This is a genomic window from Pediococcus parvulus, from assembly GCF_007990205.1.
Classification (GTDB): Bacteria; Bacillota; Bacilli; order Lactobacillales; family Lactobacillaceae; genus Pediococcus; species Pediococcus parvulus.
Window position 1 is genome coordinate 1 of the sequence record NZ_BJWE01000003.1, and the last position, 57,671, is coordinate 57,671.

Here is a 57,671-nt window from a genome sequence, read left to right on the forward strand (position 1 = left end):
AAAGAATTCAAAAAAGCTTTCCTCTCCTTATTTAATTTGTAAACCCTATTAGCAAGGGTTGAAACCAGCGGACAGAACGCTGTACCCAATAGTTCATTCTGCTTTAATACTTGACGTTATTTGATGCTAATCGTAATTCAACGATGCGTGAGTTTTTAGTTTGTGTGCAAACACTTAATAAAGCCTGGCCAACATCTTCTGGTGTCAAAAAGCCAGATTTAGCAACACCTTCTTTGGTTCTACCAAAGCCAACCTCAAATTCGGTGGCACCAGCATGAGGACAGAAAACACAGGTTCTGATACCTTTATCTAATAATTCTTTGTCTAATGCTTGTCCTAGGCCTCGCAGGGCAAACTTGCCACAAGTGTAGGCAGTTTCATCAGCATGACCCACAACTCCAGTTACAGATGAGACCATAATGATTTGACCATCATGTTGTTTTACCATTGTAGGGACGGTTTGTTTTGTGAAGGCAAAGGCGCTTCTTACGTTGGTATCCATGACTAAATTGTAATCCGCCATTGTGGTATCGGTGATTGAAAGCGTACGACCAATTCCAGCATTGTTTACCAGAATGTCAATTTTGCCAAAGGTTTGTATTGCTAACTTAACGGTTTTGGTTGCTGTTTGTTCTTCTCTAGCGTCACCAGCGTAGTAGACAGCCTTAACACCCATCTTTTTACACATGTCGGTAACTTCTTGAAGTCGATCTTTTCTTCGTGCTGTCAAAACTAGGTTACAACCAACTGCGGCAAAAACAAGAGCAGTTCCCCGGCCAAAACCTGAGCTTGCACCAGTAATAATCGCAACTTTTCCATCTAATTTTCCCATAATATGAGCCTCTTTCTTAAAAATTTTAATTTATTTTATTCTGGTTGATCAGCCGATACGGAAATATCATGGTGTTTCTTGAATTGTGCTAAAGTGTCTGAATATTTTTTTATTGCAGTGTCGGTAGCAAACCTTCCAAGAGGGAGGCGTAAAGGCAAATCATTTGCCTGATCGTAAATAATTTCGGCAGCCTTGTTTGGATCACCAGCCTCGTGATGCGCCCCATTTTTATTATTTTCTATGAAGTCTTTAAATTGTTGATAATCGGCAATTTGGGGCAAAATTTTCTTTGAGGATCGGCCAGCCCAGTCTGTACGAAAGCCACTCGGTTCAATTAGCATTACTTTAATATTGCAGTCGGCAACTTCCTTGGCTAACGATTCACTGATACCTTCGACGGCATACTTTGAGCCATGATAAAACGAAAGAGTTGGGAATGAAAATAATCCACCAATTGAGGAAAAGTTGATGATAATTCCTGATTTTTGTTTGCGCATAGTGGGTAAAACACTACGAGTCATATCAACTAATCCCCAAACATTAACAGCAAACATATATTTAACGGTTTTACGATTACTTTCTTCAAAAGTACCAAAGTAGCCTAAACCAGCGTTGTTAACCAAAACGTCAATTGTGCCAAATATGGTGTTTGTTTTTTCAACAACGGCTTGAATTTCATGCTGATTTGTCACATCCAATGTTAGTTTTTGAATCTGACCATGATTAAATTCATCTAAGTAGTGTAATTTTTCAATATTACGTGCAGTCGCGACTAAATTCACAGTACCTTTTTTTGCTAGTAAAGTTGCTAGAGCTTTACCAAACCCACTTGAAGTTCCGGTAATAAGCCAAGTTTTGTTAGTCATAAATAAGATCTCCTCTTTTTTATTTCTTGATTCTAGGTTAGAATACGACTTAAACAGAGGTTTAAGTCAAATGAATGTGAGATAATATTTTGAGATATTCAATTGGAGAAGCTGCCGAAAAAATTGGTACTAATCCGTCAACATTACGGTTTTACGATAAAAAGGGGCTTTTACCGTTTGTGGATCGTGATGAAGCTGGAAGACGAAAATTTAAGGATAATGATTTCAATTTTTTGGAAGTTATACAGTGCTTGAAGAAGAGTGGGGTACCTGTTAAAGACATTGCTAAGTTTATTAATATGTGTTTGCAAGGTGATGGAACTTTAAAAAAACGTTATGATTATCTTGATAATGAGGAACAAGTTTTAGAAAAAAAGGTTCAAGAAATGCAAGCTCGATTGGATTTTTTGCGATTTAAAAAATGGTATTATAAAACGTCTGTGGAAGCCGGCACGGAAGCCATTCATTTTACACCCGGAACCAATTTTGTGGATCCAACGACTCACGATCAGTACAAAGAGAAATTGCGAGAAACTTCTGATATTCATGATCTGATTGATTTATAAAGGTAAAAAAAGACTGAAAAGTTGTAAAACTTTCACAGTCTTTTTTCCTATTATTGACGTTTTGTTTTTGCAAATGAAAAAACTGCAACACAGCCCAAACCAGTGTGACTGGCAATTGTAGGCCCAATATGTTCTAACAAAATCTGTGCATTTGGGACAAGCTTATAAATATGATTCCGAACAATTCTGGCAGCCTTATCATCAGCACTTGTTGCAATAAGAATTCTGGGGTCGTATTTGTTTTCAAGTTCCTTGACGGTATTTGCAGCAAGGGCTTCTAGTGACCGCCGTCGAGACCGAACTTTTTTAACTGGTCGTAAATGACCACGCGTGTCAACATCCATCACTGGTTTGATCTGTAAAAGTGATCCCACAGCTGCTGAGGTTCGCGAAACTCGACCACCATGATATAGATAATTAAGATCATCCACGGTAAACCACTGACGGTAATGCAACCGGTTATTAATCAGCCAGTTAGCTAGCTCATCAATTTTCATGCCTGAATTTTGCCGATCAATCGCGTCAAGAAGCATCAAGCCTTCACCACAACATGCTGCCAGAGAATCAACTAGATAGATTTGTGCATTTGGATAGGCGTGCACTAACATTTTCTTTGCCTGTTGGGCGTTATTAAACGTACCACTTAGGCCTGACGAAAAGCCAAGGTACAAGATAGGTATATTGGCCTTTACATAAGGTTTAAAAAATTCAATAAATTGACCGATATTAATTTGAGTTGTTGATGGCATGATACCCTGACTAATTTTTTGATAAAAGTTAGTTAAATTGAAATGGTGTTCTAAATCATCCGTATATTCGGAGCTACCAATCGTGACGTGCATGGACACAAACTTTATATTATTATCAGCCAGAAGTTGATAAGGTAAATCGACGGCTGAATCTGTTAATAACTGATACATGATGTTCTCCCTTGCTTATAGTTACCGTCACATTGTACGCTCATTGTGTAGGTAAAGGCAATTGCAATCAATTGTAATGAAGTTGAAAGACTGTAAAAGTATATAGTTTAGAGTTACTAAAGGATACTGTAGACCAAGGAAACGACCAGCAAAATTGAGATGTCTTGCTGGTCGTTTTCCTAGGTCGTAAATGCTAAAAATTTGATTTAATTTTAGTAGAATTGGCAACCTGTTCTTTGTGTTGCCGATCTAAGTCCTGTAATTCTTTTTCTGACGCAACTACGTGATCATAGTAATGATCCAGTTTGTAGTGTAAATGGTCAATGGCCAATTGTAGATCATCGCGCTTTTTTTCCATGTCATTTAATTGTTCTTTCAACAATGCAGTTTGTTCCTTATTGGTATCATTCTTTGAATCAAACAATTCAATGAAACGCCGTAAATTTTCAATGGTCATCCCGGCTGCCCGCATCTTTTTAACAAAATTGATACGGCGAATAATTCGGGCATCAATTTCACGATTACCAGTGTCACTACGATCAATTGCAGGAATTAATAGTTCTTTTTCATAGTAGCGAATGGCAGCAGAAGAAACGCCAGTTTGTTTGCTAGCTTCTTTAATATTCATTTTTACACCCGTCCTAAATTTTTATAACTTAATTGTAACTCACCGTGGCATAAGCTGTGCAAAATTTGATTATAAACGTTATCAATGGAAAAAAATTCAATTATAATATATGACTATTAGTCATTGTTTTTTTGAACTAAACTATTGTATACTAATTTTTGAGGTGAGTGAAGTGGGAAAACGTGAAGATAATGCGATCGCGACACGGAAAAAGTTGATCAGTACGGCTAATCAGTTGATCGTGCAACATGGTTACGAGAATATTTCGGTTGATGCGATCGTTAAGGCCAGTGGTATTGCAAAGGGCACCTTTTACAATTATTTTGACCGTAAGGAAGACCTGATTTTTGAACTGAGTAAGCAGCGTTTTGCCCCGATTACAGCTCGGACAACCGAGTTAACAAATGATGATCCACTTTCTAATATCCAGCGGTATCTAGTTGATTTTATGACCGTGATTGCAGATTCTAAAATCGGGTTGGCTCGCCAGTGGGTACGTTATATCAGCGCTTCATCTGCTAACAATGCAAAGTGGCAATTTGATGTCCAATCCTTTGAGCGCCTGTTGATGAAACTAATTGACCTTAACCAATTGAAAATCGCGACACCGGTTCATCAGTTAGCTCAATTATTGTTGACGCAATTATATGGCGTAATTTTAACCTGGTGTATTACGTCGGAAACACTTGATCCAGTTGCTACGGTTAAACGCTTTTGCGCGCTACAATTACCCAGTTTATTAGGACCGTATTTAGTTAAAGAGTGAAAATAACCGCCAGAAATTGGCGGTTAACTTAATGCCAAAATATGACCATTAGTCATTTTTATTAGAATTACTGATGAATTTATTGAAAGGTCGTGCCATTATTTGCAATGTCACAAATATTAATGCTCATGTAGCACCATGGCGTAGTGCACAGACATTGATTATGTTTTTCGTAGCAGATAATACCGAAGCGTAAGCTCAATATTCACAAATAGGTATGGTTATGAGTTAGTGGTAGTACAGCCATATACGCTAATTATACGGTACACGATATTGTTATACAGCGGCAACAAAAGCAATTAAAAAATGGTTAGGAGTGGTTACAAATGACTAAGCAACAACAAGTATTAACTAAATTATCGATTTTATTGGTGTCGGTGATTACAGCTTCGGCACCGGCAATCAATGCGAATATTCCGGTATTAGCGAAAGCTTTTCCCAGCGTACCTTTAGCTCAAATTGAATTATTGACGACGATTCCATCATTATTTTTATTGATCGCAATTTTATTAAGTAACTGGGTCGCTCGTAAAATTGGTTTGAAACAGACGGTTTTAGTCGGGGTTGCTATTACAGTGATTGCTGGTTTGGCGCCAATTATGATCACCAGCTTTCCCTTATTGATGTTATCACGGGCGGCATTTGGTTTTGGGGTGGGGCTGTTCAATTCTTTATTGGTCAGTATCATCAGCTACTTTTTCCAAGGGTCAGAACGGTCACAAACTTTAGGCTTTCAAAGTACTTTTGAAGGGTTAGGTGGCGTTTTAGTCACCTTTATCGCGGGCCAATTAGTCCGTTTTAATTGGCATATGTCGTTTTGGGCCTATGTGATCACGGTACCAGCATTTGTAATGTTTGCGCTGTTTGTGCCACGTATTCCTAAGGCGCAGCCGCAACAAAAAACGGCGCAGCAGTCTTCTCATTTACCGAAAGCAATTTTTGGTTATCTCATTTTGACCTTTGTTGTGATCACTTTTTACATGATCATGGGGATCAAGGTTCCAACGTTGATGGTCAGTGCAGGTTACGGTACTGCGACTTCAGCGAGCTACGTAATTTTAGCCTTAAGTCTTGGTGCCATACTTGGTGGGCTACTATTTGGCCGTTTATTCACTTGTTTAAAGGATCGTATTTTGATCGTTGCCTTTACCGCATTAACGCTGGCAATGGTGGCCATTGCAGTGTCCAATGCGACTTGGTTAACAGTAATTGGTGGCTTTTTGACTGGAATCGGCGCACGCTTATTCTTCCCTTGGGTTCTAAACGCCGTCAATTTAGAAGGTAGCGGCAATACTTTAGCAACGTCACTGATCTTGATTGCCTACAACTTAGCTGGCTCTTTATCGCCTTATACCGCTTTGTTGTTACAAAATAGTTTGCACATTGCCAGTATCCAAAACTTGTTCTGGCTCAATACGCTGGTATTTGTCATTTTAGCGGTGGTCTTTGCCTTTATTAGTTGGCGACGGTCAGCCAATGTGGCTAAATAATTTTGCGGATGAATGTTTATTTAAAAAAAGATAATTAAAGGTTGCCTTACAGTAACTGCAAGGGTATAAGCTAGCTTTGAATTAAAAACAAATTAATTTTTGGAGGTCAAAATTATGGCAATTAGCAAAACGGCACAACAAAATCATGAACACTTATTTCCTGGCTTGGTTTCAACACTGAAACAAACCGATCCGGAATTTATTGAAGTTTTCGATAATTTCACTTTTGATGAAATTTTAAAGTATCAGGATCTAGATTTAAAATTACGCATGCAGGTGACCCTAGCCTCATTGATCGCTATGCAATGTGTCAATGAATATAAGGCCATGTTGAATGGAGCTTTAAATATTGGCGTAACACCGATTGAAGCTAAGGAAATTGTTTATCAGGCAGTACCTTATGCTGGTTTAGGTAAAGTCTTTGATTTCTTGCAAGCAACCAATGAAGTATTGACGGAACGCGGGATCAAATTGCCACTTGAAGGTCAAGCAACAACAGATCCAGATAATCGTTATGAAAAAGGTTTGGCAACGGTCAGAGGAATAGTTGGGGATACGGTTGATAATATGTTAAAAACCGCACCAGCCAGTCAAAAACATTTCGCTACATTTTTAGCTGATAACTGTTTTGGTGATTTTTATACCCGTAACGGTTTGGACGTAAAAACACGGGAATTATTGACCTTTGCCATGCTGATTTCCATGGGTGGCGCTGATCCTCAAGCTAAAGGTCATATTGCGGCTAATGCCAACGTAGGTAATAGCAAGGAAACGCTGCTTTCAGTCGTCACTGTGTTGTTACCATTTATTGGTTATCCACGTAGTTTGACGGCTTTGAGTCTGTTAAATGAAGTTTTACCGGAAAAGCAAGCTTAAACTGAAAAAATTAAGGTAAGTACGGTACAAGGTGTTACTACTGGTGGTGTTGTTAAACAAAAAATCCTGGCGACTAGTATTGTAGTAGTTACACCTGCTAAGATAATCAAGCAATTAAATAAGTTTTAACCAGAAAGGTCAGTTGACAATGAAAATCACATTTAATGAATCCGCATATCCATTAGAACCCGAGAAGAATCATACAGCTGCAGCAATTCAAAAAAAGTTTCCACAAACGTTAACGTTGCAGCGTCGGGGAGACATTGAGTACTATGCTAAACTAGCATTTCAGCCGGTAACTGTTGGCGTCACAACAACGGCACAAATTCATGCTGGTGGATTATATTATTATGAGGATTGGAATGTCCTCTCTTTTCAGTTGCAGGACGCTGATATTACGCCCTTTAAGATGATTTACTTAGGTGAATTAGAGTCAACTTTTGTCAGATTATTGCGGGACGCCCAGTCTGAATTGACTGTCAAATTGAGTAATGATTAATTTAATACTTGACTTAAAGTTACTGTAAGGTATTAGTATGAACTTAGAAAGTTGAGTAATTAATAAATGGAGGTGCGGCTGTGAGTCTTCTTATGATGTTGCTACCAGCTATTGCTTGGGGAATCTTGCCTCTAGCAGTTGCTAAGGTCAACGGGCGACCAGTGAATCAAATTTTTGGAACTGCGCTTGGTACGTTACTTATGAGTGTTATTGTCTACTTTATTTTGCGTCCACAAATCTCAGTCAGTAATTTTGTATTGGCAGCATTAGCCGGTGCGTTTTGGATTATCGGTCAGTTAGGCCAATACAACGCTTATCGGGCAATTGGAGTTTCTCAGACAATGCCAATTTCTACCGGATTACAGTTGATCGGCACATCATTGATTGGCGTGTTATTGTTTGGTGAATGGGGCGCAGTTAACGCTAAAATTCTTGGTGTTGTTGGAATTGTACTGTTAATTATCGGTATTTTCATGACGGCTATTCATGATCATGGTGTTCAAATTGACCAACAAAAAAGTCAAACTAGTACTTTGATTATGTTAATTTTGACAACGATTGGTTTTCTGGTATATAACTCAATTCCTAAAGCAATGGTGGCCTCTGGTTTAGCAATTTTCTTGCCAGAGTCGGTTGGTATGGTGTTGGCGGTGTTGATTTATATCGTTTTTACGCGACAACTGCAAGTGTTACGGGAAAAGGCTAGTTGGCAAAGCTTACTAGCTGGCATCATTTTTTCTTTTGCAGCGATCACTTATATTCTGTCTATTCATGATAATGGTGTAAATACAGCTTTTGTTGTTTCACAATTGTCTGTTGTTATTTCGACCGTTGGCGGTATGGTGTTCTTACATGAAAGGAAGAGTCGGCGTGAACTGAGATTTACTGTTATTGGGTTAGTATTAATTGTCGTTGGTGCAATTATTACAACAGTTATTTAAGGGGGTACTTAAAATGTATACAGATTTAGAGAGAAAAGTCGCGGTTATTACTGGCGGATCTAAAGGCATTGGGAATGCGATTGCTACCCGTTTTGGTCAAGAAAAAATGGCTGTCGTCGTTAATTATAATAGCGATCCGGTTGGGGCACAAAAGGCTGCTGACCAGGTAATTGCAAATTGTGGTAAAGCTGTTATCGTGCAAGCAAATGTTTCTACTGAAGAAGGTAATCAAGCATTATTACAAGCTGCTCTAGATAACTTCGGCGACCTAGATGTCTGGGTCAACAACGCCGGTATGGAAATCAAATCAGCAACCCACGAACTTTCATTAGATGCTTGGAACAAAGTCGTTTCCATTGACCAAACTGGTGTCTTCTTGGGATCGAAGACAGCGTTAGCTTATTTCAAAGCTCACAATAAAAAAGGTAATATCATCAATATGTCATCGGTTCATGAACGAATTCCTTGGCCAACATTTGCTAGTTACGCAGCTGCAAAAGGTGGCGTAAAGTTATTCACGCAAACAATTGCTATGGAATACGCCAAGGATGGTATCCGCGTCAATGCCATTGGTCCTGGTGCCATCAACACGCCAATTAATGCTAAAAAATTCGCTGATAAAGCACAATATGATCAAACGGTTTCAATGGTGCCAATGAATCGCATTGGTACACCGGAAGAGGTTGCCGCCGGCGCAGCTTGGCTGGCCTCTGACGAATCAAGTTATGTGACAGGCATTACATTATTTATTGATGGTGGGATGACTTTATATCCAGCATTTAAGGATGGTCAAGGTTAAACACATATCTTAAATTAAAATAAGAATGAGTTTTGATCATATGAAATATGCTAAGAGACTTGTTGAACATTTTGGTATTAATTTGAAAGTTTAGTCTCTTGTTTATGAGTAACTTTTTAAAATTTTGACAGGTGTAAAAATTAATGTTATTAAAGAAGTATATTAAATTTGAAAGGAATTGAGCATCGAGCAATTCGGTACTTACGAATGTTCGATTGTTCAGAGTGTGATACTTATGAAATCTGCAATTTTTGAAAAGGCCGGTTTAGTGACAGTACAAAATGTTGACAAACCAAGTCTTCAGGCTGATGATGACGTGATCATCAAAGTCGTTCGAGCTTGTGTTTGTGGTTCTGATCTATGGGCTTATGCGCATGGTGACAACAAAGAAGCACATTCGATTAATGATGGTCATGAAGCCATTGGTATTGTTGAAGAAATTGGCTCGGCAATTACAACTGTGAAACCAGGTGACTTTGTGATTGCACCTTTCACCCATGGTTGTGGAGAATGTGATGCTTGTCTGGCTGGCTTTGATGGGACTTGTGATCGTCACCAAGGTGGGACGAACTGGTCTAATGGTTTTCAATCAGAATATATTCGCTTCCAGTATGGCAACTGGGCTTTGATCAAAATTCCTGGACAACCATCTGATTACACAGAAGGAATGATCAAATCGCTTACAACTTTAGCTGATGTGATGCCAACTGGTTATCATGCGGCGCGTTGTGCCAATGTCCAAAAGGGCGATAAAGTGGTCGTCATCGGTGACGGCGCCGTTGGTCAATGTGCGGTGATTGCGGCAAAATTGCGTGGTGCTTCACAAATTGTTTTGATGAGTCGTCACGAAGATCGTCAACAAATAGCACTCCAATCCGGAGCTACTGCTGTTGTTGCTGAGCGTGGCGAGGTAGGTATTGCCAAAGTTCGTGAGATTCTTGGTGGCGGTGCGGATGCTGCTCTTGAATGTGTTGGCACGCAAGCTGCTATTGAACAAGCACTCGGAGTGCTGCATAATGGTGGTCGAATTGGTTACGTGGGTGTTCCACATTATAATAACCATGCTTTAGGTTCAACATTTGCGAAAAATATCTTAGTTGCCGGTGGTTCGGCTTCAGTAACGACTTACGATAAACAATTTCTGCTTAAGGCCGTTCTTGATGGTAATATTAACCCTGGTCGAGTCTTCACTAAGACATACGGTTTGGATGATATTAACCAAGCCTATCAAGACATGCAAAATCGTAAAACAATTAAGGCAATGGTAGTTGTTTCTGATTAATTTTTGAACAAGCTGGGAAAAAGTTGCTTTTCTCCAGCTTGTTTGTTATAAAACGTAAAATGTTATTTCAATAATTAGGAATCTCTCTGATCTTGTTTTATTATGATGACAGCAATTAAGTTAAAGCTGACAATTTGGTTGGCTTTTTTGTTTTAATAAATGGAGGTCGATTAATGTGAATATTCGAACAGTTAGTGAAAAATTTGATTTACCCGCACCAACATTAAGGTACTATGAGGAAGTGGGACTAATTCCGCCCGTTCATCGAAATTCTAGTGGTTATCGGGATTATGATGCGATTGATTTAGAGTGGGTAAATTTTGCAAAATGCATGCGTGAAACAGACATTTCAATTGACGTATTAAAAGAGTATGCGCTTTTAGCTCAACAGGGTGAACAAACTGAGGAGCAACGCAAACAAATTTTGATTGAGCAACAGCACGTGTTAGAGCAAAAGATGCAGGCACTACAAAATACGCATGATTTTCTCGATACAAAAATTGCAACTTATGAGCAACATGCTAAACAAATGGAACGGATATCCGAAAAATTGAAATAAAACACTTGCCTTCAAGACGACTTGAAGGTTTATTCTTTTCTATGTTGGAATACAGAAAAGAGGATATAGAAATGAATAATTTAAAATTACAAGAAGCATTTTCCTTAAATAATCAGGTAACTTTAAAAAATCATATTGTGATGTCACCAATGACAACGTGGTCCAGGCATGATGATCAAACAGTTTCTGAAAAAGAAGTTGCCTATTATGGTGCTTGTGCCAAAAGTGTTGGCATGGTAATTACAGGGTCAAGTCACGTTCAAGAAAATGGTGTTGGTTTTGCAAACGAGTTGGCCGTGTATGCAGATCGGTTTATTCCTGGATTGACCAAGTTAGCCACAGCAATCAAGGCTGGTGGTGCTAAAGCTGTTTTGCAATTAAATCATTCTGGCAATAAAGCTCTACCAGAATTTATTTCAAATCAGGATGTGGTCAGTGCTAGTGCAGTTTTGGCATACAAAACTGCTTTTGCACCTGAGCAAACGTCACGAGCTTTGGAAGAATCAGAAATACTACAGGTTATCAGAGATTTTGGCTCTGCCACCAAACGTGCAATTGACGCTGGGTTTAACGGTTTTGAAATTCACGGTGCACATGGGTTTTTGATCCAAAATTTTTTGTCACCGCATTATAATCGCCGTGATGACAAGTGGGGCGGTAGTTTAAAAAATCGGTTACGTTTCGCAATGGCTGTAGTTGATGAAGTCAAAAAAGTTGCTGCGAAGTATGCGGACGATTCCTTCATCATTGGCTATCGAATTAGCCTCGAAGAACGAGAAAATGATGGGTTGAGTTTAAATGATACTGAACCCCTTATTGAAAATTTGGTTGCTAAACAAGTTAGTTATTTACATCTTTCATTAGGGGATGCATTAAGTGACCATGAGCATAATAGTACAAATACTGAACCGTTTATTCAACGAATTTCAAAACTAGTGAATCATCGGGTTCCTTTGATTGCAGCTGGTTCGTTTAATTCATTGGAAAGGATGGCAGTTGGACTGGCCGATGGTTTAGATTTAGTTGCGGTGGGTTCTGCTTTGGTTGCCAATCCTGATTTATTTGAGCAGAAAAACCTGTCTTTGAATTTATCAGCCAGTGAAATTGAGTCAATCAAATTACCTGAGTCAATGTTTAGTAAGATTAAAGATTTAGGAGTATTTGCTTTTCAATTTACGAAGTAGGGATGATTGCTTTGCATATTTCGTATGTTTTCTGCTTAAATCGTAAAATAACCATTTTTGCCAATTTCTCGATTTTTTGGTATACTTATTCAGTAGTTCTGGAGAGTTGGCAGAGTGGTAATGCACCGGACTCGAAATCCGGCGAACCGGCTAATACCGGCGCGCAGGTTCAAATCCTGTACTCTCCTTATGAGTAAGATAAAGAAACGCTGAATTTAACCGCGTTTCTTTTTTGGTTACGAGATATAATAAAAAATTAAAACGCTTATTCAGAATTTTCACTGAATGAGCGTTTTGAGTTTGGACCTATAAAATTTATTTGCTTTCTGATTTATCATTGATTGTAAATGAAAGTAAGAATGCAATTACAGCGAGTGCCAATGGGAAAATAAGACCATAGTGTACACCGTTAGTAAATGCGTTTTGTGAATTTAAAGGCGCAGATGAAGCGTGTTGGCCAAGTCCTAATAAACTTGTCGCAACGGCTGTTGAGATAGCACCGATAATTTGTTGGAAAGTATTCATAATGGTACTGCCATCACCAGCAGTACGGGCGTCCAATGCATTTAATCCAAATGTTTGAGTTGGTGACATCGCAACAGGGGCACCAATCATAATGACAATGTGAGCAAGGATGACATACCAAACGGCAGAATTTGAATTTGCTAGTAACAACATCACAACACCAATAATGACGATGAAGAAACCAAGTAAGGCTAGCAAACGGGCACCGAAACGATCGTAAAGACGGCCAGAAACCGCAGAGAATATCGCATTTGCGACACCACCTGGCAGCATAACGATCCCAGTCAATGCGACTGCGATGGCTAATCCATTTTGCCAGAACATAGGAAGTAAGTACATTGAAGATAAAATAATCCCGAAATCTAGCATAACCAGGATGGCACCAATTCTAAAGTTTGGCCGTTGGAAAACGTGAAAGTTTAAAATTGGGGCATCTGAATGTAATTGTCGGTAGATGTAAGCGGCAAGGACTAATAGTGACACAACTAATGTAATTAAAACAGTTGCTGATCCCCATCCATAATTACTTGCCATACTTACAGCAGTTACAAGTCCACCGAAACCAATTGTTGACAATAAAATTGAGAAGATATCAATTTTTGGCTTAGTTAAGTTGTTTACATTTGGTAAATATTTAATGGCAAAAAATGTTCCAATGAGTAAAAATGGAACAAACAACCAAAAGATCCACCGCCATGAAAGAACACCTAAAATGATTCCTGACAATGTAGGACCAATGGCTGGGGCAAACATAATAACTAAACCAATCAAACCCATTGCAGTTCCCAACTTATACGGTGGGAAGATCAAGGTGGCAACTGTAAACATTAATGGTAAGACCAAACCAGTAGCAATTCCTTGAATCATTCGGCCGATTAACAATATCGCAAAAGTGGGTGCGACAGCCGAAATGATGGAACCAACAATGAAATCAATTAACCCGAAAATGATTAACTGACGGGTTGAAAACCATTTGGTCAGTAAACTTGAAAGTGGGAGCACAATCCCAATGATCAACATGTAACCTGTGACCAACCATTGAATTGTCCCAACACTAACGTTTAACTTCGTCATCAGGCTTGGCAATGCAATGTTAAGGGATGTTTCACTTAACATGCCGACAAACCCTCCAATTAACATACCCATCATGGCAAGCATAGGATGTTTAACAGGTACAGTTGCTGACGGTGCAACTTGTTTATTTTCCGAACTTTCTGACATAACTAAAAACTCCTTTTCTCTTTTTACCAGACAATTGATTACACTATCATAGTTTTTTTCTTCACGTAAGTTTTTTACGCCAAAAAACTGTAAGTAAGCGTTTTACAAGCGACTTTTGACATTTTAAGGTTTCCTAAACGCGCTTGCGATAAGTTGGAGCTAAGAGAATTATCTATGCTAAAATAGGTAACAACGATTTATGGATACGGAAAATGGAGGATAACGATGATGAAGGTTGGAATAGATAAAATTGGATTCTACACACCCAAATGGTATGTCGACATGGCAAAATTAGCGCGAGCACGAAATGAAGAGCCCGACAAATATTTAATTGGGATTGGTCAGACTAAACAAGCGGTTATTCCAAATTCTCAAGATGCCGTTACGATGGCAGCAAATGCGGCCGATCAAATTGTAAACGATGATAATCGTAAAAAAATTGATCTTATTTTATTCGGGACTGAATCTGGGATTGATAATTCCAAGTCAGCGGCAATTTATCTGCAACGTTTATTAGGGTTACCCAACACAATTCAGAGCGTGGAGTTGAAACAGGCCTGTTATGCCATGACGGCGGGGATCCAGCTAGCTAAAGACCATGTTTTGGCTCATCCTGATAGCCAAGTTTTGGTAGTGGGGGCAGATATTGCTCGATATGGACTGCACAATGCCGGTGAACCTACTCAAGGTGGTGGGGCAATGGCCGTTGTTATCAGTGCTAATCCGCGCATTTTAGCAATTGAGAACGGTTCTGCCCATTATGTAGCAGACATCATGGATTTTTGGCGACCACTTTATGCAACAGAAGCATTAGTGGATGGTAAGTATTCTTCAAAACAGTACATCGAGTTTTTCCAACAGACATTCGCACAGTACCAAAAACAACACGGTCTAGAGATTTCTGATTTACAAGCCTTAGTTTTTCATTTACCTTATACGAAAATGGGGTTGAAGGCCTTAAGGGCGATCTTGCCAGAAACGGATGAGAGCCATGCCAATCAGTTGTTACGTGAATTTGAGTATTCTCGCGTTTTTAATCGCCAAGTAGGCAATCTGTATACGGGCTCTTTATACTTGAGTTTGTTATCATTACTAGTGAATAGTGAGAGCTTAAATGAAACTCAAAAAATTGGATTATTCAGTTACGGATCTGGTGCAGAGGGTGAGTTTTATGTAGCTACGGTGCAATTAAACTATAAGCAAGCCCTGCATGAATCCACAATCACCAATGTTTTAAGTAACCGCGAAGAATTATCAATTCCAGATTACGAAAAAATGTTTAAGTCTCAAATGCCATTGTCAGATGCTGACTTTGTGACAGATTATGAAAAAGACTCTGCAAAGTTTTATCTGGCTGGGCAAAAAGATCAACAGCGTCAATATCAAAAACGTTAAAAAAAGTCGCCTGATATTTTATCGGGCGATCTTTTTTGATGACATTACTTTTATTGAAAATAATTATAAGTGATTGTTCCGTCTTTAGCAGTCAAAATAGGTTTTGAAGTATTATTTGGATTCATTAGTGAAACTTGATAGTTACTTCCTAAATTCTTTTTGATTGATAAGGAGAGCTTTTTAAAGTTGGTCACAACTTGATCAAAGTTTGCGTCCTTTGCGTTAGACGGTGTTTTGATTAAAGATTTCAACGAGCTCACAAAATCTTTATTTGTTGGTTTTACATAAAACGCTTTGGCCGTTCTACTGAAAGTGACAGTTCCAGTTCCAGAATAATTTTTTTGTAGTGAGGCTAGAATATTGTTTTCTTTGACGGATTGAGCTGCTTTTTTTTGCTTGTTAGTCTCGTCAGGAAACGCATTAGCACCTGCACTTGAAAATGTGCTTGCAAACTTCTTTGTAGATTTTGAAGTAGTCTGAACTGAACTTGAAGTTGCAGTGGACTGCGTTGATGACTTTGATTTTTGCCAGAAAGGTAAATTAAAGCCACTGAAAATAATTAGGCCTAGACAGACCACAATAAAAAGAATCGGTGAAAATAAGCGTTCGCCATTTTGGATAACCATACTTAGTCTTAGAATGGACAAAATGAGTGCAAATATTGCCATAATGAACAAAAATAACATAAATATTCCCCTCACAGGTCATTTTCTTATATTATCGCGCAAACCATACCAAAGTACAATCGTATAAACGAGGCTTGTCAATTGATTGACGACAATACTTATTGTTATCATGAGGATATACTAATAAATGGTGGCGATTAATATGCTAACTAGATTCAAGATTGGGATGTTGGTAAAATGTAAAAAGTGTGATGATTTAGATTATCCATTCATTGGCAAAATTATGAATATTTTAAGGACAAAGTTGGTAATTGAAATTCTGCAAGTTAATTACCGTGAGCGTTACAAAGCTGCATTAATTCAGTATAATACAGTTGTTGAAGCAAAGAATTGCATACCAATTCGGTTACTCCGAGTCAATATTAACAAAGAAAATTACAAATGAGGCTTATCATGAAGATTATTGTGGCGCCGGATTCTTTCAAAAATAGTATGACTGCCAAAGTGGCCACGGAGCATATTGTGGCAGGATTAACAAAAGCTCGACCAAATTTAGATTGTGTTCCATTGCCAATTGCTGATGGTGGTGAGGGAACAATGGTGGCACTTATGAGTCATCTGGGTGGTTCAACGCATACATTAGAGGTTGAGGATGCGCTTGGAAGATCAATTAAGGCTCAATTTGGGATGACTAAGGATCAAAAAACTGCTGTCATCGATATGGCATCAGCGAGTGGAATTGAACACTTAAAAACTGCTGAACTTGATGCCATGAAGACTTCTACTTTTGGTACAGGTCAACTAATTAAAGCTTGTTTGCAGTATGGTCCTGAAAAGATTTTTATAGGTGTTGGCGGTAGTGCAACCAATGATGGTGGGGTTGGTGCTGCAATGGCACTTGGCTATCAATTTTTAGATGGGCAAGGTGAGTCTATTCAATTAGGAAACGTTGGGTTGAAGGATCTTGAAAAGATAGTTAAGCCACGAAATATGTCCTCAATCCCACCGATTTTTGTTTTGAATGATGTTGGCAATCCGCTTTTGGGGGAAAAAGGAGCTTCTAAAATTTTTGGCCCTCAAAAAGGGGCTACACCCGAAAATGTCATTGAACTCGAAAATAATTTAAAACATTTGTCTAAAATTGTCCAAAAAAAATTGCATACAAATTATGCTAATGACTGGGGAACCGGTGGAGCTGGTGGATTAAGTTATGGGTTAAAATCTTTTTTTAACGCTGAACTGGATTCTGGCATTGATAAAGTATTAGAAATTAGTCAATTCGAGAAACTTTGTCAGGATGCTAATTATGTCATAACTGGAGAGGGGTCTTTTGATACACAGTCCAGAAATGGGAAAGTTCCGTTTGGTGTTGCAAGTGCTTGTTTGAAATGGAATCCATCTTGTCAGGTAATTGTGTTGGCGGGTAAGATTGCACCAAATCTGACGAATTTACCTAAAAATATTCAACTGGTTAAAAACATTAATGATGAGGTACCAATTGATAAACGAACGTTACAAAACGGCTCAGTAAATATTCAAGAAACTGCTCGTTGGTTAGCCACAGATTATCTTCCTGAAAAATAAAAAGCGCGAGAATCATTAATTCTCGAGCTTTTTTATCTTTTAATAGATTTGATCACGATAGAGGCCAACGACACGGCCAAGAATGCTGACATTTTGAAGAATTATTGGAGCCATTGTATCGTTTTCAGGTTGCAAACGGATGTGATCAGATTCCTTGAAGAACCGCTTGCAGGTTGCTTCATTTTCATCGGTCATTGCAATGACGATATCACCATTGTCGGCTGAAGTCTGTTTGCGCACAATAACTTGATCACCATTTAAAATGCCAGCTTGAATCATACTTTCCCCGCGAATTGTTAACATGAACAATTCACCATCTTCATGTTCAAACTCTGGTGGCAACGGGAAAAAATCTGTTGCTTCTTCAACTGCTAGAATTGGCACACCTGCAGTAACTGTTCCAAGAACGGGAATCTTATGTGGTGTGGCACTAACTCCAAGTTCTTCGAGACCAAGAGGAGTAATTTCTAACGCACGTGGTTTTGTTGGATCTTTTTGTAAAAATCCTTTTTTTTGCAGCCGTTCAATGTGGCCGTGAACTGTAGATGTCGAGGAAAGTGAAACTGCCTCACCAATTTCACGCACAGTTGGTGGGTAGCCTTTCTCATTTACGTTGTCATATATGTATCGCAGTACAGCCTCTTGCTTGCTTTCAGATGTTTTTGACATAATTGCGCACCTCGCATTTTCTTGTTTTCATTTTACCATATGACCTTAGTGTATTCAAACAAATGTTCGGTTTAATTTTTTGAAAAAATTAATGCAACAGTGTAGAATTATGTTTAAAGAAATCGGGAGTGATTGTATTGGCAGAGGATGAAGAGTTTCAAAAATTAATCAAACGGATTAATGAGTTAGCACACAAGGCTAAAGCTGAAGGATTAACGGATTTAGAAATTATCGAACGTAAAGAGTTGCGACAAAAATATTTAAAACGGTTCCGAGCTGGATTTAAGAGCCAAGTCGAAATGATGCGTATCTTTGACAAGAGCGGTAAAGAAGTTACGCCAGAAAAAGTAAAAAAAGTTCAACGTAAAAAGGGTTTAAGAGATGATTAAATTCAATTTTTCTGTTTTATAATGTCATTTTAATCTTTTCTTATTTAAAATTAATGCTAAAATGAGAGGTATGGAGAAATAAATCGATACTACCTCTTTTATTTTGTGGATATTTTGTGTACTATGAATTAGTATACATATTTGTTAGGAGGTTAGGACTTTGTCAACTGGAATTTGGATTGTAATTGTTATTATCGCGTTATTACTTGGGGCAGTCGGTGGTTTTTTTGCTGCTCGTAAATATATGGAAAGTTATCTTAAAAATAATCCTCCGATCAATGAAGAAATGTTGCGGACTATGATGTTGCAAATGGGACAAAAACCATCGCAAAAGAAATTGCATCAAATGATGAATTCAATGCAGAACCAAGCTAAACATCAAAAGTAGTTTTAAACAATTTTATTAATGATAAAGGACAAAGATTATTTTTGTCCTTTTTTTGTTGCCAAAAATTGGGGAATATGACTTTTAGCTAGTTATAAATAGGAGGGGCAGTCGTGTCAATTTTTCGAAAATTGGGTTGGTTTTTTAAAATAGAAAAATGGAATTATTTAATTGGCGTTATTTTTCTCTTGCTTGTCGCGGTTTTAAATGTTATTCCGCCAAAAATCATTGGTAATTTAGTTCAAGAAATCAGTACCAGAGGTTTAACAGGTTTTTCTTTAACAATTTCACTACTAATTCTTGCTGCTGTGGGCTTTTTACAATATATTTTCCGGTACACATGGCGGTCACGGATTTTTGGCGGAGCTGCACGCCTTGAAAAAACGCTAAGAAGTCGGTTATTTAACCATTATATGCAAATGGATCAAACTTTTTATCAGGAGCACCGAACTGGTGATTTAATGGCCCACGCAACCAACGATTTACAGGCCATTCAGCAAGTAGCAGGGTCTGGAATTTTGTCGTTTGCGGATTCAATTATTACTGGGATTACAACCATTATTGCAATGATGGCATTGGTTGATTGGCGCTTAACCCTATTAGCTATGATTCCATTTCCTTTGTTAGCGATTAGTGCCGGTTACTTGGGAACCAAGATCCATATTGCTTTCCGAAAGTCACAGGCAGCATTTTCACGATTAAATAATAAAACCCAAGAGAGCATCATGGGGATTAAGGTCATCAAATCCCTTGGACAAGACCAAGAAGATATTGATGATTTCAAAAAGTTAGTTGACCAAACAATTCAAATTAATCGAAAAGTTAATATGTTGGACGCACTTTTTAATCCAATGACAACTGTTTTAATCGGGATTTCTTACATGATTACTTTGGTTCTTGGTGGTTCATTTGTTGTTCACAATGTGATTAATATTGGTCAATTGGTTTCTTTCATTTCCTACATTACGATGTTGATTTGGCCAATGTTTGCGATTGGTAACTTGTTCAACATTATGGAACGTGGAAATGCAAGTTATGACCGGGTTAATTTATTACTCCACGCTAAGTCAAGCATTATTGATGATAAACATGCGGTTCAAAAACGGGCAACTGGTGATCTGGACTTTAATATTCAGTCTTTCACATACCCGGGAGATGAAAATAGCAGTTTAAATGATGTGCACTTTAAACTTCCCGCTGGAAATACAATTGGTCTAGTTGGGAAAGTTGGAACTGGAAAATCAACATTGATGAAATTGATCTTACGCGAGTTTGATGATTATAAAGGAGCTATCACCGTTGGCGGAATTAATATCAAGGACTATGCCTTGAATTCATACTTACCTTCTTTAGGTTATGTGCCAGAAGAAAGCTTTTTATTTTCGGATACAATCAAAAACAATATTCGATTTGGTGATTTTGATGCGACGGATGATGAAGTTGTTGCGGCCGCAAAAAAGAGTGATCTGTACGCGGATATTTTAGATCAGCCAAATCAATTTGATACTGAAGTTGGGGAACAAGGAGTATCACTATCAGGAGGCCAACGGCAACGTTTGGCAATTGCTCGCGCTTTAATTATTAATCCCGAAGTCCTTCTTTTAGATGACGCTTTATCTGCAGTTGATGGAGAAACTGAGCATGCCATTTTACAGGAACTTCGCCAAGAAAGGAAAGATAAAACTACTATTATTGCGGCTCATCGGTTAAGCAGTGTAATGAATGCGAATGAAATTTTGGTTCTAGATAATGGAAGAATTATCCAAAGAGGAACCCATTCACAATTGGTTAGTCAACCTGGTTGGTATCAAGACATGTTCCATCGTCAACAAATGGAAACAAAAATCGAAAAAGAAGGTGACTTAAGTGCAGAATAAAAAAGAATCAATTTGGTCGCACACAATGACTACCAAAGAGCAGTTTCACACGATCAAACGGATGACGCCGTTCACAAAGCCTTTTTTGAAGCAATTTCTCGTTGCAATTGTTTTTGCGGGTATTGTGAGTGTGATTAACATTTTGTTACCTCGCTTAATTCAGTTTTATATGGATCATTACTTGGTTCACACATCGACACCGCTTTCAATTATGTTTTTGTTTGCTGGACTTTACTTTTTAGGTGCAGTTTTGCAGGCTGTTTTTCAATTTGGCCAAACGTTTCTTTATGCAATGGGAGCTGAAAGAACTTTGGAGCGTGTCCGCGTGTTGCTTTTTCAGAAACTACACAAATTAGGTATGAGCTATTTTGATGCAACTCCAGCAGGTTCAATTGTATCGCGAGTTACTAATGATACGATGAGTTTGCAAGACTTTTGGACTTTATTTTTAACGTTGATTGTTGGCGTTTTTGGTATGGCTTCAGCATTGGTTGCCATGTTTACGACTAGTGTGAAAATCACATGGGCAACATTAGCCTTGCTACCGTTTTTAGTATTTATTATCTGGTTTTATCAAAAATATAGTTCAACAGTGTATCGTCGAATGCGCGAAAACCTAAGTCAATTGAATACTAAGATCAGTGAATCGCTTGTGGGAATTGGTGTTATTCAACAGTTTCGCCAAGAAAAACGAATTGAATCAAAATTTGAAAAAACAAATAATGACTATTTATTCGCACGTTTTTCAATGATTCGCATGAACTCGTTGCTGCTTAATCCGATTATCAATTTGATGTATGCGTTGGGAGTTGTTATTGCACTTGGGCTGTTTGGAATTGATGCGTTCAAAAATCCTGTGGCTGCTGGTGTGATTTATGCGTTTGTAAGTTACATCGATAGCTTTTATAATCCTATGTCATCCATGATGGACTATTTGTCTACTTTCCAAGATGGTCTGGTTGCCAGCACCCGAATTTTAAGAATATTGGACAATCAGAGTTTTGAACCTAAACAAAATGTAAAATCAGATTTGAAAATTACTGAAGGAAAAATTGAGTTTAAGCATGTCACTTTTTCCTACGATGGTGAAAACGATGTTTTGAATGATATTAATTTCACTGTGAATCCAGGGGAGACAGTAGCGTTAGTTGGTTCTACTGGAAGTGGCAAGAGTTCCACAATTAATTTGTTGATGCGTTTTTACGAATTTCAATCGGGTCAAATATTAGTTGATGGACACGACATTCGCGAGTATGCACCAGAGGAATTACGCAAGAAAATTGGGCTAGTTTTACAAGAGCCGTTTTTGTTTTATGGCGATATTGCTTCAAATATTCGAATGTATAATGATGAGATTAGCGATGATGATATCCGGCAAGCAGCACGATTTGTCCAAGCTGACAAGTTTATTGAAGAATTGCCTAGGGGGTATCATAACAAGGTGATTGAACGTGGTGCTGAATATTCGGGTGGTCAACGCCAGTTGATTTCATTTGCTCGTACCATTGTGAGTGATCCTAAGATTCTAATTTTGGATGAGGCAACTGCTCATATTGATACAGAAACTGAAGACATGATTCAAGGTAGTTTAAGAAAGATGAGTCAGAGTCGAACTTCGCTGGTGATTGCGCATCGATTATCAACAATTCAAGATGCTAACCAAATCTTAGTTCTAAAGCATGGCAAAATTATTGAACGAGGCACTCATGATGAATTGTTGGCTAAACACGGTATGTATTATGATATGTACGAGTTGCAAGGAAATACGCAATTTGACGGCTAACTAAAGGTTGAAACTACAAAAATTTATCTTGTTGCTTGATACGAAAACGTTCATGGCAGCAAAGTTAGATAAAATGCCGTCTTCCAGCAAAATTGGCCTGGAACGTAGTGGGTTTAGGCCAAGCTTGGGGCCGAAAGTCACGTCTCCAAGCTCGGCCTAAACCCACTAAGATAAACGACACTGCTGATCCCATTTGTTTCTAGACTAAATCTAATCTCTGCAAGCAACACACTGATATAATAATTTTGATACTTTCAACCTTTAGATGCCTAATAAAAAATCTGTAAACAGTGCTAGATTTAACTGTTTACAGATTTTTTATTTTTTAGAAACATCCACATATTTAAAGTCTGGATTGATCTCTTTATCAAGCTTATTGAATGCATTTTGAAGTTGTGCATCAAGTGCATTACGACCAGCTTCATCCATCCGTTGTTTGCGATCGATTTGAATGGGTTCTCCAAAATTTACCGTTGCCCTTTTTCTAGAAAAAAGTGTTTTAAATGTTAGGGGACCTTGATACACAGTGGGGATAAGTGGCACATTTGCCATCTTGGCAATGACTACAGCACCACCCTTTAAATGTTGCGTATGACGTGATCCGGACGGAAAGATAATCATGGATAATTTTCCTTGCCGAAGAATATTAACGGGTGTTTTGATTGCTGAAGGACCTGGATTTGTTCGGTTTACTGAAAAAGCATAGCAGTGGACCAGTATCCAACGAATAATTGGGTTTTTGAATAGTTCTTCTTTAGCCATGAACGAAAATTTCTTTGGACTGGCTGCCAGCGCGTAATAAATTGGATCAAACCAGGTGCGATGGGGTCCAACTAAAATGTAAGACCCTTTTGGAAGATTTTTGCGATTTAAGTAATGGGGACGTCCATTGATAATGTATAATAATACTCGTATTAAAACTCTTAAAAATGAATAAACCACTATATGATTCTCCTGTCATACTGAATTAATAGCTTAAGTATGAACAAAAACCAAAATTGTTGCAAGTAATGAATAAGAGGAAAAAATGAAAGATACCGATATTTTAAAGAAAAACGAAAGAATTGATCAGCTTTACAGTCAGGATATTAAAATAATTCAAAGCCCAGATGTTTTCTCGTTTTCATTAGACGCTGTTTTGTTGGCGAGTTTCGCTGAATTAAAAAACTCGCCAAAAACTAAAGTGATGGACTTATGCGCGGGTAATGGCGCCGTGGGATTATTTGCGAGTCAAAAGACAAAGGGATCAATTGACCAGCTTGAATTACAACATAGGCTTGCAGACATGGGTGACCGAAGTATTCAATTAAATCAGCTAGGAAATCGTGTCAAAATGTATAACTTAGATCTTGCAGACACCTTCCAAAAGTTTAATAAAGATTCTTATGATTATGTGCTTTGTAATCCACCATATTTTCGCAATCAGACTACCAGTAAGAAAAATCCTAATCCTTATCTGGCAATTGCACGACACGAGGTGAAAACAACCCTTAATCAAGTTTTGAAGGTATCTTCAGGTCTATTAAAAATGAACGGCAAGTTATTTTTAGTTCATCGCCCGGACCGTTTTTTAGAAATTTTAGAAACCTTAAAACGAAATCGACTAGCACCCAAAAGGATTCGATTAGTCTATCCACGTCCGCATAATGAAGCCAATATGGTTTTGATTGAAGCGATTAAAGATGGACGGCCAGATGGAATCCGATTCATGGATCCGTTGTATGAATATGAGGGTGAAGAATACTCGCAAGAGGTTAAAGGATTTTTATATGGAAAAAAATAAAAATCGTCAGTATTTCTTTTATGTTTTGTTATGTGCGGATGGCACTTTGTATGGAGGATTTACTGTGGATGTAAAAGCCCGTGTGGCAACTCACAATGCAGGAAAGGGCGCTAAGTACACGCGCATGAAAAAACGCAGACCAGTGCGTTTGATATACTATGAAACTTTTGACAACAAACATGACGCTTTGAGTGCCGAGTACCATTTTAAACATCAAGCTAGAGAAAACAAACTAGAATTTTTACATGAACATGGTGTTCAAGTACATTGATTAGGAAAGTTAACTTTAATTTTTATCGATGTGCTATACTAAAGATACATTTGTTAAGGAGGAATTTTTGTAATGAAAATTATTGCTTATGGTATTCGTGATGATGAAAAACCATATTTGGATGAATGGGTTAAAGACAACAGTGTTGAAGTAAAGGCTGTTCCAGAGCTTTTAACTGAAGACAATATTGATTTAGCCAAGGGTTATGATGGGGTTGTTGCTTATCAGCAAAAACCTTATACTGATGGCATCTTTAAGAAGATGGATGAATTTGGAATCCATGCATTCTCCTTACGTAATGTTGGTGTTGATAATGTACCAGTTGAATCCGTTAAGAAATACAATATCAAAGTTTCTAACGTACCTGCATACTCACCAAGCGCAATCGCAGAATTATCTGTTACTGGTTTGATGTCCTTATTACGTCGTATCCCAACATTTGAAGATAAGATGTCTAAGGGTGACTTCCGTTGGGCTCCAGACATTGCTCAAGAACTCAACGAATTAACTGTTGGTGTCGTTGGTACTGGCCGTATTGGTCGTGCTGCAATGGACATCTTCAAAGGCTTCGGTGCTAAGGTTATTGGCTATGATGTTTTCCGTAATCCTGAATTGGAAAAAGAAGGAATTTATGTTGACACCTTGGACGAAATCTACGCTCAAGCTGATGTCATTACATTGCATGTTCCTGCTTTGAAGGATAACTATCATATGTTGAACGATGATGCCTTCAGCAAGATGAAAGATGGCGTTTATATCCTCAACTATGCTCGTGGCTCACTAATTGATACTGATGCATTGATTCGTGCCCTTGATAATGGTAAGGTTGCTGGTGCTGGCCTTGATACCTACGAAAATGAAGTCGGTATCTTTGATGTTGACCATAAAGGTGAAAAGATTACTGATGATGTTTTCAATAATTTGTTTGCTCGTGACAATGTTTTGATTACACCACATGCAGCATTCTATACAACAAAAGCTGTTAAGAACATGGTTCAAATTTCATTAAACAACAACAAGAGCTTCATCGAAAATGGTAAGGCTGACAACGAAGTTAGCTTTGACTAATTTGATTAAGTACAATTGATTCAAAGAGTTTACACATTATTAAGGTGTGTAAACTTTTTTTTGCTCTGAACGGCATAAAAATGAAAGTATTACTTGCGTTAAATGCGCATTTTCGGTATACTTATTGCTGGTGTTAAACCAAATTCACACCCAGTTGGATGATTTGACCAGTGCTCATTGAGTTCTCAAATCAAAGGAAAATTGGGAAGGAAAAAACTATTGGAGGTATTTTTATTATGGCAGTAATTTCTATGAAGCAATTGCTTGAAGCCGGTGTTCACTTTGGTCACCAAACACGTCGTTGGAATCCAAAGATGAAGCCATACATTTTTACAGAACGTAACGGAATTTACATCATTGACTTACAAAAAACAGTTAAAATGATTGATTCTGCATACAACTTTGTAAAAGATATTGCAGCAAACAATGGTGTTGTTTTATTTGTTGGTACGAAGAAACAAGCACAAACTGCAATCGAAGAAGAAGCTACACGTGCAGGTCAGTTTTATGTTAACCATCGTTGGTTAGGTGGAACTTTAACTAACTGGAACACAATTCAAACTCGTATCAAACGTCTTAAAGATCTCAAAAAAATGAATGAAGACGGTACATTTGAACGTTTGCCAAAGAAAGAAGTTTCTCTTCTTAACAAACAAAAAGACAAGTTGGAGAAGTTCTTGGGTGGTATTGAAGATATGCCACATGTTCCAGATGCTATTTTTATCGTTGATCCTCGTAAGGAACAAATCGCGGTAAAAGAAGCTCGTAAGTTGAACATTCCAATTATTGCTATGGTAGATACGAATACAGATCCTGATCAAATTGATGTTATTATCCCATCAAATGATGATGCTATTCGTGCTGTTCGTTTGATTACTTCAAAAATGGCTGATGCCGTTATTGAGGGCCGTCAAGGTGAAGATCAAGACGATGCTCAACCAGCAGCAACTGAAAGTGCAGCTCCTGTTAAAGAAGCAGCAATTGACGTTTCGACAGATTCTCTTGAGAATCTCAAAAAAACTGTTGAGGGCGGATCAGACTCTGCAAAATAGTTAATTATTAGGCTGTCGTAAGTCTCGACCTTTTTGGCCTGAGATTGAGATGGCCTTTTTAATGGAATTTAGAATTTACTAAAAGGAGGCCATAATTATGGCAAGTATTTCTGCATCACAAGTTAAAGAGTTACGTGACAAAATTGGTGTTGGTATGATGGATGCTAAAAAAGCATTAGTCGCAACTGATGGTGATATGGATAAGGCAATTGATTTTCTTCGTGAAAAAGGGATTGCCAAAGCTGAAAAGAAAAGTGATCGAATCGCTGCTGAAGGCTTAGCCGATGTTGAAATTCATAATGATCAAGCAGCTATTGCTGAGGTTAACTCAGAAACTGACTTTGTCGCTTCCAATGATCAATTTATTGACTTAGTAAAAGCAGTTACTTCTCAACTTGCTTTGAGTGCTCCTGCATCTATCGAGGATGCTTTGAAGCTTGAAACCGCTAAGGGAACAGTTAATGATGACATTATTGAAACCACTCAGGTGACTGGTGAAAAAATCACTTTACGTCGTTTTGATGTTGTTAAAAAATCTGAAAACGAACATTTTGGTGCTTATTTACACATGGGTGGTAAGATTGCTACCTTAGTTGTATTGGACGGTGCTGATGATGATACTGCTAAGGACATTGCTATGCACGTTGCTGCAATTAATCCTAAGTATGTAAATCGTAGTCAGGTTCCCGCTGAAGTCTTGGATCATGAACGTGAAGTTTTGACCAAGGAAGCTGAAGAAGAAGGAAAGCCAGCAAAAATTATCGATAAGATGGTAGAAGGCCGACTTAACAAATTCTTAGCAGAAATTAGTCTTGATGATCAAGATTTTGTTAAAGATCCAGACCAAACAGTTGCTAAATATGTGGCTTCAAAGGGTGGAAAGGTTAAATCATTTATCCGTTATGAAGTTGGTGAAGGTATCGAAAAGAAATCTGCTAACTTTGCTGAAGAAGTTAAAAAAGAAATGGGTAAATAGGCTAGTTCTTAGTCCTTACTTACAGTTTTAGGTGTTTTGTGAAAACAAGACACCTTTTTTGCTACATAGAAACGAACTATTTACTAAATTAGCGAATAGATGGCTCTATTGGCTAATTTTATGATAAACTAGAACGGAAGAAACGAGGAGGAAACACCATGACAGAAGTTAAATATAAACGGGTAATCATGAAGCTTAGTGGCGAAGCACTTGCAGGCGATAAAGGATCAGGAATTAATCCACCTGTTATTAAAACAGTAGCTCAAGAGTTAAAAGATGTTCATGATATGGGCGTTCAAATTGCAATTGTTTGCGGTGGCGGTAATATGTGGCGTGGTGAAACTGGTGAACAAATGGGTATGGAACGCGTTCAAGCTGACTATATCGGTATGTTAGCTACAGTAATGAACGCGTTGGCCTTGCAAGACAGCTTGGAATCGTTAGGTGTTCCCACTCGTGTTCAGACGGCAATTGAAATGCGTCAAATTGCTGAACCATACATTCGTCGGAAGGCAGTTCGTCACTTAGAAAAAGATCGGATTGTCATTTTTGCAGCTGGTACTGGTAGCCCATACTTTTCTACTGATACGACCGCTGCATTAAGAGGTGCAGAAATAAATGCGGACGCTATTTTAATGGCTAAGAATGGTGTTGACGGAATTTACTCTGCAGATCCTAACAAAGACGCTTCAGCTACCAAATATGAAGAGTTGACACATATGGATATTATAGATAAGGGACTTAATGTTATGGATACAACTGCAAGTTCCCTATCTATGGAAAACAATATTCCGTTGGTTGTTTTCAATTTAAATCAACCTGGAAATATTAAAAAAGTTGTTGAAGGCCAGAAAATTGGAACTACAGTAAGGGGAAAATAATATGGCACAAAATGAAATTATTAAAAAAGCACAAGACAAAATGGCAAAGGCTGAACAGGCATTGCAACGTGAGCTAGGAAATATTCGAGCAGGACGCGCTAATGCTAGTTTGTTAGATCGAATTAAGGTTGATTATTACGGAACACCGACACCTGTTAATCAAATGGCTTCAATCAGCATTCCAGAGGCTCGAGTAATTATGGTGACACCTTATGACAAATCAGCTTTAAAGAACTTAGAACAAGCAATTTTAATGTCAGATTTAGGTATTAATCCATCAAATGATGGTAGTGCAATTCGATTAGTTATTCCTCAGTTAACTGAAGATAGACGTAAAGAATTAGCTAAAGACGTTAAAGCTGAAGGTGAACGCGCTAAAGTAGCAGTCCGTAATGTGCGTCGCGATGCAATGGATGAGCTTAAAAAAGGCGAAAAAGATAGTACCTTTACAGAAGATCAGTTGCATGATTTAGAAACTCAAACACAAAAAGTTACGGATGCCGCAATTAAAGCTGTTGATGGAATTGTAGCAGATAAAGAAAAAGAAGTTTTATCTGAGTAATTTTAATGACTAATTGACACAAAGAGCCTGAATTATCAGTGCTGTTTGTGTTTTTTTATTATCAATTTTAATTTAAAATTGAAGAACTAGTAGCTTTTTTTTGCTAGGAATGTTAACTTCTGAAGAATTCTGCTAAAATAGACATTATGCATGAATATGAGATGGAGTGGTAAAGTGTTCTCTAAAAATACTCAAAAGGGTAAAGACGAAAAGCTTTCTTTTAATACCTTAGATGATCATAATATTCCCAGTCACGTAGCTATTATTATGGATGGTAACGGAAGATGGGCACAGAAACGGCATTTGCCGAGAATTGCGGGACATCGGGAAGGCATGAACACCGTGAAGAAAATTACGATTAGTGCTAGTAAGTTAGGCGTGAAAATTTTGACTTTGTACGCTTTTTCTACGGAAAATTGGAAACGGCCATCTGCAGAAGTAAGTTTTTTAATGCATTTGCCAACCGACTTTTTCGATACTTTTGTACCAGATTTAATTAAACATAATGTTCGCGTGAATGTAATGGGATATATTGATCAGCTACCAGACTATACACAAAAAGCCGTGAAAAATGCAATTGCAGATACGGAAAAATGTACTGGAATGGTGTTAAACTTTGCGCTTAACTATGGTGGTAGAGCGGAAATTGTTACCGCTGTTCAAAAGATTGCAGCCCAAGTGGATCAGAATAAAATTAGCCCTGAAGAAATTACGGATAAGACAATTGATTCGATGTTAATGACTGCGGAATTAAAACCTTATTCCGATCCGGATTTGTTAATTCGAACAAGCGGGGAAGAAAGAATTTCTAATTTTTTACTTTGGCAAATTGCTTATAGCGAATTAGTATTTACGGATCAATTGTGGCCAGATTTTTCTGATGCGACATTAAGAGATTGTATTTATGAGTATCAACAAAGGAATCGTCGTTTTGGCGGTTTAAAATAAGGGAGTTTATAATATGAAACAACGTGTGACAACAGCAGTTATTGCCTTGATTATCTTTATTCCGGTTATTGTTTACGGAGGTTGGCTCATCGACATCGCCGGCATAGTGCTTGGATTGATTGCTGTTAATGAAGTTTTAATGATGAAAAAGTTACTTTTGGTTTCTCCGGAAGCAATTATTGCAGACATAGGTGTCTTTTCATTAATTGCACCACTTAGTTGGTTTGGCTGGTTGCCACCCCAAATTGATCGTGTTTTTGTTTTCTTCTTGTGTGTACTTGCGTTATTGATTCGAACAGTTGTTAGTCGCAATCGTTTTTCTTTTGACGATGCGGGTGCGGTCACTTTAGCGATGTTGTACATTGGGTTTGGTTTTTACTACTTTATAGCGGCTAGAGGTGTTGGGTTGTCCATGTTGTTATATATTTTGTTTGTCATTTGGTCAACCGACAGTGGAGCTTATATGATTGGTAAGCGGTTTGGAAAAAATAAACTGGCTCCCCATATCAGCCCAAACAAGACTTGGGAAGGTTCTATTGGGGGGACTGTTGTGGCTACAATTATCGGTTCCGTATTTTTAATTTTTTATCCAACCCAATATAATTTCATTTTAATGGTCTTGTTAACGTTGATATTCTCTATAACCGGTCAATTTGGTGACCTAGTTGAATCGGCCTTAAAACGTTACTTCTCCGTGAAAGACTCTGGTAATATTTTGCCAGGTCACGGTGGAATTCTCGATCGTTTTGATAGCATGTTACTTGTCTTACCGATTATTCATTTATTCGGATTAATCTAATTAAGTGAGGTTTGCCATTGATACAAACGATTATTACATTCATAATTGTATTTGGTATTTTAGTGATTGTTCATGAATTTGGTCATTTTTATTTTGCCAAAAAGTCTGGGATTTTAGTGCGTGAATTTTCGATTGGAATGGGTCCTAAAATCTATTCTTATTCTAAGAATGCGACCACATATACCCTTAGAATTTTGCCGGTTGGTGGTTATGTGCGCATGGCAGGATTAGAAGATTCTGGTGAGGAGCTGAAACCGGGGATGCCAGTCAGCTTAATTACTGGTAAAAATGGAAAAATCGAGACAATTAATACTAGTCACGATACAACTCTTTTAAACGGCATTCCTGTTGAAGTGACGAATAGCGATTTGGAGACTGAGCTTTGGATTGAAGGCTACGAAAATGGTGACGAACAAAACTTAAAGCGCTATGAAGTTGACCATGATGCATCCATAATTGAAAGTGATGGAACCAAAGTTCGAATTGCACCTAAAGATGTTCAGTTTCAATCTGCAAAGTTATGGCAACGAATTCTTACAAATTTTGCTGGGCCAATGAATAACTTCATTTTAGCAATCATTGTTTTTGCCCTTGTTGGTATTCTCCAAGGAGCAGTCCCAACCAACTCCAATCAGGTTTCTGTTGTCTCAGACTCAATCGCTGCAAAAGCTGGTTTGGAAACTAATGATCAAATTGTGTCAGTTGCAGGGCAATCCACAAATTCGTGGACAGATTTGCAGGACACAATTTCTAGTCGACCAAAGAAAAAAACAAAAATTGAAGTTAACCGAAATGGAAAGAAATTAACTTATACTTTAGTTCCGAAGTCGGTTAAGGGAAATGAAGGACAAGTTGGCCAGATAGGGATTGAAAGTTCGATGACACGCAATCTTGGCGCTCGCATTATGTACGGTTTTACTGAAACTTGGAAATTGACAACTATGATTTTCACACTTCTTGGACACATGATAACGCATGGATTTAGTGTGAACGATTTTGGTGGACCAGTTGCTATTTATGCACAAACTTCTGAGGCAGCCAAACTTGGCTTTGTTTCGGTGCTGACCATGTTGGCTTATCTGTCACTAAACCTTGGAATTGTTAATTTGATTCCAATTCCCGCATTAGATGGCGGGAAAATTTTATTGAACTTTATCGAAGGGATCCGTCGTAAACCATTAAAGTCAGAAACGGAAGGTATAATTACCCTCATCGGTTTCGGACTTTTGATGCTTTTAATGGTTGCTGTAACCTGGAACGATATTCAACGGTATTTCTTTAAATAATAACTACTAACGGAGGAAAATATGAAACAATCAAAAATGTTAATTCCAACTTTGAAAGAAGTTCCAAATGATGCTGAAGCTAAAAGCCATCAAATGATGTTACGGGCTGGGTATATTCGTCAGGTATCTGCCGGGATGTATGCGTATCTACCACTCGCATTTCGAACAATTGAAAAAATAAAAAAAATCATACGTTCTGAAATGGAAAAAATCGATGCGGTAGAAATGCTAGTGCCTGCTGTTTTACCCGCTGAACTTTGGGAGAAGTCAGGACGATTAGAAACATACGGGCCAGAGTTGTATAAATTTAAGAATCGTCATGATCGTGATTTTATTCTTGGCCCAACACATGAAGAAACCTTTACAACTTTGATTCGGGATGAAGTTAAATCTTATAAAAAATTACCCCTTACTTTGTATCAAATTCAAATGAAATATCGGGATGAAGATCGCCCTCGTTATGGATTGCTTCGTGGCCGTGAGTTTTTGATGAAAGATGCTTATTCGTTCCATGCTGAGACGGATAGTTTGGACAAAACATTCCGTGACATGGAAAAGGCTTATCAAAATATTTTTGATGCTTGTGGTTTAGATTACCGAGAAATTGTTGGTGATGCTGGTGCAATGGGTGGTAATGATTCAAAAGAGTTCTCTGCAATAGCTCCTGTTGGTGAAGATACGATTGCCTATTCAAAAGAAAGTGATTATGCCGCTAATTTAGAAATGGCAAGCAGTAAATATGTAGATGATGTTTCTGCAGGTGAAGAACCAATGACATTGGAAAAGGTTGCGACACCAAATGCTAAGACAATTGAGGAAGTTGCCAAATTTCTGGACGTTGACTCAAAGAAGCTCATTAAGACGTTATTGTACATTGCCGATGAAAAACCAGTTCTTGTCTTAGTTCGTGGTAACGACCAAGTTAATGAAGTTAAAGTTAAAAACTTTTTGAATGCTGGTGAGTTAGTACCTGCAAATGATGATCAAGCTGAAAAGTATTTAAATGCTGATTTTGGTTCCTTAGGTGCCGTTAATGTGGATGCTGAAAATATCACAATTTTAGCTGATTTTTATGTCAAAAACATGGTAAATGCAGTTACTGGAGCTAATGAAAATGGATACCACTATAAGAATGTAAATATCGATCGTGATTTGAAGGTTAATCAATTTGGTGATTTCAGAACAGTTCAAGAAGGAGAACTTGCACCAGATGGGAAAGGTAAGCTGCACTTTACCAAGGGAATCGAAATTGGTCATATTTTCAAATTGGGAACGCGTTACTCAGATGCTTTGGGTGCCACCGTTTTGGATGAAAACGGACGTGCTAAGTCAGTTATTATGGGTTGCTATGGAATTGGTGTTAGTCGATTGTTATCTGCAATTGCAGAACAAAAAGCAGATGACCATGGTTTAGTTTGGCCAAAGAATATTGCACCATTTGATGTTCATGTTGTTCCAGTTAATGCTAAGAATGACGAGCAGATGGCCTTAGCCAAGCAAATTGAAGAAACAATGACTGAAGCAGGTTATGAAGTTTTGGTTGATGATCGGAAAGAACGTGCTGGCGTGAAGTTTGCTGATTCTGATTTAATTGGTATTCCTGTTCGGATTACGGTTGGTAAAAAATCTTCAGAAGGTATTGTTGAAGTGAAATTACGTAAAACAGGTGAAACCTTGGAAGTTAAAATTGAGGAATTGAAAAATTCAGTTGGCATTCTTCTGAAGGATGAAAACTAGGAAACGTTACCAACAAATGAGTTAATATAACGGCAAGTTGATGAAGGATTCAGTCTATATATCAATTTGCCGTTATCTTCATGATTATTAGTTTTTGTAAAAAAGGGAAGGAATCAAATCTTGAGTCTAAATTCTAATGAACAATTTAAAAAACTTCTCGAACAAATTAATTATCCGGAACCAAATGATCCGAGTTTTGTAAATGCGGAGGTTAAGAAAGTTGTTGTTCATCAAAAATCGAAGGTATGGGAATTCTCTTTTAAATTTGAGGATTGTTTACCCTTTGCAGTTTTTCAACAACTTGATAATCATTTACAAATCGCCTTTAAATCGATTGCACGAGTTGCTTTTAATATTCAGACTTCAAATGCCAAGTTGGATATTCGTTTAATTGATAATTATTGGGAATGGATTGTGAAAAATAGTCATATTTCATCTCCGCTCACACAAGAATTATGTGGACATAATTTACCAAGCCTGAATGACGGTAGAATTTTGTTTGCGGCGCAAAATGAAGTGGTTCAAAATTTTTTAACCACCACAGCTTTGGGACCAATTGAAAGTTCTTATCAACAATATGGATTTCCTGAGTTTTCAATCCACACAATTGTCGATGAGTCCGATTCACAAAGTATGATTGAAGAATTAAAGGCGAAAAAAGAGAAAAACGATGCAATTTTGGCACAAAAAGCATCGCAGGCAATTCTGAAACAAGATGAAAAACGACAAAAAAAACAGGCTAGTGGTATTCCAGATGGGGGGCCTGTTCGCATTGGTAAACAAATTAATCCTGATGAAGCTATCACCCGATTAGAAGATATTACCCAAGAAGAACGGTCAGTTGTTGCGGAAGGCTATATATTTGATGCTGAGGTCCGAACCCTGCGTTCTAAGCGACAGTTGTTAATATTTAAGATCACAGACTATAGTTCTTCCATTACAGTCAAAAAGTTTTCAAAGAATGAAGCTGAAGAACAACTCTTTTCTACTATTCAAAAGGGACTTTGGGTTAAAGTGCGTGGAACAGTTCAAGAAGATACTTTTATGCGCGACTTAACTTTGAATGCTTATGATGTAATGGAGATTAGTCATGCAACCCGGCAGGACAAAGCACCTGAAGGTAAAAAACGAGTGGAACTTCATTTGCATACTAACATGAGTCAGATGGATGCGACCAACAATATCACGGACTTTGTTCAACAGGCAGCAAAATGGGGACAAAAAGCGATTGCCGTTACTGACCATGCTGGCCTGCAAGCATTTCCTGAAGCATATGCCGCAGGTAAGAAGAATGGCGTTAAAGTTTTGTATGGGGTTGAAGCCAATTTGGTAGATGACGGTGTGCCAATTGGTTACAATGATAAAAAAATCCCGTTAAAAGGGACCACCTACGTTGTATTTGATGTGGAAACAACTGGCCTATCAGCCATTTACGATAAAGTGATTGAGTTGTCGGCCGTGAAAATGCAGGATGGTAATGTGATTGACCAGTTTGAAGAGTTTATTGATCCTGGCTTTCCATTATCTGAATTAACTACGAATTTAACAAGTATTACAAATGAGATGGTCCGTGGATCGAAATCTGAAAAAGACGTCTTTACGTTATTTAGAGAGTTTTATGGGGATGCCATCATTGTGGGTCATAATGTGACCTTCGATATTGGTTTCATGAATACTGGGTATGCTCGTTATAACATGCCTCCAGTAACAAATCCGATTATTGATACCTTAACCTTGGCTCGTTTTTTGTATCCAACACTTAAAAGTTATCGTTTAAATACACTGGCTAAAAAATTTGGCGTCAGTTTGGAACACCATCATCGAGCAATCTATGATGCTGAATCTACTGGCCACCTTTGTCATTTGTTTTTAAAAGATGCTGAAGATCGGTATCATATTAAGTACCACAGTCAGTTGAACGACCATATGACGGAAAACGATGCTTACAAACATGCCCGGCCTTCACATGCTGTGCTTCTTGCAACCACTCAGGCAGGTTTGAAAAACTTGTTCCGCTTAGTATCACTTTCTAATGTGCAATATTACTACAGGGTACCTAGAATTCCTAAGTCTGAACTATCACGACTTCGTGATGGTATAATCGTGGGATCTGCATGCAGTAGTGGCGAAGTTTTTACGGCCATGATGCAAAAAGGTAAAGAAGAGGCCAAACAAAAGGCTAAGTTTTATGATTATTTGGAAGTGATGGCAAAGCCAGTTTATCAACCAGAGATTGAGCAGGGTCTCATTCAAGATAATCGTCATTTGGAAGAGATTTTATCAAATATTGTCGCTCTCGGTACTGAACTGCACAAACCGGTTGTAGCGACTGGTGATGTGCATTACTTGAATCCTGAAGATTACATTTATCGAAAAATCTTAATTAATTCTCAGGGTGGTGCTAATCCACTTAATCGTTCAACATTGCCAGATGTGCATTTCCGGACGACAGATGAAATGCTTGAGGAATTTGCCTTCTTGGGGAAACAAAAGGCCGAGGAAATTGTTGTCACTAATCCTGCTAAAATTGCAGACATGGTTGACGAAATCAAGCCAGTTAAAGATAAACTATATACTCCCAAAATGCCTGGTGCTGAAAATAGAATTGAACAACTGACAATGGATAAAGCTCATGAACTTTATGGTGATCCATTGCCACGGATTGTAAAGGAACGTTTGGATAAGGAACTAAAGAGTATCATTGGGAATGGATTCTCTGTTATTTATTTAATTGCACAACGGCTTGTACACAAAAGTAATAAAGATGGTTACTTAGTTGGTTCTCGGGGATCAGTTGGCTCCAGTTTAGTGGCGACGATGTCTGGTATTACGGAGGTTAATCCATTACCACCACATTATCGATGCCCTAACTGCCAATACACAGAATTCTTTACTAAAGGTGAATATGGATCTGGATTCGATTTGCCTGATAAAGTTTGTCCTAAATGTCAAACACCATTGGTTGGGGATGGGCAAGATATTCCATTTGAAACTTTCTTAGGGTTCAAAGGGGATAAAGTTCCTGATATTGATTTGAATTTTTCTGGAGACTACCAGCCAATTGCCCATAACTATATGCAGGTTTTGTTCGGTAAGAAAAATGTATTCCGTGCGGGAACAATTGGAACTGTTGCTGATAAAACAGCCTATGGTTATGTAAAAGCTTATGAACGTGATTCTGGGAAAACTTTCCGAAATGCAGAAATTGATCGGTTGTCAAAGGGGGCTACCGGCGTAAAAAGAACCACTGGTCAACATCCAGCGGGAATTTTGATTGTCCCTGATTACATGGATATTTATGACTTTACACCGATTCAATATCCAGCTGATGATCAAACTGCAGCGTGGGAAACGACGCATTTTGATTTCCATTCAATTCACGACAATATTTTAAAAATGGATATTCTGGGTCATGATGATCCTACCATGATTCGTGCCTTGCAAGATTTATCAGGGATTGATCCTAAAACGATTCCGACGGACGATCCCGGTGTTATGAAACTGTTTTCTGGGCCAGAAGTTTTAGGTGTTACTCCTGAACAAATTCAGTCGAAAACGGGGACTTTCGGCGTTCCGGAATTTGGGACTCGATTTGTGCGGGGAATGTTGGAAGAAACCCATCCAACCACCTATGCCGAATTACTTCAAATTTCTGGACTTTCTCATGGAACCGATGTGTGGTTAGGAAATGCTGAAGAATTAATTAAAGCAGGGACGGCAACCTTGAAAGATGTGATTGGGTGTCGTGATAATATCATGACCGATTTAATTCATTATGGTATGGATTCCCAAACTTCATTCCAGATCATGGAGAGTGTGCGACATGGCCGCGGAATTCCTGATGGTGATGAAGAAAAGATGAAACAATCAAATGTGCCAGACTGGTATATTGATTCCTGCGGGAAGATCAAATATATGTTTCCACGTGCACATGCTTCTGCATATGTTTTGATGGCTTTAAGAATTGCCTATTTCAAAGTTTACTTCCCAATTTTATATTACAGTGCATATTTTAGTGTGCGGGCAGACGATTTTGATTTAGTTTCTATGTCTCATGGTAAAGATGCTGTTAAAAGTGCAATGAAGGCTATTAATGATAAAGGGATGGATGCGTCTACTAAAGAAAAAAATCTTTTGACTGTTTTGGAATTGGCTAATGAGATGATAGAGCGCGGGTATACGTTTAAAATGGTGGACGTCAATAAGTCAGATGCCTCACAGTGGTTAATTGATGGAAACTCCCTATTAGCTCCATTCAACGCGGTTCCGGGACTGGGATTGAACGTGGCTAAACAGATCGTGGCGGCTCGTGAAGATAAACCATTTCTTTCAAAAGAAGATCTGTCTAAACGAGGCAAGGTTTCAAAGACCTTGATTGATTTTATGACAGAAAATGGTGTTTTGTCGGATTTACCAGATGAAAATCAATTATCGTTGTTTGATATGTAGCTTATTTGTACGTTATTAAGCGATATGTTATACTTATAGTGAATCTAATTGCGGCAAGTGAGTGAGCAGAAAATGCTCACTCTTTTTCTTGAAAATATTTGAATTTTATTGGAGGTTTAAGTTTGGCGAGTGTTGTAGAAACAGTACAAAAGGAAGTAGAACCCCTTATTGAATCCCACCAGTTTGAGTTGGTGGATATAGAGTTTGTTAAGGAAGGTAAAAGCTGGTATCTTCGTGTTTATATCGATAAACCAGGTGGGATTACAATTGAAGATTGCGCTGAGGCTAGCGATCAGATCAGTGAAAAGCTAGATAGTTTAGAGCCGGATCCATTTCCTCAGGCCTATTTTCTTGAAGTTTCTTCTCCCGGAGCTGAACGGCCCATTAAAACTTCGAATGATTGGCAACGAGCAGTGGGACGGTATGTGCATATTTCGTTGTATGCCCCAATTGATGGCCAAAAAGTTTTTGAAGGAACTTTAGATGATTATTCAGGCACAACAATAAAACTAACTTACATGAATAAAACAAGAAAAATTACTAAACAATTTGAGGTTAAACAAATTGGATTTGCGCGTTTTGCAATCAAGTTTTAAAAAGGAGAATTTAAAATGAGTAAAGAAATGATTAGTGCCCTCAATACTTTGGAAGAGGAGAAGGGGATTAAGAAGGAAGTTGTCATTGAGGCCTTAGAAGCTGCCTTGGTTTCGGCTTATAAACGAAACTATGGACAGGCTCAAAATGTGGATGTAGAGTTTGATGACAAAAAAGGCGATATTCATGTATATGCAGTTAAAGAAGTTGTCGATGAGGTTTTGGACGATCAACAACAGGTAAGCCTAAGTGATGCGTTAAGCATTAACAAGGCTTATGAACTAGGTGATCACATTAAGTTTGAAGTGACTCCTAAAAACTTTGGTCGAATTGCTGCTCAAACAGCCAAACAAGTTATTTTGCAACGGGTTCGCGAAGCAGAACGGGAAATCATTTATAATAAGTACAGTGAATATGAAAATGAAATCGTGACTGGTGAAGTTGCTCGTCGCGATAATCGTTTTGTCTATGTTGATCTTGGTGGTGTTGAAGCTGTGATGTCTAAACAAGATCAAATCCCAACTGAAAGATATGAACCGCATGATCATATTAAGGTTTATGTGACAAAAGTTGAAAATAGTGGCAAGGGTGCACAAGTATTTGTAAGCCGAAGCACACCAGATTTGTTGAAGCGGTTGTTTGAACAAGAAGTTCCGGAAATTTTTGATGGCACAGTTGAAATTGTTTCAGTGGCTCGTGAAGCCGGCGACCGTGCGAAAGTTGCTGTCCGTTCAACCGATCCAGATATTGATGCTGTTGGAACCTGTGTGGGTCCCAGAGGTCAACGTGTTCAGACCATCGTTAATGAGTTAAACGGTGAAAACATGGATATTGTTGAATGGGAAGATGATGCTGCTAAGTACATTTCCAATGCGTTGAACCCAGCTGAAGTTGTCGATGTCTTGTTTGACGAAGAAAATGAACGGACCTGCATGGTGATTGTTCCAGATTATCAACTTTCATTAGCAATTGGTAAACGCGGACAAAATGCCCGTTTGGCTGCTAAGTTGACTGGTTATAAGATTGATATAAAATCAGAAACTGATGCCAAAGATTTAATGGAAGAACCTGAAGAGGACGACGTCACAGAATCAGATTCAGAAAGTGAAGATAATCAATAATAGTTGATTAGGAGGCTCGATAACTATGAAGAAAAGAAAAATTCCGTTACGTAAAGATATTGTAACGGGTGAGATGTTCCCCAAAAGGGAATTAGTTCGAGTTGTCAAAAATAAACAAGATGAAGTTTCTTTAGACCCAACTGGGAAAAAGCCAGGTCGTGGAGCTTACATTGGGTTAGATGTGAAAATTGCCAAAAAGGCAAAAGATGAGAGAACTTTTGATAAAACATTTAAGATTAAGGTTGCTGATGAGTTTTACGATGAACTTATTGCTTATGTAGATCATCAACAAGCTCGAAAGGAACTTTTCAAAGATGAATGATAAAGATCGGTTTTCCAATTTGCTCGGACTGGCACGAAGAGCGGGAAAATTGATTTCTGGGGAACAACAAGTGTTACAATCAATTCGAAGCCAAAAAGCTAAATTGATTGTCGTTAGCACAGATTTAGGTGCAGCGACCCAGAAAAAAATCTCTGATAAATGCACAACTTATCAAATCCCATTATTAGCTTTTATGACTCGTGAAACATTAAGCCAGGCTATTGGCCAGTCAAGGTCAGCTGTTGCAATTGAAGATCAGGGATTTGCAAAAGCTTTATTGAAATTAAATATTGAAGAAGGAGCGTGAAGATATGGGGAAAAAACGCATATATGAATTAGCTAAGGAAATTAATGTATCTAGTAAGGATATTATTGCCAAAGCTAAAGCGTCTGGTTTTGATGTTAAAAACCACATGTCTACCCTTGGAGAGAATGAAGAACGCCAAATTCGACAATCATTCGCTACAAAAAATAACCAAAAATCTGAAACACCAAAGAAGAAGCCAACTATGTATCGGTCAGCAAAAACTGGTAAAACAGTCGTTGAACGTGCATCTGGCCACAAACAGGAGACTAGTGTGCAACATAAAACTACTCAGACATCACAAAGACCTCAAGAAACAAAATCTGTAAATAATAACCATAAGACGACTGAACAAACACACAATCGTCCGGCTAGTCAAACAGGTTCTAATCGCCCGCAACACCAAAATCAGAGTGCTAATAACGGCTCACATAGCCAAAATCGCTCTAGTCAACAAAATCAATCGCGGACTAACTCAAGAAATAATCAAAATAGTACTCAGAATCGTAATTCACAACAACGGTCCACGCAGAGCAATTCTTCAAATGCGGGGAATCGTTCATCAAATAATAATAATCGATCAAATACAAACAACCGGTCAAATAGTAATTCGCAGGGTTCTTCAACTTCAAGAGATAGTCGTCGTGGAAATTCACAGGGGAATCGCAATTCAAGTTTTGGCCGTAATAATAACCGGTATAATAACCGTGGTCGATACAATAAGAAGAGTAAGAAGAATGGTCGTTTACGTCAAGTAGATAACAAACCAGCACCAACAAGAAAAAATAAGCCATTACCAGAAGTTTTTGAATACAACGATGGAACGAACGTAGCCGAAATTGCTAAAAAAATTCATCGTGAGCCAGCAGAAATCATCAAGAAGTTATTTATGCTTGGCGTGATGGTTAATCAAAATCAAACCCTTGATAAGGATACGATTGAAATTTTAGCCGCAGATTACGGAATCAAGGCTGAGAAAAAAGAAGTTGTTAATGTTTCTGATATTGACAAGATGTTTGAAGAAGAAGCTGAAAATACTGACCACCTTGAAAGCCGTCCTCCCGTTGTTACAATTATGGGACACGTTGATCATGGTAAGACAACTTTGCTGGATAAGTTACGTCATAGTCATATTACTGCTGGTGAAGCTGGCGGGATTACTCAGGCTATTGGTGCCTATCAGTTGAAGCATGATGGTAAGTTGATTACCTTCTTGGATACACCAGGACATGCTGCATTCACTGAAATGCGTGCTCGTGGTGCTGATATCACAGATATTACCATTTTAGTCGTGGCAGCCGATGATGGTGTTATGCCACAAACTATTGAAGCTATCAATCATGCGAAGGCTGCCAATGTACCCATTATTGTCGCTGTTAACAAAATTGATAAACCTGGTGCTAATCCAAAACACGTTATGGAACAGTTGACTGAATATGGATTGGTTTCTGAAGACTGGGGTGGTGATACGATTTTCGTTGAAATTTCGGCTAAATTTGGTAAGAATTTGGACGAATTACTAGACATGATCTTACTTCAAGCCGAAGTTATGGAATTGAAAGCAAATCCAGAACAAAATGGAGCTGGCTCTGTAATTGAAGCCAGTCTTGATCCTGGTAAGGGTTCAATCGCAACTGTTTTAGTTCAGCAAGGAACTATGCGTGTTGGTGATCCAATTGTGGTTGGTAGTACCTTTGGTCGCGTTCGAACAATGACAAATGAATTAGGCCGTCGTGTAAAAGAAGCTACGCCATCAACCCCAGTTGAAATTACAGGTTTGAATGATGTCCCTGAAGCTGGTGACCGTTTTGTGATCTTTGATGATGAAAAATCGGCTCGTGCAGCTGGTGAAGAACGTGCCAAAGAATCATTGATGGAAGAACGCCGTGCAAATAATCATGTCACTTTGGATAACTTGTTTGATTCTCTTAAAGAAGGAGAAATGAAGGAAGTTGACCTTATCATTAAGGCTGATGTTCAGGGTTCGGTTGAAGCTCTGTCTGGCAGTCTAAAGAAGATCGATGTCAAAGGCGTCCGGGTAAACATTATTCATACCGCTGTTGGTGCAATTAATGAAAGTGATGTGGCGTTAGCTGAAGCCAGCAATGCCATTATCATTGGTTTCAATGTTCGTCCAACTAATCAGGCTAAGCAGTTGGCAGATTCTTCAAATGTGGATATCCGTTTACATCGAGTTATCTACAACGCAATTGACGAAGTAGAATCCGCTATGAAAGGGATGCTTGAACCAACTTACAAGGAAGTCATTACTGGGCAAGTTGAAGTTCGTCAGATCTATAAAGTTTCCCATGTTGGAACTGTTGTTGGTGGTTATGTGACGGAGGGCTATATTCAAAAGGATAGTGGCGTTCGTTTAATCCGGGACAGTGTTGTAATTTACGAAGGGAAATTAGCCAGCTTGAAACGATTTAAAGATGATGCTAAACAAGTCAAACAAGGCTTTGAATTAGGTCTTACAATTGATGGCTATAATGATATTAAAGTTGATGATGTCATCGAAGCCTATATCATGAAAGAGGTTCCTGTAGAATAGGAGGATCCACATGGCAAGATTATATCGAGCTGATCGTCTTGGTCAGGAAATAGAGAAAGAAATTAGTGATATTATTCGTAAACGTGTTCGTGATCCACGCGTGCAGGGTATCACCATCACTGGTGTTAATGTGACTGGTGATCTTCAGCAAGCAACTGTTTACTATAGTATTTTGTCAGATAAGGCTTCCGATGGTGAAAGAGTTGCCACCGGTTTGCAAAAAGCTAAAGGCCTGATTCGCAGCGAATTGGGTTCTCGTCTGTCAATTTATAAAACTCCTGAATTAATTTTTGAACGTGATGCCTCAGTTCAATATGGCGATCGTATTGATAAGTTGATCAATAAACTTAATTCAGAAGATTAATCGATTTCGTTTATAAATACGCAAAAGAATGGTCTGGAATTTAATGGCCATTCTTTTTTTGATGCCAAAATTCAAAGGAAACGGCGAAGCTATGCTATAATTTAAAGCAGTAAAAAATGGAGGTCGTTTTATATGGATGGCATAATTCCTTTGTATAAACCGCGGGGCATGACAAGTTTTGATTGTGTCGCCAAAATTCGCGGTATTCTTCATCAAAAAAAAGTTGGCCATAGTGGTACATTAGATCCTAATGTAGACGGAGTTTTGCCAATCTGTGTGGGGAAAGCCACTAAAGTTGTAAACTACCTAATGGCATCAGGTAAGGTTTACGAAGGGGCTGTAACTTTTGGTTTTTCTACAACTACTGAAGATTTAGATGGTGAAGTTATCAAGAAACGAATTCTTAGTCAGGCTTTTTCTGATACTGAAATTGATATGGCTATGCTTCGGTTAACTGGTGAGATTACTCAAATACCACCAATTTATTCTGCAATTAAAGTTAATGGCAAGAAGTTATATGAATATGCACGCCAGGGTATTGAAGTTGAACGACCAAAACGTCAAATAACAGTTCATACGTTTGAACGACAAGCCCGGTCCGTTTTCGATAAGATCAATGGTACCCAAACTGTTAATTTCAAAGTTGTGTGCAGTAAAGGGACTTACGTTCGGACGCTGGCGGTGGATCTGGGTGAGATTTTAGGTGTGCCGGCAGTTATGTCAAAATTAACTAGGCTAAGTAGTGGCGGGTTTAAATTAGATGAAACGGTGACTTTTGCTCAGTTGGAGTCGGCTGTTGAAACTAATACGATCGATACTTTGATTCGGCCCCTTGATCATGCGTTAAAAAATTATCCGCATTTTGAACTGAATGCCGATCTTTGGCGGAGAGTTCAAAACGGTGCTATTTTACAGGGAAGTAATTTTGATCAGCCGAAAAATGCAGCCCCTGTATTGGCATTGACTTTTCACGATCGGGTCCAAGCACTATACCAATATGATGAAAAACGGGTAGCTTATCGGCCGATGACCATGTTATTAACCAACTAACTAAGAGAGTTTTGAGAACGTGATATTTAGAATTATTGGGAGGATTTTATGAGAATTATTTATTTACATCATCCATATGAGACTCAAGAAATTCCTCATGGAGATGTTGTTTTGGCAATGGGATTTTTTGGTGGCGTTCATCTTGGCCATCAGGCAGTTATCAAGTGTGCTCGCAAGGAAGCCGATCAAAGAAAATTACCGCTTGCAGCAATGACTTTTGACCACCACCCGTCTGTTGTTTTTCCGAAACCAGGACTAAATGGTTTACATTATTTGACCTCAGTTAAACGAAAAGCTGAGTTAATGACTAGTTTGGGTGTTGATTTTTTATATGTGGTCAGTTTCACATCCACTTTTGCGCATTTAACTCCTCAAGAATTTGTGGATCAATATATGGTTAATCTGCATGCAAAAGCAATCGTTGCAGGTTTTGACTATACTTACGGGCCACGTGAAATTGCGGATATGACTCATTTACCAAGTTATGCCAAAGATCGTTTTGATATCGTGACAGTAAACGAATTTTTATTAGACGGTCAAAAAGTTAGTTCAACCAAAATTCGTGATGATTTAAAGAAAAGTGATGTGGATCATGCCAACAAGTTCTTAGGATATGTTTACCAAACTAGTGGATTAGTAGTTCATGGTGAAGCTCGGGGACGAACACTTGGATTTCCTACGGCAAATGTATTGTCAGATCCATGGGTACGAATTCCGGGGATTGGAATTTATGCTGTTCGGATCAAAATTGGCACAAAATGGTGGCCAGCGATGGCTTCTGTTGGCCGTAATGTCACGTTTGGAGAAAATCGTCCGATCACGTTAGAAATCAATATTTTTGATTTTGATCAGGAAATATATGGTGAAGTAGTTTCCGTAGAATGGTATCACTATGTGCGTGGTGAAATAAAGTTTGCGAATGCTGACAAATTAATTGAACAATTAAAGGCCGATGAAAAAAACATCCGGCAATATTTTGCGAATTTAAATAATGGAAAATCAAATTAATGTAGATGCATTTTTCAGTTAATACCTTGCCATTGAAATCTGATTTAAATCAGAACGTAAAGTATCAAAAAATGCTGTAGCACCTTGGACGAAATCTCTTAATACAAGCAAAAAAGTAGGCTTTTAAAAAAAGAATAGTACAAATATCAAAAAATGTTTGACTAATGTTGACATTTGAAAGAACATTTGTTATCTTTAATAGTGTCTTAGCACTCCAATGTGCTAAGTGCTAAAAGAGGTGATGGTTTTGCTGACAGATAGGGAGTTATTGATTTTACAAGCAATCGTTCAGATCTATACGAGTGATGGTCAGCCAGTAGGTTCAAAAGCTTTAGTTAGCCAATTACCGATGCATGTGAGTTCGGCAACAATTCGTAATGAGATGGCGACGCTGGAAGAAATTGGGTTGCTTAAGAAAACTCACTCTTCGTCCGGTCGAATTCCTTCGATCCAAGGCTATCGCTATTATGTTGACCATTTGTTGAAACCTGATAAAGTTCAATCGAGTGATTTGCGACAGATACGTTCTTCGTTTAATCATCAGTTTCAAGAAATTGATGATATCGTTGCCGAATCGGCGGATATGCTTTCTAAGTTAACTAGCTACACTGCCTTTACAGTAAAGCCTGAATTGAAAGATGCAAAGCTTGAAGGGTTCAGATTGGTTCCATTAGGAAATCATCGTGTTATGGCTATTTTGGTAACTGACAATGGTGACGTTCAGAATAGAACTTTTAAGGTGCCTTCAAACGTTGATCCTGAAGCTTTAGAAGCAGTTATTCGGATCATTAATGATGAATTAGTTGGTTTAACGTTGTCAGAAGTTTTCAAAAGATTAGCAACGGATATTCCGAATCAAATCGGAAAGTACATTGAAACGCCAGAGGGTTTCTTGGATGTTTTCGAAGATGTTTTGAAAAAATCAGCAACTGAACGATTCTTTGTTGGTGGGCAGCTAAATTTACTGGATTTTTCCAAGCAGCATGATTTGGGTGCAATTCGATCTTTATATCGTTTGATGAACCATTCGACGGATCTTGCCAGCGTTTTGGGTTCGCCAGATCAAAATATTAAGGTTCAAATCGGTAATGAAATTACTAATAATCTGTTAAAAAATTATAGTTTGATTACAGCAACTTACGATGTTGATCAACATGGTAAAGGTGTTATTGCAGTTTTGGGACCAACGAGTATGCCATATTCCAAAATGATTGGGTTGGTTGGTGCGTTCCGAACAGAGTTAGCAAGAAGATTGATAGATTATTACCACGATATTGATGATAGTTGAGAGGTGTGAACATAGTGGCAGAAGACAAGAAGACTGAAAAGATCGATGAAACGGTCGAAAAACAAACAAAAGAAACAAAAAAAACTAAAGTTAAACCTGATAAAAAAGTAAAGGGCGAAAAAAAGTCCAAGAAACAATCAAAAACGGCTACCCAGATTGAAGAGTTAAAAAAACAAATTACCGAATTGAATGGTAAAGTTGATGCTATAACTGATCAATACATTCGTGCTAAGGCTGAAACGGCCAATATTCAAAAACGAAATGAAAAAGAGCAGGCAAACTTGGTTAAGTATGACGGTCAACACTTAGCCAAAGACATTTTACCAGTGATTGATAATCTTGAGCGTGCTTTGGCGATTGAGGTGTCTGACGAAAATGGAAAGCAACTGAAAAAGGGTATTCAGATGGTTTTTGATCACATGAATAAGGCCTTAAAAGACAATCATGTAACTGAGATTGAAGCAGTTGGTCAACCATTTGATCCACACATTCATCAAGCCGTTCAAACGGTGGCTGTTGAAGAAGGCGGCAAAGCTGATCAAGTAGTGAGTGTCCTGCAAAAGGGATACATGCTAAAAGATCGTGTTTTACGGCCTGCAATGGTTGTTGTGTCACAATAAATTAAAAAGAGGGATAATAAAATGGCAAGCAATAAAATTATTGGTATTGATTTAGGAACAACAAATTCCGCGGTTGCAGTCCTCGAAGGAGACAAACCAAAGATTATTACTAACCCAGAAGGTAGTCGAACAACACCTTCAGTGGTTTCATTTAAAAATGGCGAAACTCAGGTTGGAGAAGTAGCTAAACGACAAGCAATTACTAACCCGGATACAATCGTTTCCATCAAACGTCATATTGGTGAAAAGGGTTATACAGTTAGTGCTGGTGGCAAGTCTTATACACCACAAGAGATTTCAGCAATGATTTTGGAATATCTGAAACATTATGCTGAAGATTATCTTGGTGACACTGTTGAAAAAGCAGTTATCACTGTACCGGCTTATTTTGATGATTCACAACGACAAGCAACTAAAGATGCGGGTAAAATTGCAGGTTTAGACGTTGAACGAATTATCAATGAACCTACGGCATCTGCTTTAGCATATGGACTCGACAAGCAAGATAAAGATGAAAAAGTCTTAGTTTATGATCTTGGTGGTGGTACTTTTGATGTTTCTATCCTTGAATTAGGGGATGGTGTTTTCCAAGTACTTTCTACAAATGGTGATACACATCTTGGTGGTGACGATTTTGATCAAAAGATCATTGATTGGTTAGTTGATGACTTTAAGAAAGAAAACGGTGTTGACCTTTCTCAAGACAAGATGGCTTTACAACGTTTGAAGGATGCTGCTGAAAAGGCTAAGAAGGACCTTTCTGGTGTAACTGAAGCCCAAATCAGTTTACCATTTATCTCAGCTGGAGCTAACGGTCCCTTACATTTGGAAAAAACTTTGACGCGTGCACAATTTGATCAAATGACTTCTGACTTAGTTGCTCGAACAAAGACCCCTGTTGATAATGCCTTACGTGACGCTGATCTTTCTGCAAGTGATCTTGATGAAATCATCCTTAATGGTGGTTCTACTCGTATTCCTGCAGTTCAAGAAGCTGTTAAAAACTGGACTGGAAAGGAACCTAACCATTCAATCAACCCTGATGAAGCGGTTGCCATTGGCGCTGCCGTTCAAGGTGGTGTCTTAACTGGTGACGTTAAAGATGTTGTTTTACTTGATGTCACACCACTTTCTTTAGGTATTGAAACTATGGGTGGTGTATTCACTAAGTTGATCGATCGTAATACAACCATTCCAACTAGCAAATCACAAGTGTTCTCTACTGCTGCCGATAGTCAACCAGCCGTTGATATTCATGTGTTACAAGGTGAACGTCCAATGGCTGCTGATGACAAGACGCTTGGAAGATTCCAATTGACGGATATTCCACCGGCACCACGTGGTGTTCCTCAAATCGAAGTTAAATTCGATATTGATAAAAACGGGATTGTTAATGTTTCGGCAACTGACAAGGGCACTGGTAAAAATCAAAAGATTACTATCAAGAGTTCTTCAGGTCTTTCTGACGAGGAAATTGATCGAATGATGAAAGAAGCTAAAGAAAACGAAGCTGCTGATGAGAAACGTAAAGAAGAAGTTGATCTTAAGAACGAAGTAGAACAATTAATCTTTACAACTGACAAGACTTTGAAAGAGCTTAAAGGCAAAGTATCTGAGGATGAGATCAAGAAGGCAAAAGATGCTGAAGATGCTTTGAAGAAGGCTCAAAAAGATAATAATGTTGAGGATATGAAGACCAAGAAGGACGACTTGAATAAGATTGTTCAAGACCTTTCGGTAAAATTATATCAACAAGCACAACAACAGGAACAAGCTAAGGGTGATCAAAAAGATGGTTCAGCTTCATCTGATAAGAAAGATGATAAAGGAACTGTCGATGGTGACTTTGAAGAAGTAGATCCTGACAAAGACAAAAAATAAGTGATTGAATTGCTTGATTGTTAATAAAAAGTCAAAGTCATATCGACTTTGGCTTTTTATTACATTTGGTCTATGATATTCTAAGTTTATCGATAAAAATGGAGGATCATAATGGCGGAGAATAAAGATTACTATGAAACCTTAGGGGTATCCAAAGATGCATCTGCCGATGAAATTAAAAAGGCATACCGAAAATTATCAAAAAAGTATCATCCTGATTTGAATAAGGCTCCTGGAGCTGAACAGAAATTCAAAGAAGTAAATGAAGCTTATGAAGTTTTAAGCGACGATCAAAAACGAGCTCGTTATGATCAGTATGGTTCAGCTGATGCAAATGCTGGATTTGGTGGTAACGGTGGTTTTAATTCTGCTGATTTTGGCGGATTTGGTGGTAGTGGCGGCGGGTTCGATGACATTTTTAGCCAGTTTTTTGGTGGCGGTGGTCGAGGTCGTAGTGCACAGCCAAATCAACCTCAACAAGGTGAAGATCTACAGTATCAAATGGACCTTACTTTTGAAGAGGGTGTGTTTGGCAAAAAAACTACAATTAAGTATAATCGAGAAGCACTTTGTAAGACATGTGATGGCTCTGGTGCAAAACCTGGAACTTCACCAGTTACTTGTGCAAAATGTCATGGTGCCGGTTATATTCAAGTAACTCAAAATACACCTTTAGGTCGGATGGTTTCACAACAAGTTTGTGACGTTTGTCATGGAACTGGTAAAGAAATCAAAGAAAAATGTCCAACTTGCCAAGGAACTGGTCATGTAAATGAACGTCATGAAGTCAAAGTGACAGTTCCTGCAGGCGTTGAAGATGGTCAACAAATGCGATTACAAGGTCAGGGTGAAGCAGGTACAAACCGTGGTGGCTATGGTGATCTGTTCATTATCTTCCGTGTAGCACCAAGTAAAGTGTTCAAGCGTGAAGGTGCTGAAATCTATCTGGATAAACGAATTAGTTTTGTCCAGGCAGCTTTGGGTGACGAAATCCAAGTTAAAACGGTTCATGGTGATGTTAAGATGAAAGTACCGGCTGGAACTCAAACCGGGACGACCTTCCGTTTGCGCGGAAAAGGTGCCCCTCGTTTAAGAGGTAACGGTAATGGTGATCAGCAGGTTACGGTCATTGTTGAAACACCAAAGAATATGAATGCAGAACAAAGAGAAGCTATGCGGGCATTCGCTAAAGCTGGCGGCGAAAAGGTTTCTGGTTCAGGTAAGAATGGATTTTTTGATAAATTTAAGTAGTATCTTAAACACGAACAAGATGGTGAACTTTGACAAGCAAATTAATTTTCTTAATGACGCTTGTCTGCCATTTAGTTTCGTGTTTTTACTTTTTGGCAAACAGGTTTGAAAATGAAATAATTGAGATTGGCTTCAAACGTTGCTATAATAGGATGAATGAAGTTATATGAAAGTGGGATTTAAAATGCCTGAATACAAAGATTTGAAGGATCGCCAGCAACATATTCGAAACTTTTCGATTGTTGCCCACATTGATCATGGGAAATCCACTCTGGCAGACAGAATCCTGGAATTGACGGATACAGTTGCAAAACGAGATATGCAAGATCAATTACTCGATTCAATGGATTTGGAGCGTGAACGAGGAATTACAATTAAATTAAATGCGGTCGAATTGCATTACAAAGCCAAAGATGGGGAAACATACATTTTTCATTTAATTGATACTCCTGGTCATGTTGATTTTTCCTACGAAGTTTCACGAAGTTTGGCAGCTTGTGAAGGTGCCATTTTAGTTGTTGACGCTGCTCAAGGTGTGGAAGCACAAACTTTAGCCAACGTCTATTTAGCCTTGGATGATGATTTGGAAATTGTTCCGGTTATCAATAAAATTGATTTGCCATCGGCTGATCCAGAACGGGTTCGAACTGAAATTGAAGATGTCATTGGATTAGATGCGTCTGATGCTGTTCTTGCGAGTGCCAAGAAAGGTATCGGTATTTCAGAATTATTGGAACAAATTGTGGACAAAGTACCGGCCCCTGAAGGTGAATTAGATGGTCCTCTGAAGGCCTTAATTTTTGATTCGAAGTACGATGACTACCGTGGGGTTGTGTTGAGTATTCGTTTGTTTGAAGGTATGGTGAAACCTGGTGACCATATTCGCTTAATGAATAGTGGTAGCGAGTACGAAGTGACGGAAGTAGGGGTGAACTCACCCAAACCGATCAAACGCAATTATTTGATGGCCGGTGATGTTGGTTATTTAACGGCTAGTATCAAAGATATTAAAGATACCCGTGTTGGTGACACAGTGACAGGAGTGAAACAACCGGCTAAGGAAGCTTTACATGGTTACCGGGAAATGAACCCGATGGTCTATGCCGGCTTGTATCCAACCGATAATGCGAAGTTTAACGATTTACGGGAAGCTCTTGAAAAATTACAATTAAATGATGCAGCGTTAGAGTTTGAGCCTGAATCGTCACAAGCCTTAGGATTTGGTTTCCGTTGTGGTTTTTTAGGTCTCTTGCACATGGACGTTGTTCAGGAGCGTTTAGAACGTGAATTTAACTTAGATCTTATTACGACGGCACCATCTGTTACCTATCATGTAGAATTAACAGATGGTAGTGAACTGGTCGTTGAAAATCCTTCTGAGATGCCTGATGCGTCAAGTATTAAAGATGTGAAGGAACCGTTTGTCAAAGCGTCAATAATGGTGCCTAACGACTATGTAGGTCCAGTAATGGAATTATGCCAACATCGTCGAGGGGTGTTCGACACCATGGATTATTTGGACACCTACCGGGTAAACGTGGTGTACTACCTGCCACTATCTGAAATTATTTTTGACTTTTTTGATAAGTTAAAGTCAGGGACACATGGCTATGCTTCGTTGGATTACGAATTGGAAGATTATCGGCCAAGTGATTTGGTAAAAATCGATATTCTCTTGAACAGTAAAAAGGTTGATGCGTTGAGTTTTATTGCTCATCGTAATTTTGCCCAACAGCGTGCAATTGAAATTACTGGTCGGTTGAAGAAAATTATTCCACGTCAAAACTTTGAGATTCCAATTCAGGCTGCCATTGGTGTAAAAATTATTTCACGAACGAATATAAAGGCATATCGAAAAGATGTCACATCTAAAATTCATACAGGTGATCCTGATCGGCGTGCTAAACTTTTGGACAAACAGAAACGCGGGAAAAAACGCATGAAAGCTGTAGGGACTGTGGAAATTCCGCAAGAAGCTTTCATGGCCGTTTTGAAGACAGATACCGAACAAAATGATAATAATTAAAAGATAAATAGTGAGTGGTCATTAAGTATAATTCATTAAATTCACTTACAACGGGTATTAAATAAGTTCATCAAATTGGTTTACTTTTTTTGAAGAATAGCTTAATATAATGATTAACTAGAATTGAGTCAAGGGGCTTTAAGCAAATTTTTTGGAGGTGTTATTTATTTTAAAGCGAACGAAACAGTTCATGAACTCCAATAAATATAAGTATGAAAAACATTATATCAGACCATTAATGACTCCTGAAAGTGTTTATGTTTTTAAGTTTGGAAAAGAAGATTTGAATAATCGCTTGATTATCAAGTATTCCCATACCTGGACAGGACGAATTAAGATTAACGAAATTGATTTGCGCCTGCATAAACAGCAGCATCCTCGAATCTTTAAACGTGAATCTGATCTAATTAAGTATTTGAAGCAGCACGTGAACCAAAAGGCAAAAGGTCGATTGAAGACTAATAAAATCGAACCTGACGAGAAAAAAGAATCAAAGTAAGCAAAACAAACGAGTGATGGCAGACGTTGCCAGTCATTCGTTTTTTTGTGGAGCAGGATTATTGTCCAATTTAGTTGACGTTCGATAAATTAAAGAGTATCTTAGCTGTAATGAAACCTTTAAAGATGTCCTGTGAGACTTCGAAGGTAGTCTAGAATAAATTAAGTCTAACTATTATTCTGAACCCCTTTGAGTCGAACAACTCAAAGGGGTTTTAATATATTAGGAGGATTTTAAATGGCGAAAACAAATGAGTTTCACAATGATGATGTCGTTTTGGATATTCATGATCGACCAACATTAGGACACTGGATTGGTTTATCAATTCAACATATGTTTGCAATGTTTGGCTCAACTGTTCTAGTTCCTATTTTGGTGGGCTTGAATCCTGGGATTGCGCTTTTTAGTTCTGGTGTCGGCACCCTAATATACATACTTATTACAAAGGGTAAGATTCCAGCTTATATGGGTTCAAGTTTTTCATTTATTGTCCCAATGGTTGCTTTAATGAAAACAACGGGATATCCCGGTATTGCACAAGGAACGGTGGCTGTCGGGTTAGTATACTTGATTGTTGCCTTAATCGTAAGTTTTGTAGGTTCTGAATGGATTAACAAAATTTTGCCACCCATTGTTGTCGGCCCGATCGTAATGGTGATTGGCTTATCATTAGCCGGAACGGCCGCGACTGACGCTACCATGCGCACACTTGCTTCTGGTTCAACCACTTACGATTGGCGATATTTCGCGGTTGCAATGATTACACTATTAGTTACGATTGGATTTAACATGTACCTGAAAGGATTTATTAGTTTGATTCCAATTCTTTTGGGAATTGTTGTAGGCTACGTGGTTGCTGTTTTGTTCGGGATTGTAGACTTCAGCGGTGTTCTGGCAGCTTCTTGGTTTTCATTACCAAAATTTCAAGTCCCATTCTTAACTTATCGTTTTCATTTTTATTGGGGCGCGGTTTTGAGTTTGGCGCCGATTGCGTTTGTGACAATGACTGAACATACTGGACATATTATGGTCCTCAACAAACTGACTAAACGGAACTTCTTTGAAGATCCTGGATTAAACCATACTTTGGCTGGTGACGGGACCGCATCTCTTATTGCTGGATTTGTTGGTGGCCCACCTGTTACAAGTTATGGTGAAAATATTGGTGTTTTGGCAATCACCAAAGTCCACAGTGTTTATGTTTTGGCTGGTGCCGGAATGTTTGCAATTATATTTAGTTTTATTGGTAAACTGAGTGCCCTAATTCAAAGCATTCCTTCACCTGTAATTGGCGGAATAAGTTTTCTTTTGTTCGGAACAATTGCTTCCAATGGACTACGGGTATTAATTGATGAGAAAGTAGATTTCAATATTAAACGTAACCTCATGATTGCTTCAGCTATCTTGGTTATTGGGATTGGAAATGCTTATCTGCAGTTGGGACAGTATCGGTTTTCAGGTTTAGCCGTTGCAACAGTTTTAGGAATTGTACTAAATTTGGTCTTACCACAAAAGGCTGCTAGTGAAAAAGAATTTGATGATCGAAAAGCTAAATAATGATGCTTTAATTCAAATTTAAAACTAAAGAGTTTGGTCCTTTACTAGGATTAAATTCTTTTTTGCTTTCTATGAAGTTAAAGCTGTAAAATACAAGTAGCATAAATTAATCGTATAGATTGGTGAGTTTTAGATGACAACAAGTTTTGAACAGGTTCAACATTTTCTCCTTAGCGGAAACACAGCAGATATTGCTAAGAAATTATTAGGCAAAAAAATTTGTTTTGAAACCGAGCTTGGGATGTTGAGTGCCTACATTGTTGAAGATGAGGCATATATCGGTCCTAAAGATCAAGCGGCGCACGCTTTTCAAGGACACCGGACGCCTAAAAATGAACCACTTTATCATGAAGCTGGTACCATTTATATTTACCAAATGAGAACGCAATTGCTCTTGAATTTGATTACTCAAAAAGTTGACGATCCTCAGGGTGTTTTAATTCGTGCCGTACAACCTGCGGAGGGATTATCTCAATTTCGTAAGAATCGAAAAGTGCAACAGCCATTTGAACTCACCAGTGGACCTGGAAAATTAATGCAAGCCTTTGGCATCCCTAAGTCTTTAAAGGGGACTCGTTTGAATGAGGGTTCCTTAAGCTTAGATCTTGAAGACTTTAAAACGGCGACACATATTATTCAGAGTGGCCGGATTGGGGTTCCAAATAAAGGTGCTTGGACGTCTGAACCGTTACGATACTTCGTAGCGGGGAATCCTTATGTATCAAAAATGAGGAAACGTGATATTGAGTTTAAAACGTACGGTTGGCAATAACATTTAAGGAGATTGATAACTTTGAAATGGACAGAAATAATTGTACAAACCTCAAATGAGGCAGTAGAAGCAGTTACTAATATTTTGGAAACGGCTGGATCCAAGGGAGTTAAGATCGAAGACGCTGAAGATTATAAAAAATTACGCGCTGGTCGATTTGGGGAAATCTTAAATTTGGCGGATATTCCTCATATCAAAAGTGGTGCGTCAGTGACCGGGTATTATCCTGAATCAATAAAAGTTGACGACTTGTTACCACAAATTAAACATCAAGTTGACCAACTTATAAGCTTTGGTTTAGACCCAGCGCCTGCAAACGTCTTGCAAAAGCCATTAGAAGAAACGGAATGGCAAACTGCTTGGAAAAAGTATTATCATCCAGTTCGAATTACCCGTTATTTAACGGTAGTTCCCGATTGGGAAACTTACAAAAAAACGGCCGATGAGGAAAAGATTTTAAAGTTAGATCCTGGTATGGCCTTCGGGACGGGAACCCATCCCACAACACAATTGTGTTTGCAGGCGTTGGAAATGTATTTACGTGGTGGCGAAGAACTCATTGATGTTGGTACTGGTTCAGGTGTTTTAAGTATTGCGGCCAGCAAAATGGGGGCAGGAAAAATTAGGGCCTTTGATTTGGATCAGGTGGCGGTTGATTCGGCTGTGGAGAATCTAAAGCTAAATCCAGATGTAAAAAATATTGAAATCAAACCAAATGATTTACTTGAGGGAATTCAAGTACAAGCAGATGTTGTTGTGGCAAATATTTTGGCTGAAATCATTGAGCCTTTAGTACCACAAGCAAAAAAATGTTTGAAGCCGGGTGGTTTATTTATTACTTCTGGAATTATCAAAGATAAATTAAATTTAATCCTTGATGATTTGCAAAAAGATAATTTCGAAATTATTGAAGTTTTACAAATGAAAGATTGGCGGGCAATCGTAGCAAAAAAGCCGGCGGAAGATCAGTGATGTTAAATTAGTGAAACCTAATCAAAGTTTTGATCAATATAGATAAGATGGGAAGGAGTAAAGGCATGCAACGTTATTTTACTGATCAGATGATTCAAACAAAAGTTTCTTTTTCAATAGCCGGTGATAATTTTCACCATTTGGTACGAGTGATGCGTGCTAAAGTGAATGATCAGGCTGAATTTGTTTCAAAAAAGCATGAGGTTTTTATTGGGAAAATTGAAAGAATTGATCCCCAAGAGGCTCATATAATGCCTATCTATCAACTTGAAAAATCGGCGGAACTGCCAGTAGAAGTGACGATTGCATGTGGCATTTCTAAAGGTGATAAAAGTGAATATATTGTGCAAAAGGGCACGGAAATGGGCGCAAGAAATTTTATTTTTTTGCCAACCGAATTTTCTGTAGCTAGATGGCCAGAAAAAAAGGTCACGCGAAAAGTTGAGCGTCTCCAAAAAGTTGCAAAGTCGGCTGCAGAGCAATCACATCGCAATTATATTCCAACTGTGACCTATTATAATGATTTGCAAACTTTATCTAAATGGCCGGGAAAGTTTAAAATTGTGGCTTATGAAGAATCTGCCAAGCATGGCGAGCACACACAATTACACGCCCAAATTGGAAAAATGCAACCGAATGACACTGCATTAGTGTTGTTCGGTCCAGAAGGTGGATTAGCTAATAGTGAGGTCGAATCCTTAAGAGACGTGGGGTTTGTAAGTGTTGGCCTCGGACCCCGAATTTTACGTGCAGAAACGGCACCATTATATTTACTTTCTGCTATTTCCGTTTTAAAGGAAATGAGGTAGAATTAGGAAATATACTTTGAAAGTCAGCAGTGGAGGGATGAATTTGAATAAAACTTTAAAATTTTTTGTCCAAATAAAATGGCGATATTGGGTTGCCGGGGTGGTTTTAGGCGTCTTATTACCGTTTGTTTTACATATTACAAGTGCTTCCCATGTTTTTATTGATCTGTGGTTTTTAATGATCATTAATACACTAGCTGCCATA

At 38.3% G+C, this 57,671-nt stretch carries 55 protein-coding genes and 1 tRNA gene (1 of these 56 running past the window's edge); 48 read left to right on the top strand and 8 right to left on the bottom strand.

What is annotated here, in order from left to right:
• Positions 1 to 103: 103 nt before the first annotated feature.
• Together PPA04_RS01375 and PPA04_RS01380 are read right to left on the bottom strand one after the other, a co-directional pair.
• Positions 104 to 832: an SDR family oxidoreductase gene (locus PPA04_RS01375; RefSeq protein ID WP_057782603.1), complete on the bottom strand. Its 729-nt coding sequence runs from the start codon at positions 830 to 832 to the stop codon at positions 104 to 106.
• Between the two features lie 35 nt (positions 833 to 867).
• On the bottom strand, positions 868 to 1,698 hold the full coding sequence (locus PPA04_RS01380; protein ID WP_057782606.1) for an oxidoreductase: 831 nt from the start codon (positions 1,696 to 1,698) through the stop codon (positions 868 to 870).
• An 89-nt stretch (positions 1,699 to 1,787) separates the two neighbouring features.
• Here PPA04_RS01380 and PPA04_RS01385 point away from each other — a divergent pair, with 89 nt between their 5' ends.
• Complete coding sequence (locus PPA04_RS01385; protein WP_057782608.1) at positions 1,788 to 2,264, top strand: MerR family transcriptional regulator; 477 nt, start codon at positions 1,788 to 1,790, stop codon at positions 2,262 to 2,264.
• Positions 2,265 to 2,314: 50 nt separating this feature from the next.
• Here the strand turns inward: PPA04_RS01385 and PPA04_RS01390 are convergent, their stop codons facing one another.
• Positions 2,315 to 3,184, bottom strand: coding sequence for a DegV family protein (locus PPA04_RS01390; RefSeq protein WP_057782610.1), 870 nt, complete (start codon positions 3,182 to 3,184; stop codon positions 2,315 to 2,317).
• Between the two features lie 193 nt (positions 3,185 to 3,377).
• Positions 3,378 to 3,812 carry a MerR family transcriptional regulator gene (locus tag PPA04_RS01395; protein WP_057782612.1) on the bottom strand — a complete coding sequence of 145 codons (435 nt, stop codon included), beginning with the start codon at positions 3,810 to 3,812 and terminating at the stop codon, positions 3,378 to 3,380.
• A 172-nt stretch (positions 3,813 to 3,984) separates the two neighbouring features.
• On the opposite strand from PPA04_RS01395, the gene PPA04_RS01400 reads away from it, so the two are divergent.
• From PPA04_RS01400 to PPA04_RS01445, 10 genes are all read left to right on the top strand, one after another.
• Positions 3,985 to 4,578, top strand: a complete 594-nt coding sequence (locus PPA04_RS01400; RefSeq protein WP_057782614.1) for a TetR/AcrR family transcriptional regulator — start codon at positions 3,985 to 3,987, stop codon at positions 4,576 to 4,578.
• A gap of 326 nt (positions 4,579 to 4,904) precedes the next feature.
• Positions 4,905 to 6,068, top strand: a complete 1,164-nt coding sequence (locus PPA04_RS01405) for an MFS transporter (protein WP_057782616.1) — start codon at positions 4,905 to 4,907, stop codon at positions 6,066 to 6,068.
• A gap of 114 nt (positions 6,069 to 6,182) precedes the next feature.
• A complete protein-coding gene (locus PPA04_RS01410) occupies positions 6,183 to 6,944 on the top strand; it encodes a carboxymuconolactone decarboxylase family protein (RefSeq protein WP_147206679.1) in 762 nt (253 codons plus the stop codon).
• A 148-nt stretch (positions 6,945 to 7,092) separates the two neighbouring features.
• Positions 7,093 to 7,443, top strand: coding sequence for a cyclophilin-like fold protein (locus tag PPA04_RS01415; protein ID WP_057782619.1), 351 nt, complete (start codon positions 7,093 to 7,095; stop codon positions 7,441 to 7,443).
• Positions 7,444 to 7,523: 80 nt separating this feature from the next.
• A complete protein-coding gene (locus PPA04_RS01420; RefSeq protein ID WP_057782621.1) occupies positions 7,524 to 8,384 on the top strand; it encodes a GRP family sugar transporter in 861 nt (286 codons plus the stop codon).
• A gap of 13 nt (positions 8,385 to 8,397) precedes the next feature.
• Positions 8,398 to 9,183, top strand: coding sequence for a glucose-1-dehydrogenase (locus PPA04_RS01425; RefSeq protein ID WP_057782623.1), 786 nt, complete (start codon positions 8,398 to 8,400; stop codon positions 9,181 to 9,183).
• Positions 9,184 to 9,418: 235 nt separating this feature from the next.
• A complete protein-coding gene (locus tag PPA04_RS01430) occupies positions 9,419 to 10,465 on the top strand; it encodes a zinc-binding dehydrogenase (protein ID WP_057782625.1) in 1,047 nt (348 codons plus the stop codon).
• Positions 10,466 to 10,640: 175 nt separating this feature from the next.
• Positions 10,641 to 11,024 carry a MerR family transcriptional regulator gene (locus tag PPA04_RS01435; protein ID WP_057782627.1) on the top strand — a complete coding sequence of 128 codons (384 nt, stop codon included), beginning with the start codon at positions 10,641 to 10,643 and terminating at the stop codon, positions 11,022 to 11,024.
• A 71-nt stretch (positions 11,025 to 11,095) separates the two neighbouring features.
• The gene (locus PPA04_RS01440; protein ID WP_057782629.1) at positions 11,096 to 12,208 is read left to right on the top strand and encodes an NADH-dependent flavin oxidoreductase; all 1,113 of its coding nucleotides are present in this window, start codon (positions 11,096 to 11,098) and stop codon (positions 12,206 to 12,208) included.
• Positions 12,209 to 12,308: 100 nt separating this feature from the next.
• Positions 12,309 to 12,396 (top strand) — tRNA-Ser (locus PPA04_RS01445).
• Between the two features lie 127 nt (positions 12,397 to 12,523).
• Here the strand turns inward: PPA04_RS01445 and PPA04_RS01450 are convergent.
• A complete protein-coding gene (locus tag PPA04_RS01450; RefSeq protein WP_057782631.1) occupies positions 12,524 to 13,954 on the bottom strand; it encodes a DHA2 family efflux MFS transporter permease subunit in 1,431 nt (476 codons plus the stop codon).
• A gap of 228 nt (positions 13,955 to 14,182) precedes the next feature.
• Between PPA04_RS01450 and PPA04_RS01455 the strand changes: the two genes are divergently transcribed.
• Entirely contained in the window at positions 14,183 to 15,349 is a 1,167-nt protein-coding gene (locus tag PPA04_RS01455; protein ID WP_057782747.1) for a hydroxymethylglutaryl-CoA synthase, read from the top strand.
• Between the two features lie 50 nt (positions 15,350 to 15,399).
• On the opposite strand, the gene PPA04_RS01460 is transcribed toward PPA04_RS01455, so the two are convergent.
• Positions 15,400 to 16,035: a hypothetical protein gene (locus tag PPA04_RS01460; protein WP_057782633.1), complete on the bottom strand. Its 636-nt coding sequence runs from the start codon at positions 16,033 to 16,035 to the stop codon at positions 15,400 to 15,402.
• A 393-nt stretch (positions 16,036 to 16,428) separates the two neighbouring features.
• Between PPA04_RS01460 and PPA04_RS01465 the strand changes: the two genes are divergently transcribed.
• The gene (locus PPA04_RS01465) at positions 16,429 to 17,559 is read left to right on the top strand and encodes a glycerate kinase (RefSeq protein ID WP_057782637.1); all 1,131 of its coding nucleotides are present in this window, start codon (positions 16,429 to 16,431) and stop codon (positions 17,557 to 17,559) included.
• A gap of 39 nt (positions 17,560 to 17,598) precedes the next feature.
• Here PPA04_RS01465 and lexA read toward each other — a convergent pair whose 3' ends face one another.
• Positions 17,599 to 18,228, bottom strand: coding sequence for a transcriptional repressor LexA (gene lexA, locus PPA04_RS01470; RefSeq protein ID WP_057782639.1), 630 nt, complete (start codon positions 18,226 to 18,228; stop codon positions 17,599 to 17,601).
• 137 nt (positions 18,229 to 18,365) lie between these two features.
• Between lexA and PPA04_RS01475 the strand changes: the two genes are divergently transcribed.
• From PPA04_RS01475 to PPA04_RS01490, 4 genes are all read left to right on the top strand, one after another.
• Positions 18,366 to 18,617: a DUF896 domain-containing protein gene (locus PPA04_RS01475; protein WP_057782641.1), complete on the top strand. Its 252-nt coding sequence runs from the start codon at positions 18,366 to 18,368 to the stop codon at positions 18,615 to 18,617.
• Positions 18,618 to 18,777: 160 nt separating this feature from the next.
• Positions 18,778 to 19,005, top strand: coding sequence for a YneF family protein (locus PPA04_RS01480; RefSeq protein ID WP_057782644.1), 228 nt, complete (start codon positions 18,778 to 18,780; stop codon positions 19,003 to 19,005).
• Between the two features lie 110 nt (positions 19,006 to 19,115).
• Positions 19,116 to 20,879, top strand: a complete 1,764-nt coding sequence (locus tag PPA04_RS01485) for an ABC transporter ATP-binding protein (RefSeq protein WP_057782646.1) — start codon at positions 19,116 to 19,118, stop codon at positions 20,877 to 20,879.
• On the top strand, positions 20,869 to 22,662 hold the full coding sequence (locus tag PPA04_RS01490; protein WP_373295122.1) for an ABC transporter ATP-binding protein: 1,794 nt from the start codon (positions 20,869 to 20,871) through the stop codon (positions 22,660 to 22,662). The genes PPA04_RS01485 and PPA04_RS01490 overlap by 11 nt, the downstream gene beginning before the upstream one ends.
• 318 nt (positions 22,663 to 22,980) lie before the next feature.
• Here PPA04_RS01490 and PPA04_RS01495 read toward each other — a convergent pair whose 3' ends face one another.
• Positions 22,981 to 23,604: a lysophospholipid acyltransferase family protein gene (locus tag PPA04_RS01495; RefSeq protein WP_057782648.1), complete on the bottom strand. Its 624-nt coding sequence runs from the start codon at positions 23,602 to 23,604 to the stop codon at positions 22,981 to 22,983.
• Between the two features lie 85 nt (positions 23,605 to 23,689).
• Here PPA04_RS01495 and PPA04_RS01500 point away from each other — a divergent pair, with 85 nt between their 5' ends.
• From PPA04_RS01500 to PPA04_RS01650, 31 genes are all read left to right on the top strand, one after another.
• Entirely contained in the window at positions 23,690 to 24,445 is a 756-nt protein-coding gene (locus PPA04_RS01500; RefSeq protein WP_057782650.1) for a tRNA1(Val) (adenine(37)-N6)-methyltransferase, read from the top strand.
• Entirely contained in the window at positions 24,432 to 24,716 is a 285-nt protein-coding gene (locus PPA04_RS01505; protein ID WP_057782651.1) for a GIY-YIG nuclease family protein, read from the top strand. Before PPA04_RS01500 ends, PPA04_RS01505 begins: the two co-directional genes overlap by 14 nt.
• Before the next feature lie 72 nt (positions 24,717 to 24,788).
• The gene (locus PPA04_RS01510; protein ID WP_057782653.1) at positions 24,789 to 25,784 is read left to right on the top strand and encodes a D-2-hydroxyacid dehydrogenase; all 996 of its coding nucleotides are present in this window, start codon (positions 24,789 to 24,791) and stop codon (positions 25,782 to 25,784) included.
• A gap of 236 nt (positions 25,785 to 26,020) precedes the next feature.
• Complete coding sequence (gene rpsB / locus PPA04_RS01515) at positions 26,021 to 26,836, top strand: 30S ribosomal protein S2 (protein ID WP_057782655.1); 816 nt, start codon at positions 26,021 to 26,023, stop codon at positions 26,834 to 26,836.
• 97 nt (positions 26,837 to 26,933) lie between these two features.
• Positions 26,934 to 27,812, top strand: coding sequence for a translation elongation factor Ts (tsf, locus tag PPA04_RS01520; protein ID WP_057782657.1), 879 nt, complete (start codon positions 26,934 to 26,936; stop codon positions 27,810 to 27,812).
• A 158-nt stretch (positions 27,813 to 27,970) separates the two neighbouring features.
• The gene (pyrH, locus tag PPA04_RS01525; RefSeq protein ID WP_057782659.1) at positions 27,971 to 28,693 is read left to right on the top strand and encodes a UMP kinase; all 723 of its coding nucleotides are present in this window, start codon (positions 27,971 to 27,973) and stop codon (positions 28,691 to 28,693) included.
• A 1-nt stretch (position 28,694) separates the two neighbouring features.
• A complete protein-coding gene (frr, locus tag PPA04_RS01530) occupies positions 28,695 to 29,255 on the top strand; it encodes a ribosome recycling factor (protein ID WP_057782661.1) in 561 nt (186 codons plus the stop codon).
• Between the two features lie 174 nt (positions 29,256 to 29,429).
• Entirely contained in the window at positions 29,430 to 30,203 is a 774-nt protein-coding gene (gene uppS / locus PPA04_RS01535) for an undecaprenyl pyrophosphate synthase (RefSeq protein WP_260266885.1), read from the top strand.
• 13 nt (positions 30,204 to 30,216) lie between these two features.
• The gene (locus PPA04_RS01540; protein WP_057782665.1) at positions 30,217 to 31,002 is read left to right on the top strand and encodes a phosphatidate cytidylyltransferase; all 786 of its coding nucleotides are present in this window, start codon (positions 30,217 to 30,219) and stop codon (positions 31,000 to 31,002) included.
• Positions 31,003 to 31,019: 17 nt separating this feature from the next.
• Positions 31,020 to 32,288, top strand: coding sequence for an RIP metalloprotease RseP (gene rseP, locus PPA04_RS01545; RefSeq protein ID WP_057782667.1), 1,269 nt, complete (start codon positions 31,020 to 31,022; stop codon positions 32,286 to 32,288).
• Between the two features lie 21 nt (positions 32,289 to 32,309).
• Positions 32,310 to 34,025, top strand: coding sequence for a proline--tRNA ligase (locus PPA04_RS01550; RefSeq protein WP_057782669.1), 1,716 nt, complete (start codon positions 32,310 to 32,312; stop codon positions 34,023 to 34,025).
• Positions 34,026 to 34,145: 120 nt separating this feature from the next.
• Entirely contained in the window at positions 34,146 to 38,474 is a 4,329-nt protein-coding gene (locus tag PPA04_RS01555; RefSeq protein ID WP_057782671.1) for a PolC-type DNA polymerase III, read from the top strand.
• 122 nt (positions 38,475 to 38,596) lie between these two features.
• A complete protein-coding gene (rimP, locus tag PPA04_RS01560) occupies positions 38,597 to 39,070 on the top strand; it encodes a ribosome maturation factor RimP (RefSeq protein WP_057782673.1) in 474 nt (157 codons plus the stop codon).
• A gap of 15 nt (positions 39,071 to 39,085) precedes the next feature.
• Positions 39,086 to 40,189: a transcription termination factor NusA gene (gene nusA / locus PPA04_RS01565; RefSeq protein WP_057782675.1), complete on the top strand. Its 1,104-nt coding sequence runs from the start codon at positions 39,086 to 39,088 to the stop codon at positions 40,187 to 40,189.
• A 25-nt stretch (positions 40,190 to 40,214) separates the two neighbouring features.
• Complete coding sequence (gene rnpM / locus PPA04_RS01570) at positions 40,215 to 40,511, top strand: RNase P modulator RnpM (RefSeq protein WP_057782677.1); 297 nt, start codon at positions 40,215 to 40,217, stop codon at positions 40,509 to 40,511.
• On the top strand, positions 40,504 to 40,818 hold the full coding sequence (locus PPA04_RS01575) for a L7Ae/L30e/S12e/Gadd45 family ribosomal protein (protein WP_057782679.1): 315 nt from the start codon (positions 40,504 to 40,506) through the stop codon (positions 40,816 to 40,818). Before rnpM ends, PPA04_RS01575 begins: the two co-directional genes overlap by 8 nt.
• Positions 40,819 to 40,822: 4 nt before the next feature.
• Positions 40,823 to 43,369 carry a translation initiation factor IF-2 gene (gene infB, locus PPA04_RS01580; RefSeq protein WP_057782681.1) on the top strand — a complete coding sequence of 849 codons (2,547 nt, stop codon included), beginning with the start codon at positions 40,823 to 40,825 and terminating at the stop codon, positions 43,367 to 43,369.
• Between the two features lie 10 nt (positions 43,370 to 43,379).
• On the top strand, positions 43,380 to 43,733 hold the full coding sequence (gene rbfA, locus PPA04_RS01585) for a 30S ribosome-binding factor RbfA (protein WP_057782683.1): 354 nt from the start codon (positions 43,380 to 43,382) through the stop codon (positions 43,731 to 43,733).
• 132 nt (positions 43,734 to 43,865) lie between these two features.
• Positions 43,866 to 44,783, top strand: a complete 918-nt coding sequence (truB, locus tag PPA04_RS01590; RefSeq protein WP_057782685.1) for a tRNA pseudouridine(55) synthase TruB — start codon at positions 43,866 to 43,868, stop codon at positions 44,781 to 44,783.
• A gap of 48 nt (positions 44,784 to 44,831) precedes the next feature.
• Complete coding sequence (gene ribF / locus PPA04_RS01595; protein ID WP_057782686.1) at positions 44,832 to 45,791, top strand: riboflavin biosynthesis protein RibF; 960 nt, start codon at positions 44,832 to 44,834, stop codon at positions 45,789 to 45,791.
• 247 nt (positions 45,792 to 46,038) lie between these two features.
• On the top strand, positions 46,039 to 47,079 hold the full coding sequence (hrcA, locus tag PPA04_RS01600; RefSeq protein WP_307723900.1) for a heat-inducible transcriptional repressor HrcA: 1,041 nt from the start codon (positions 46,039 to 46,041) through the stop codon (positions 47,077 to 47,079).
• Between the two features lie 14 nt (positions 47,080 to 47,093).
• Positions 47,094 to 47,699, top strand: coding sequence for a nucleotide exchange factor GrpE (gene grpE, locus PPA04_RS01605; protein ID WP_057782690.1), 606 nt, complete (start codon positions 47,094 to 47,096; stop codon positions 47,697 to 47,699).
• Between the two features lie 21 nt (positions 47,700 to 47,720).
• Positions 47,721 to 49,580, top strand: coding sequence for a molecular chaperone DnaK (gene dnaK, locus PPA04_RS01610; RefSeq protein ID WP_057782692.1), 1,860 nt, complete (start codon positions 47,721 to 47,723; stop codon positions 49,578 to 49,580).
• Positions 49,581 to 49,691: 111 nt separating this feature from the next.
• Positions 49,692 to 50,831 carry a molecular chaperone DnaJ gene (dnaJ, locus tag PPA04_RS01615; protein WP_057782694.1) on the top strand — a complete coding sequence of 380 codons (1,140 nt, stop codon included), beginning with the start codon at positions 49,692 to 49,694 and terminating at the stop codon, positions 50,829 to 50,831.
• Positions 50,832 to 51,015: 184 nt separating this feature from the next.
• Positions 51,016 to 52,857, top strand: coding sequence for a translation elongation factor 4 (gene lepA / locus PPA04_RS01620; RefSeq protein ID WP_057782751.1), 1,842 nt, complete (start codon positions 51,016 to 51,018; stop codon positions 52,855 to 52,857).
• Positions 52,858 to 53,023: 166 nt separating this feature from the next.
• The gene (locus PPA04_RS01625) at positions 53,024 to 53,356 is read left to right on the top strand and encodes a hypothetical protein (protein ID WP_057782754.1); all 333 of its coding nucleotides are present in this window, start codon (positions 53,024 to 53,026) and stop codon (positions 53,354 to 53,356) included.
• A 237-nt stretch (positions 53,357 to 53,593) separates the two neighbouring features.
• A complete protein-coding gene (locus PPA04_RS01630) occupies positions 53,594 to 54,913 on the top strand; it encodes a uracil-xanthine permease family protein (protein WP_057782696.1) in 1,320 nt (439 codons plus the stop codon).
• Between the two features lie 133 nt (positions 54,914 to 55,046).
• The gene (locus PPA04_RS01635) at positions 55,047 to 55,685 is read left to right on the top strand and encodes a DNA-3-methyladenine glycosylase (RefSeq protein WP_057782698.1); all 639 of its coding nucleotides are present in this window, start codon (positions 55,047 to 55,049) and stop codon (positions 55,683 to 55,685) included.
• Positions 55,686 to 55,706: 21 nt separating this feature from the next.
• A complete protein-coding gene (gene prmA, locus PPA04_RS01640) occupies positions 55,707 to 56,657 on the top strand; it encodes a 50S ribosomal protein L11 methyltransferase (protein WP_057782700.1) in 951 nt (316 codons plus the stop codon).
• A gap of 65 nt (positions 56,658 to 56,722) precedes the next feature.
• On the top strand, positions 56,723 to 57,466 hold the full coding sequence (locus PPA04_RS01645) for a 16S rRNA (uracil(1498)-N(3))-methyltransferase (protein ID WP_057782702.1): 744 nt from the start codon (positions 56,723 to 56,725) through the stop codon (positions 57,464 to 57,466).
• A 43-nt stretch (positions 57,467 to 57,509) separates the two neighbouring features.
• Positions 57,510 to 57,671, top strand: the 5' portion of a protein-coding gene (locus PPA04_RS01650) for a hypothetical protein (RefSeq protein ID WP_057782704.1). 165 nt of this gene lie beyond the right edge of the window; 162 of the gene's 327 nt are visible here — the first part of the coding sequence; its start codon is at positions 57,510 to 57,512; its stop codon lies beyond the right edge, outside the window.

Coding starts and splice junctions, on each gene's coding strand:
- PPA04_RS01455 (WP_057782747.1), top strand. CDS start 14,183: ATGAAGGTTGGAATAGATAAAATTGGATTCTACACACCCAAATGGTAT.
- PPA04_RS01630 (WP_057782696.1), top strand. CDS start 53,594: ATGGCGAAAACAAATGAGTTTCACAATGATGATGTCGTTTTGGATATT.
- pyrH (WP_057782659.1), top strand. CDS start 27,971: ATGACAGAAGTTAAATATAAACGGGTAATCATGAAGCTTAGTGGCGAA.
- PPA04_RS01425 (WP_057782623.1), top strand. CDS start 8,398: ATGTATACAGATTTAGAGAGAAAAGTCGCGGTTATTACTGGCGGATCT.
- PPA04_RS01410 (WP_147206679.1), top strand. CDS start 6,183: ATGGCAATTAGCAAAACGGCACAACAAAATCATGAACACTTATTTCCT.
- PPA04_RS01380 (WP_057782606.1), bottom strand. CDS start 1,698: ATGACTAACAAAACTTGGCTTATTACCGGAACTTCAAGTGGGTTTGGT.
- truB (WP_057782685.1), top strand. CDS start 43,866: ATGGATGGCATAATTCCTTTGTATAAACCGCGGGGCATGACAAGTTTT.
- PPA04_RS01405 (WP_057782616.1), top strand. CDS start 4,905: ATGACTAAGCAACAACAAGTATTAACTAAATTATCGATTTTATTGGTG.
- PPA04_RS01465 (WP_057782637.1), top strand. CDS start 16,429: ATGAAGATTATTGTGGCGCCGGATTCTTTCAAAAATAGTATGACTGCC.
- lepA (WP_057782751.1), top strand. CDS start 51,016: ATGCCTGAATACAAAGATTTGAAGGATCGCCAGCAACATATTCGAAAC.
- PPA04_RS01460 (WP_057782633.1), bottom strand. CDS start 16,035: ATGTTATTTTTGTTCATTATGGCAATATTTGCACTCATTTTGTCCATT.
- PPA04_RS01575 (WP_057782679.1), top strand. CDS start 40,504: ATGAATGATAAAGATCGGTTTTCCAATTTGCTCGGACTGGCACGAAGA.
- rbfA (WP_057782683.1), top strand. CDS start 43,380: ATGGCAAGATTATATCGAGCTGATCGTCTTGGTCAGGAAATAGAGAAA.
- dnaJ (WP_057782694.1), top strand. CDS start 49,692: ATGGCGGAGAATAAAGATTACTATGAAACCTTAGGGGTATCCAAAGAT.
- PPA04_RS01505 (WP_057782651.1), top strand. CDS start 24,432: ATGGAAAAAAATAAAAATCGTCAGTATTTCTTTTATGTTTTGTTATGT.
- PPA04_RS01450 (WP_057782631.1), bottom strand. CDS start 13,954: ATGTCAGAAAGTTCGGAAAATAAACAAGTTGCACCGTCAGCAACTGTA.
- PPA04_RS01635 (WP_057782698.1), top strand. CDS start 55,047: ATGACAACAAGTTTTGAACAGGTTCAACATTTTCTCCTTAGCGGAAAC.
- PPA04_RS01540 (WP_057782665.1), top strand. CDS start 30,217: ATGAAACAACGTGTGACAACAGCAGTTATTGCCTTGATTATCTTTATT.
- rpsB (WP_057782655.1), top strand. CDS start 26,021: ATGGCAGTAATTTCTATGAAGCAATTGCTTGAAGCCGGTGTTCACTTT.
- frr (WP_057782661.1), top strand. CDS start 28,695: ATGGCACAAAATGAAATTATTAAAAAAGCACAAGACAAAATGGCAAAG.
- PPA04_RS01550 (WP_057782669.1), top strand. CDS start 32,310: ATGAAACAATCAAAAATGTTAATTCCAACTTTGAAAGAAGTTCCAAAT.
- dnaK (WP_057782692.1), top strand. CDS start 47,721: ATGGCAAGCAATAAAATTATTGGTATTGATTTAGGAACAACAAATTCC.
- lexA (WP_057782639.1), bottom strand. CDS start 18,228: ATGTCAAAAACATCTGAAAGCAAGCAAGAGGCTGTACTGCGATACATA.
- PPA04_RS01395 (WP_057782612.1), bottom strand. CDS start 3,812: ATGAATATTAAAGAAGCTAGCAAACAAACTGGCGTTTCTTCTGCTGCC.
- PPA04_RS01500 (WP_057782650.1), top strand. CDS start 23,690: ATGAAAGATACCGATATTTTAAAGAAAAACGAAAGAATTGATCAGCTT.
- infB (WP_057782681.1), top strand. CDS start 40,823: ATGGGGAAAAAACGCATATATGAATTAGCTAAGGAAATTAATGTATCT.
- PPA04_RS01415 (WP_057782619.1), top strand. CDS start 7,093: ATGAAAATCACATTTAATGAATCCGCATATCCATTAGAACCCGAGAAG.
- ribF (WP_057782686.1), top strand. CDS start 44,832: ATGAGAATTATTTATTTACATCATCCATATGAGACTCAAGAAATTCCT.
- rnpM (WP_057782677.1), top strand. CDS start 40,215: ATGAAGAAAAGAAAAATTCCGTTACGTAAAGATATTGTAACGGGTGAG.
- PPA04_RS01440 (WP_057782629.1), top strand. CDS start 11,096: ATGAATAATTTAAAATTACAAGAAGCATTTTCCTTAAATAATCAGGTA.
- tsf (WP_057782657.1), top strand. CDS start 26,934: ATGGCAAGTATTTCTGCATCACAAGTTAAAGAGTTACGTGACAAAATT.
- PPA04_RS01510 (WP_057782653.1), top strand. CDS start 24,789: ATGAAAATTATTGCTTATGGTATTCGTGATGATGAAAAACCATATTTG.
- PPA04_RS01645 (WP_057782702.1), top strand. CDS start 56,723: ATGCAACGTTATTTTACTGATCAGATGATTCAAACAAAAGTTTCTTTT.
- PPA04_RS01375 (WP_057782603.1), bottom strand. CDS start 832: ATGGGAAAATTAGATGGAAAAGTTGCGATTATTACTGGTGCAAGCTCA.
- PPA04_RS01430 (WP_057782625.1), top strand. CDS start 9,419: ATGAAATCTGCAATTTTTGAAAAGGCCGGTTTAGTGACAGTACAAAAT.
- PPA04_RS01390 (WP_057782610.1), bottom strand. CDS start 3,184: ATGTATCAGTTATTAACAGATTCAGCCGTCGATTTACCTTATCAACTT.
- nusA (WP_057782675.1), top strand. CDS start 39,086: ATGAGTAAAGAAATGATTAGTGCCCTCAATACTTTGGAAGAGGAGAAG.